54 protein-coding genes, 1 rRNA gene and 2 other annotated features (1 of these 57 running past the window's edge) are annotated in these 57,671 nt (G+C 36.5%); of the genes, 51 read left to right on the forward strand and 4 right to left on the reverse strand.

Features of this window, described 5'->3' with window-relative positions:
- The 10 genes from rrf to HCJ45_RS12335 form a co-directional block, all read left to right on the forward strand.
- Positions 1–74 (forward strand): 5S ribosomal RNA (gene rrf / locus HCJ45_RS15175); the annotation flags it as partial.
- Between the two features lie 145 nt (positions 75–219).
- A complete protein-coding gene (locus tag HCJ45_RS12295; RefSeq protein ID WP_003718316.1) occupies positions 220–678 on the forward strand; it encodes a CtsR family transcriptional regulator in 459 nt (152 codons plus the stop codon).
- Between the two features lie 13 nt (positions 679–691).
- Positions 692–1,210, forward strand: coding sequence for a UvrB/UvrC motif-containing protein (locus tag HCJ45_RS12300; protein ID WP_187124998.1), 519 nt, complete (start codon positions 692–694; stop codon positions 1,208–1,210).
- Positions 1,207–2,229, forward strand: a complete 1,023-nt coding sequence (locus tag HCJ45_RS12305) for a protein arginine kinase (RefSeq protein WP_187124999.1) — start codon at positions 1,207–1,209, stop codon at positions 2,227–2,229. Before HCJ45_RS12300 ends, HCJ45_RS12305 begins: the two co-directional genes overlap by 4 nt.
- A gap of 28 nt (positions 2,230–2,257) precedes the next feature.
- Entirely contained in the window at positions 2,258–4,720 is a 2,463-nt protein-coding gene (locus tag HCJ45_RS12310; RefSeq protein WP_185346934.1) for an ATP-dependent Clp protease ATP-binding subunit, read from the forward strand.
- A 148-nt stretch (positions 4,721–4,868) separates the two neighbouring features.
- Positions 4,869–6,242: a DNA repair protein RadA gene (gene radA / locus HCJ45_RS12315; RefSeq protein ID WP_187125000.1), complete on the forward strand. Its 1,374-nt coding sequence runs from the start codon at positions 4,869–4,871 to the stop codon at positions 6,240–6,242.
- A gap of 133 nt (positions 6,243–6,375) precedes the next feature.
- The gene (locus HCJ45_RS12320; RefSeq protein WP_187125001.1) at positions 6,376–7,449 is read left to right on the forward strand and encodes a PIN/TRAM domain-containing protein; all 1,074 of its coding nucleotides are present in this window, start codon (positions 6,376–6,378) and stop codon (positions 7,447–7,449) included.
- A 19-nt stretch (positions 7,450–7,468) separates the two neighbouring features.
- Entirely contained in the window at positions 7,469–8,167 is a 699-nt protein-coding gene (gene ispD / locus HCJ45_RS12325) for a 2-C-methyl-D-erythritol 4-phosphate cytidylyltransferase (RefSeq protein ID WP_187125002.1), read from the forward strand.
- A gap of 37 nt (positions 8,168–8,204) precedes the next feature.
- Complete coding sequence (gene gltX, locus HCJ45_RS12330; RefSeq protein WP_187125003.1) at positions 8,205–9,680, forward strand: glutamate--tRNA ligase; 1,476 nt, start codon at positions 8,205–8,207, stop codon at positions 9,678–9,680.
- 244 nt (positions 9,681–9,924) lie between these two features.
- Positions 9,925–10,683, forward strand: a complete 759-nt coding sequence (locus HCJ45_RS12335) for a DeoR family transcriptional regulator (RefSeq protein ID WP_187125004.1) — start codon at positions 9,925–9,927, stop codon at positions 10,681–10,683.
- Positions 10,684–10,725: 42 nt separating this feature from the next.
- Here HCJ45_RS12335 and HCJ45_RS12340 read toward each other — a convergent pair whose 3' ends face one another.
- Positions 10,726–11,505, reverse strand: coding sequence for a glycyl-radical enzyme activating protein (locus HCJ45_RS12340; protein ID WP_187125005.1), 780 nt, complete (start codon positions 11,503–11,505; stop codon positions 10,726–10,728).
- 459 nt (positions 11,506–11,964) lie between these two features.
- Between HCJ45_RS12340 and HCJ45_RS12345 the strand changes: the two genes are divergently transcribed.
- The 39 genes from HCJ45_RS12345 to HCJ45_RS12535 all read left to right on the forward strand — a co-directional run bounded on the left by HCJ45_RS12345 (position 11,965) and on the right by HCJ45_RS12535 (position 51,585).
- Entirely contained in the window at positions 11,965–12,714 is a 750-nt protein-coding gene (locus HCJ45_RS12345; RefSeq protein WP_185395449.1) for an N-acetylmannosamine-6-phosphate 2-epimerase, read from the forward strand.
- A 1-nt stretch (position 12,715) separates the two neighbouring features.
- Positions 12,716–14,998: a pyruvate formate lyase family protein gene (locus HCJ45_RS12350; protein ID WP_185395450.1), complete on the forward strand. Its 2,283-nt coding sequence runs from the start codon at positions 12,716–12,718 to the stop codon at positions 14,996–14,998.
- Between the two features lie 76 nt (positions 14,999–15,074).
- Positions 15,075–15,530 (forward strand): PTS sugar transporter subunit IIB, encoded by a 456-nt coding sequence (locus HCJ45_RS12355; protein ID WP_185395451.1) that lies wholly within the window; start codon positions 15,075–15,077, stop codon positions 15,528–15,530.
- A gap of 18 nt (positions 15,531–15,548) precedes the next feature.
- The gene (locus HCJ45_RS12360; protein ID WP_185395452.1) at positions 15,549–16,319 is read left to right on the forward strand and encodes a PTS mannose/fructose/sorbose/N-acetylgalactosamine transporter subunit IIC; all 771 of its coding nucleotides are present in this window, start codon (positions 15,549–15,551) and stop codon (positions 16,317–16,319) included.
- Positions 16,309–17,145: a PTS system mannose/fructose/sorbose family transporter subunit IID gene (locus HCJ45_RS12365; protein ID WP_246456567.1), complete on the forward strand. Its 837-nt coding sequence runs from the start codon at positions 16,309–16,311 to the stop codon at positions 17,143–17,145. Before HCJ45_RS12360 ends, HCJ45_RS12365 begins: the two co-directional genes overlap by 11 nt.
- 13 nt (positions 17,146–17,158) lie before the next feature.
- Positions 17,159–17,575 carry a PTS sugar transporter subunit IIA gene (locus tag HCJ45_RS12370; RefSeq protein WP_185346904.1) on the forward strand — a complete coding sequence of 139 codons (417 nt, stop codon included), beginning with the start codon at positions 17,159–17,161 and terminating at the stop codon, positions 17,573–17,575.
- Between the two features lie 119 nt (positions 17,576–17,694).
- Positions 17,695–17,922 (forward strand) — a binding site (T-box leader).
- Between the two features lie 68 nt (positions 17,923–17,990).
- The gene (gene epsC, locus HCJ45_RS12375) at positions 17,991–18,605 is read left to right on the forward strand and encodes a serine O-acetyltransferase EpsC (RefSeq protein ID WP_185346902.1); all 615 of its coding nucleotides are present in this window, start codon (positions 17,991–17,993) and stop codon (positions 18,603–18,605) included.
- Between the two features lie 6 nt (positions 18,606–18,611).
- Positions 18,612–20,027, forward strand: coding sequence for a cysteine--tRNA ligase (cysS, locus tag HCJ45_RS12380; RefSeq protein ID WP_185381469.1), 1,416 nt, complete (start codon positions 18,612–18,614; stop codon positions 20,025–20,027).
- 2 nt (positions 20,028–20,029) lie between these two features.
- On the forward strand, positions 20,030–20,440 hold the full coding sequence (locus tag HCJ45_RS12385) for a Mini-ribonuclease 3 (RefSeq protein WP_187125006.1): 411 nt from the start codon (positions 20,030–20,032) through the stop codon (positions 20,438–20,440).
- Positions 20,440–21,195: a 23S rRNA (guanosine(2251)-2'-O)-methyltransferase RlmB gene (gene rlmB, locus HCJ45_RS12390; protein WP_185346896.1), complete on the forward strand. Its 756-nt coding sequence runs from the start codon at positions 20,440–20,442 to the stop codon at positions 21,193–21,195. Before HCJ45_RS12385 ends, rlmB begins: the two co-directional genes overlap by 1 nt.
- Positions 21,196–21,197: 2 nt before the next feature.
- A complete protein-coding gene (locus HCJ45_RS12395; protein WP_185381471.1) occupies positions 21,198–21,710 on the forward strand; it encodes an NYN domain-containing protein in 513 nt (170 codons plus the stop codon).
- An 80-nt stretch (positions 21,711–21,790) separates the two neighbouring features.
- A complete protein-coding gene (locus HCJ45_RS12400; RefSeq protein WP_185346892.1) occupies positions 21,791–22,396 on the forward strand; it encodes an RNA polymerase factor sigma-70 in 606 nt (201 codons plus the stop codon).
- 102 nt (positions 22,397–22,498) lie between these two features.
- Complete coding sequence (gene rpmG, locus HCJ45_RS12405; protein WP_003728079.1) at positions 22,499–22,648, forward strand: 50S ribosomal protein L33; 150 nt, start codon at positions 22,499–22,501, stop codon at positions 22,646–22,648.
- 19 nt (positions 22,649–22,667) lie between these two features.
- On the forward strand, positions 22,668–22,847 hold the full coding sequence (gene secE, locus HCJ45_RS12410; RefSeq protein WP_003718333.1) for a preprotein translocase subunit SecE: 180 nt from the start codon (positions 22,668–22,670) through the stop codon (positions 22,845–22,847).
- A 128-nt stretch (positions 22,848–22,975) separates the two neighbouring features.
- Positions 22,976–23,509: a transcription termination/antitermination protein NusG gene (gene nusG / locus HCJ45_RS12415; protein ID WP_003760101.1), complete on the forward strand. Its 534-nt coding sequence runs from the start codon at positions 22,976–22,978 to the stop codon at positions 23,507–23,509.
- Positions 23,510–23,567: 58 nt separating this feature from the next.
- Positions 23,568–24,038, forward strand: coding sequence for an Imm63 family immunity protein (locus HCJ45_RS12420; RefSeq protein ID WP_187125007.1), 471 nt, complete (start codon positions 23,568–23,570; stop codon positions 24,036–24,038).
- A gap of 125 nt (positions 24,039–24,163) precedes the next feature.
- Entirely contained in the window at positions 24,164–24,589 is a 426-nt protein-coding gene (gene rplK, locus HCJ45_RS12425) for a 50S ribosomal protein L11 (protein WP_003718336.1), read from the forward strand.
- A 39-nt stretch (positions 24,590–24,628) separates the two neighbouring features.
- The gene (gene rplA / locus HCJ45_RS12430) at positions 24,629–25,318 is read left to right on the forward strand and encodes a 50S ribosomal protein L1 (protein ID WP_003718337.1); all 690 of its coding nucleotides are present in this window, start codon (positions 24,629–24,631) and stop codon (positions 25,316–25,318) included.
- 48 nt (positions 25,319–25,366) lie between these two features.
- Positions 25,367–25,511, forward strand: a sequence feature (ribosomal protein L10 leader region).
- Between the two features lie 55 nt (positions 25,512–25,566).
- Complete coding sequence (gene rplJ, locus HCJ45_RS12435; protein ID WP_003732833.1) at positions 25,567–26,067, forward strand: 50S ribosomal protein L10; 501 nt, start codon at positions 25,567–25,569, stop codon at positions 26,065–26,067.
- A 79-nt stretch (positions 26,068–26,146) separates the two neighbouring features.
- Positions 26,147–26,509, forward strand: coding sequence for a 50S ribosomal protein L7/L12 (gene rplL / locus HCJ45_RS12440; protein WP_187125008.1), 363 nt, complete (start codon positions 26,147–26,149; stop codon positions 26,507–26,509).
- Between the two features lie 169 nt (positions 26,510–26,678).
- Positions 26,679–27,062, forward strand: coding sequence for a BlaI/MecI/CopY family transcriptional regulator (locus tag HCJ45_RS12445; protein ID WP_187125009.1), 384 nt, complete (start codon positions 26,679–26,681; stop codon positions 27,060–27,062).
- Complete coding sequence (locus HCJ45_RS12450) at positions 27,059–28,093, forward strand: M56 family metallopeptidase (RefSeq protein ID WP_187125010.1); 1,035 nt, start codon at positions 27,059–27,061, stop codon at positions 28,091–28,093. The genes HCJ45_RS12445 and HCJ45_RS12450 overlap by 4 nt, the downstream gene beginning before the upstream one ends.
- Positions 28,094–28,211: 118 nt before the next feature.
- Positions 28,212–28,874 (forward strand): DUF1266 domain-containing protein, encoded by a 663-nt coding sequence (locus HCJ45_RS12455; protein ID WP_187125011.1) that lies wholly within the window; start codon positions 28,212–28,214, stop codon positions 28,872–28,874.
- 16 nt (positions 28,875–28,890) lie between these two features.
- The gene (locus HCJ45_RS12460; protein ID WP_187125012.1) at positions 28,891–29,370 is read left to right on the forward strand and encodes a DUF1307 domain-containing protein; all 480 of its coding nucleotides are present in this window, start codon (positions 28,891–28,893) and stop codon (positions 29,368–29,370) included.
- A 96-nt stretch (positions 29,371–29,466) separates the two neighbouring features.
- On the forward strand, positions 29,467–30,072 hold the full coding sequence (locus tag HCJ45_RS12465; protein ID WP_187125013.1) for a class I SAM-dependent methyltransferase: 606 nt from the start codon (positions 29,467–29,469) through the stop codon (positions 30,070–30,072).
- A gap of 352 nt (positions 30,073–30,424) precedes the next feature.
- Positions 30,425–31,603, forward strand: a complete 1,179-nt coding sequence (locus HCJ45_RS12470) for an RtcB family protein (RefSeq protein ID WP_187125014.1) — start codon at positions 30,425–30,427, stop codon at positions 31,601–31,603.
- A gap of 496 nt (positions 31,604–32,099) precedes the next feature.
- A complete protein-coding gene (gene rpoB / locus HCJ45_RS12475) occupies positions 32,100–35,654 on the forward strand; it encodes a DNA-directed RNA polymerase subunit beta (protein ID WP_185346868.1) in 3,555 nt (1,184 codons plus the stop codon).
- A 173-nt stretch (positions 35,655–35,827) separates the two neighbouring features.
- Positions 35,828–39,433, forward strand: a complete 3,606-nt coding sequence (rpoC, locus tag HCJ45_RS12480; protein ID WP_187125015.1) for a DNA-directed RNA polymerase subunit beta' — start codon at positions 35,828–35,830, stop codon at positions 39,431–39,433.
- A 74-nt stretch (positions 39,434–39,507) separates the two neighbouring features.
- The gene (locus HCJ45_RS12485; RefSeq protein ID WP_187125016.1) at positions 39,508–40,056 is read left to right on the forward strand and encodes an HAD family hydrolase; all 549 of its coding nucleotides are present in this window, start codon (positions 39,508–39,510) and stop codon (positions 40,054–40,056) included.
- Between the two features lie 79 nt (positions 40,057–40,135).
- A complete protein-coding gene (locus tag HCJ45_RS12490; RefSeq protein WP_187125017.1) occupies positions 40,136–41,596 on the forward strand; it encodes a glycoside hydrolase family 1 protein in 1,461 nt (486 codons plus the stop codon).
- 222 nt (positions 41,597–41,818) lie between these two features.
- Positions 41,819–42,262, forward strand: a complete 444-nt coding sequence (locus tag HCJ45_RS12495; RefSeq protein ID WP_187125018.1) for a hypothetical protein — start codon at positions 41,819–41,821, stop codon at positions 42,260–42,262.
- A gap of 48 nt (positions 42,263–42,310) precedes the next feature.
- On the forward strand, positions 42,311–43,990 hold the full coding sequence (locus HCJ45_RS12500) for an ATP-binding cassette domain-containing protein (protein ID WP_187125019.1): 1,680 nt from the start codon (positions 42,311–42,313) through the stop codon (positions 43,988–43,990).
- The gene (locus tag HCJ45_RS12505; protein WP_187125020.1) at positions 43,987–45,765 is read left to right on the forward strand and encodes an ATP-binding cassette domain-containing protein; all 1,779 of its coding nucleotides are present in this window, start codon (positions 43,987–43,989) and stop codon (positions 45,763–45,765) included. Before HCJ45_RS12500 ends, HCJ45_RS12505 begins: the two co-directional genes overlap by 4 nt.
- A complete protein-coding gene (locus HCJ45_RS12510; RefSeq protein WP_187125021.1) occupies positions 45,746–46,153 on the forward strand; it encodes a hypothetical protein in 408 nt (135 codons plus the stop codon). The genes HCJ45_RS12505 and HCJ45_RS12510 overlap by 20 nt, the downstream gene beginning before the upstream one ends.
- Positions 46,154–46,250: 97 nt before the next feature.
- A complete protein-coding gene (locus HCJ45_RS12515) occupies positions 46,251–47,393 on the forward strand; it encodes an ArgE/DapE family deacylase (RefSeq protein WP_187125022.1) in 1,143 nt (380 codons plus the stop codon).
- 129 nt (positions 47,394–47,522) lie between these two features.
- Positions 47,523–47,939 carry a MarR family winged helix-turn-helix transcriptional regulator gene (locus tag HCJ45_RS12520; RefSeq protein ID WP_187125023.1) on the forward strand — a complete coding sequence of 139 codons (417 nt, stop codon included), beginning with the start codon at positions 47,523–47,525 and terminating at the stop codon, positions 47,937–47,939.
- Between the two features lie 6 nt (positions 47,940–47,945).
- Positions 47,946–48,905: a ring-cleaving dioxygenase gene (locus HCJ45_RS12525; RefSeq protein ID WP_187125024.1), complete on the forward strand. Its 960-nt coding sequence runs from the start codon at positions 47,946–47,948 to the stop codon at positions 48,903–48,905.
- Between the two features lie 71 nt (positions 48,906–48,976).
- Positions 48,977–49,612, forward strand: a complete 636-nt coding sequence (locus HCJ45_RS12530; protein ID WP_187125025.1) for a histidine phosphatase family protein — start codon at positions 48,977–48,979, stop codon at positions 49,610–49,612.
- Between the two features lie 86 nt (positions 49,613–49,698).
- Complete coding sequence (locus tag HCJ45_RS12535) at positions 49,699–51,585, forward strand: ABC transporter permease subunit (protein ID WP_187125026.1); 1,887 nt, start codon at positions 49,699–49,701, stop codon at positions 51,583–51,585.
- A 127-nt stretch (positions 51,586–51,712) separates the two neighbouring features.
- On the opposite strand, the gene HCJ45_RS12540 is transcribed toward HCJ45_RS12535, so the two are convergent.
- Entirely contained in the window at positions 51,713–52,849 is a 1,137-nt protein-coding gene (locus HCJ45_RS12540) for an ROK family transcriptional regulator (RefSeq protein WP_187125027.1), read from the reverse strand.
- Between the two features lie 143 nt (positions 52,850–52,992).
- Here HCJ45_RS12540 and yicI point away from each other — a divergent pair, with 143 nt between their 5' ends.
- Complete coding sequence (gene yicI / locus HCJ45_RS12545; RefSeq protein ID WP_187125028.1) at positions 52,993–55,257, forward strand: alpha-xylosidase; 2,265 nt, start codon at positions 52,993–52,995, stop codon at positions 55,255–55,257.
- A gap of 18 nt (positions 55,258–55,275) precedes the next feature.
- Positions 55,276–56,673, forward strand: a complete 1,398-nt coding sequence (locus HCJ45_RS12550; protein ID WP_187125029.1) for a glycoside-pentoside-hexuronide (GPH):cation symporter — start codon at positions 55,276–55,278, stop codon at positions 56,671–56,673.
- A 57-nt stretch (positions 56,674–56,730) separates the two neighbouring features.
- On the opposite strand, the gene HCJ45_RS12555 is transcribed toward HCJ45_RS12550, so the two are convergent.
- Together HCJ45_RS12555 and HCJ45_RS12560 are read right to left on the reverse strand one after the other, a co-directional pair.
- Positions 56,731–57,366, reverse strand: coding sequence for an SMI1/KNR4 family protein (locus tag HCJ45_RS12555; protein ID WP_187125030.1), 636 nt, complete (start codon positions 57,364–57,366; stop codon positions 56,731–56,733).
- A 4-nt stretch (positions 57,367–57,370) separates the two neighbouring features.
- Positions 57,371–57,671, reverse strand: the end of a protein-coding gene (locus HCJ45_RS12560) for a glycoside hydrolase family 1 protein (protein WP_187125031.1). The gene runs 1,136 nt beyond the window's last position; the window shows 301 of its 1,437 coding nt (coding positions 1,137–1,437); its start codon lies beyond the right edge, outside the window — the gene reads right to left on this strand; the stop codon is at positions 57,371–57,373.

Below are 57,671 nucleotides of genomic sequence, written 5' to 3' on the forward strand. Positions count from 1 at the left end.
AACACGGTAGTTAAGCTTCTCTGCGCCAATGGTAGTTGGGGGCTTCCCCCTGCGAGAGTAGGTCGCTGCCGGGCAATTAAAAAAGTCCTAATTATTTAGGACTTTTTTTGTGTATAAAAAAGATAAATAAATTGCTAATAGGTAGGGAAATCTAGTATAATTAAAGTCAAAAATAGTCAAAGTCAGTGATTTGGAAAATACAGAAAGGAGAACCTTATAATGAAAAATATTTCTGATATTATAGAAGCATATTTAAAACAAGTTTTGGAGTCTAGTGAAGCTGTCGAAATTAAAAGAAGTGAGATAGCTGATAAATTTGAATGTGTTCCATCACAGATTAACTATGTTATCAATACTAGGTTTACAATGGAGCGTGGATATATTGTTGAAAGTAAACGTGGTGGTGGTGGATATATTCGAATTATCAAAGTTAAAATGAATGATAAACTACAATTATTAGAAGCTATTATATCTATGGTTCATGATAAAAAGGTATCTCAATCTTTCTCTGAAGATGTTATTTTAAGATTACTTGAGGAAGATGTTATAACGAAAAAAGAAGCGAGATTGATGGTAGCGGCATTAGATCGTGAAGTTTTAATTTTACCTTTGCCAGATCGAGATGTTTTACGGAGCAGGATACTAGAAGCGATGTTGGTTGCTTTGAAATATGATTAGGGTGTGATAACTTATGATATGTCAAAAATGTGGGGAAAATAAGGCGGTTATTGCACTTCAGCAGTTAAATGATTCTGGAAAAGTAGAATCTCTATATTTGTGTGAGAATTGTGCTGCCGACGAAGCTCTTGCCTCAGAGAAAGACTTGGTTAAGGCGATGGATACGTTTAGTGAAGTTGCTTTGGATTTTTTAGCTCTTTTACAAAAAGAGGAGACTGCGCAGAAAGAAGTAGCTTGTAAAAATTGTAAGTTGACTTTTGAAGAGTTTTTGCAAACTAATCGCGTTGGATGTGAGGAATGTTACGCTGCTTTTCAGTCTCAATTGGTGCCGATTATTGGACGCGTGCAAAATGGTTATACAAAGCATATCGGGAAAGTTCCAAAAGAAATTGAGCGAGCAGCAGGTGTGCAAAATGAAATTATACTTCTTCAAGAGAAGTTAAATCAATTGATTAAGAATGAAGAGTTTGAAGATGCCGCAATTGTGCGAGATAAAATTCGAGCTTTGAAGGCTGGAGGTGAGGATAAATGAATGTATTTGAACCTCGGCTTAGTTCTTGGTTAGAAAATGATGGAGATGACGATGACGTAGTGCTTAGTTCACGGATTAGGCTTGCCAGGAATTTGCAAAATGAACAATTTCCAATTTATGAGCAAAAGGAAGAAGTTATTAGTAAGATTGCAACAGCTTTTGATGATAATTTCACTTTGTATAAGATGAATGCTATTTCTCAGCTTGAAAAGGCTCTTTTAGTGGAAAAGCATTTAATTAGTCCTTATTTAATGAATAAGAGTCAGCATGGAGCAGTTCTTTTAAATGAAGAAGAGAATGTTAGTATTATGTTAAATGAAGAGGATCACTTGCGAATTCAGTGTATGACTCCTGGACTTAGGTTGTTTGATGCACTAGAGGCGGCACTGCAAATTGATGAGTATGTGGAAGGGAAACTAACGTATGCTTTTGATAAACAGTTTGGGTATTTGACTAGTTGTGTAACGAATATTGGGACTGGGATGCGAGCTTCAGTCATGGTTCATTTGCCAGGGCTAGTTACGACTAAAAGAATTAAAAATGTGGTTGAAGCGATTAGGAGTCTTGGTTTTGTGGTAAGAGGTATATACGGGGAAGGTAGTATGCCCGCGAGTAATATCTTCCAAGTGTCTAATCAAGTGACGCTTGGAAAAACAGAAACGGAAATTGTGGAAGATTTGACTCAAGTAATGGAACAGATTATTATGCAAGAACGTGTGGCGAGAACAACTTTAAAACAAAAGTTTCATATTGCGCTGGAAGACCGAGTTTTTAGGTCATATGGGTTATTGAAAAATTGTCGAATTATATCTATCCAAGAAGCTTCTGATGCTATTTCTGATATTCGGCTAGGGGTGGAATTAGGGTTTTTCGAGCATATTTCTCGCCAAAAAATGAACGAATTGGTACTATTTTCGCAACCAGCATTTTTAAGAAGAGAAGCAGGGCGAAATATGGATGCTTTAGAAGAAAAAGTAATACGAGCCAAAGTGATTCGCGAGATTTTGGGCGATAATTGATTAGGCTGATGATAAGGAGGAAACAACAATGATGTTTGGACGTTTTACACAGAGAGCTCAGAAAGTACTCGCTTTGTCACAAGAAGAGGCAATGCGTTTAAATCATAGTAATTTAGGTACGGAACATATATTGCTTGGACTTGTAAGAGAAGGCGAAGGGATTGCTGCAAAAGCTCTTTATGAACTTGGGATTAGTTCTGAAAAAGTTCAGCAAGAGGTAGAAGGCTTAATCGGACATGGTGATAAGGCAGTGACAACAATTCAATATACTCCTCGCGCTAAAAAGGTGATTGAACTTTCAATGGACGAGGCTCGTAAACTTGGACATACGTATGTAGGAACAGAACATATTCTATTAGGGCTTATTCGGGAAGGTGAAGGAGTTGCGGCTCGGGTATTAAGTAATCTTGGTATAAGTTTGAATAAGGCTAGACAACAAGTACTGCAACTACTTGGTGGTGGTGATGCTACTGGGGCTGGAAGACAGACAAATACGCAAGCAACACCGACATTAGATAGTTTAGCTCGTGATTTGACTGTGATTGCTCGTGAGGATAATTTGGATCCGGTCATTGGCCGCTCTAAAGAAATTCAACGTGTGATTGAAGTGTTAAGTCGTCGAACAAAAAATAATCCAGTTCTTATTGGTGAGCCAGGTGTGGGTAAAACAGCTATTGCAGAAGGTCTAGCGCAGCAAATTGTCCGCAATGAAGTTCCGGAAACGTTACGTGGAAAACGTGTAATGACACTTGATATGGGGACTGTTGTCGCAGGAACTAAATATCGTGGTGAGTTTGAAGATCGATTGAAAAAAGTAATGGATGAAATTCGTCAAGCTGGAAATGTTATTTTATTTATTGATGAGCTTCATACACTAATTGGTGCAGGTGGGGCAGAAGGAGCGATTGATGCTTCTAATATTTTGAAACCACCGCTAGCTCGTGGCGAGTTGCAATGTATTGGTGCAACAACACTGGATGAATACCGGAAATATATCGAAAAAGATGCGGCACTTGAAAGACGTTTCCAACCAATTAAAGTAGATGAACCTACTGTTGAAGAGTCTATCCAAATTCTGCATGGTTTGCGTGATCGTTATGAAGCGCATCATCGTGTGGCAATTACAGATGAAGCTCTTGATGCAGCAGTTCGTTTATCGGATCGCTATATTTCTGATCGTTTTTTACCAGATAAAGCGATTGATGTAATTGATGAAGCAGGTTCTAAAGTTCGCTTGAAATCTTTTACAACACCTAAAAATGTGAAAGAAATGGAAGCAAATTTAACTGATTTGAAGAAAGAAAAAGATGCAGCTGTTCAAGGACAAGAGTTTGAAAAAGCAGCAGCATTAAGAGATAAAGAGCATAAACTTAAAAAATCTTTAGAAGAAACGAAAGCTAATTGGCAAGAAAAACAAGGACTTGATCATAGTGAAGTAACAGAGGACATAGTTGCGGAAGTTGTGGCAAGTTGGACAGGAATTCCAGTTGCAAAACTTGCTGAAACGGAGACCAATAAATTACTCCATATGGAAAAACTTTTACATGAGCGGGTAATTGGTCAAGATGCAGCAGTCAAAGCAGTATCACTAGCTGTTCGTCGGGCTCGTGCCGGTCTTAAAGATCCAAAACGTCCAATTGGTTCCTTTATTTTCCTTGGACCAACTGGTGTCGGAAAAACGGAACTTGCTCGTGCGCTTGCAGAGTCTATGTTTGGTGATGAGGACTCTATGATTCGAATTGATATGTCAGAGTATATGGAGAAATTTTCGACTGCTCGTTTAGTTGGGGCTCCTCCTGGTTATGTTGGTTATGAAGAAGGAGGACAATTAACCGAGAAAGTGCGCCAAAAGCCTTATTCTGTAGTGCTTTTAGATGAAATAGAAAAAGCGCATCCCGATGTATTTAATATGTTGCTTCAAGTGCTTGATGATGGACGTTTAACCGATTCTAAAGGCAGAGTGGTTGATTTTAGAAATACTGTAATCATTATGACTTCCAACATTGGTGCGCAAGAAATGAAACAAGATAAATCAATGGGCTTTAATGTAATAGATCCATTAAAAGACCATAAAGCAATGGAACATCGTGTGTTGCAAGATTTAAAACAAGCTTTCCGTCCAGAATTTATTAACCGTATTGATGAAACCATCGTGTTCCATTCTCTTCAAGAAAAAGAATTGAAACAAATTGTAACGCTTCTTACAGCACAATTAACAAAACGCCTAGCTGAACGTGATATTCATGTGAAGTTAACAGAAGGTGCTAAAGCTAAAATTGCAAAAGATGGTTATGATCCAGAATACGGAGCGCGTCCTTTGAAACGAGCTATTCAAAAAGAAGTGGAAGATATGCTTTCAGAAGAATTGCTTCGTGGTAATATTAAAGTAGGCGATACAATTGAAATTGGGGTAAAAGATGGTAAACTTGAAGTGAGACAAAAAACAGCTCCTAAAAAGAAAACAGCACCAAAAAAAGTTAAAACAAAATAAAATAATAGAACCTTTCCTGAACAATAGGAAAGGTTTTTTATGGGTTGAAAATAGCGAATATGCTTCTAAAATATGAATTTGGCTAAAAGGCTTAACGCGAACAGATGATCTGTGGTAAAATGAAGCATATGTATGGAGGGGTGTAGAAATGGCTAAGGCAAAAAGGACGACCAAATTTGTATGTCAGGCATGTGGATATGAATCGCCAAAATGGATGGGGAAATGTCCGAATTGCAATGAGTGGAATCAGATGGTGGAAGCACTCGAACCATCAAAGAAATCACGTTCAGCTTTTAATCATACAGGAGAAGCAGCAAAAGCAACGCCAATTACGCAAATTGCAAGTGAAGAACAGAAGCGTGTAGAAACTCGTATGCCAGAGTTAAACCGAGTACTTGGTGGTGGGGTTGTTCCTGGTTCCATGGTTCTTGTTGGTGGAGATCCCGGAATAGGTAAATCGACACTCTTGCTTCAAGTATCGGCACAGCTGACACTTACCAATAAAAAAGTGCTATATATTTCTGGAGAAGAATCTATCAAACAAACAAAACTTCGAGCAGAGCGCTTGCAAGTTTCGGGTGATAATTTGTATGTTTATGCTGAAACAAATTTAGAAGCAGTGCAAGAAACAATTGATTTTGTAAAACCAGATTTTGTTGTCATTGACTCTATTCAAACGGTGTATCATCCAGATGTGACTAGTGCAGCGGGTAGCGTATCACAGGTTCGTGAATGTACAGCGGCTTTAATGAGAATTGCTAAAATGCAAAATATTGCTATTTTTATAGTAGGTCATGTAACCAAAGAAGGTGCTATTGCAGGACCACGTTTACTTGAACACATGGTAGATACAGTGCTTTATTTTGAAGGAGAGCGCCATCATGCTTACCGAATTTTACGCGCTGTGAAGAACCGCTTTGGGTCAACAAATGAAATTGGTATTTTTGAAATGCGTGATGTAGGACTTGTTGAAGTTGCTAACCCATCAGAAGTTTTTCTGGAAGAACGTTTAGAAGGAGCATCAGGATCGACCGTTGTTGCATCCATGGAAGGAACGCGTCCTGTACTTGTCGAAATTCAAGCCCTTGTTTCGCCAACGATGTTTGGTAATGCCAAACGAATGGCGACTGGAATTGATTATAATAAAGTATCATTAATTATGGCTGTTTTGGAAAAAAGAGTGGGATTAATGTTGCAAAACCAAGATGCATATTTAAAAGCAGCGGGTGGCGTTAAATTAGATGAACCGGCTGTAGATTTGGCTGTTGCGGTTAGTGTGGCATCAAGTTACCGAGATAAACCAACAAAAAGTACAGATTGCTTTATTGGTGAACTTGGCTTAACAGGAGAAATTCGCCGAGTTGCAAGAATTGAACAGCGAGTACAAGAAGCGGCAAAACTTGGCTTCAAACGTATTTTTATTCCAAAAAATAATGAAGGAGCATGGAAGATTCCAAAAGACGTTCAAGTAGTTGGCGTAGAAACGATTGGAGAAGCTTTAAAGAAGGCTTTACCTGATTGAAATTAAATACTTTGGCGATTCCGTGAGTACTATTTGCGGTATCGTCTTTTAATAGTGTAAAATAGTGCTATATGTATGTTTGTTAATAGCTCAAATATACTTATAAATTTAGAAATGGAAAGGGGGAGACTAAATGCTTACATGGGTAATTCGAGTATGTTTTTTAATTCTTGGCGGGACTACGGGAGTCTTTTCATTGCCAATGCTTTGGATGAAACTAGGAATAGGACATATTCTGCTAATTAATAATCCTTATACTAATGCTCTGATTGGTGCACTTATATTTTATCTTATTACTTTTTGGGCGGTGAAATATGTAGAAGCCGCACTTAATTGGTTAGAGGAAAAATTAGCTAAAATTGCTATTGCCACACTTGTTTATGGTGGTTTTGGTTTGTTTGTCGGTTTAGTTATTGCTTTTTTCGCAAGCAATGCGCTAAGTCAAACAAATATTCCACTTTTGAATTCAGTAGTACCAGTAATTTTAACATTAGTGCTTGGATATTTAGGATTCCGGATTGGGATAAGTCGTCGTAATGAATTTGGTAATTTTGTTAACAACAGAAACGCGAAGAAGAAGACACCTGAAGAAGAAATTACAGAGGGAAGAGCTAAAAAAACTTATAAAATATTGGATACGAGTGTTATTATTGATGGACGTATTGCGGATATTTTAACAACAGGATTTTTAGATGGAACGGTAGTTATTCCACTTTTTGTTTTGGCTGAACTTCAACATATTGCGGATTCTTCAGACACGCTTAAACGTACAAGAGGTCGTCGAGGTTTAGATATTTTAAATCGAATTCAAAAAGACGAGTCTATTCAGGTAGAAATGTACGAAGGTGATTTTGAAGATACGCCTGAAGTAGATAGTAAACTTGTGAAACTTGCCAAAGAAATGGGCGGAATCGTTGTAACTAATGATTATAATTTAAATAAAGTATGTGAATTTCAAAATGTACCAGTTTTAAATATTAATGATTTAGCGAATGCTGTAAAACCTGTTGTGTTACCTGGAGAAAAAATGACGGTTCTTATGGTGAAAGATGGAAAAGAGCATAATCAAGGTGTTGCATATTTAGATGATGGAACAATGATTGTTGTGGAAGACGGTCGTAAATTTATTAATGAAACTATTCAAGTAGAAGTAACTAGTGTGCTTCAAACATCAGCAGGAAGAATGATCTTTGCTAAACCATCCTGATGGGAAGGAGCAAATAGGCATGCACTATGAGCTAGTTTTTTTAGCAGCAGGACAAGGCAAACGAATGAACGCAAAGCAAAATAAAATGTGGTTAGATCTAGTGGGTGAGCCAATATTTATTCATGCACTACGCCCTTTTTTAGCAGATAGTCGTTGTTCAAAAGTGATTGTTGTATGCCAAGAAGCAGAAAAAAAGCAGGTACAAAATTGGATGCAGCAGTTAGGTGTAACGGAAGACTGCATTGAAATTGTAAAAGGTGGAAGTGAACGTCAATATAGTGTGGCAGCAGGACTTGAACATTGTGGAACGGAGAATGTAGTACTCGTACATGATGGAGCGAGACCATTTGTAACGCTGGACATTATTGATCGCTTACTTGAAGGTGTGAAAGCGAATAAAGCTGCTATTTGTGCAGTGAAAGTTAAGGATACGGTGAAACGAGTTGCAGCCAATATTGTACAGGAAACCGTCGATCGGGAAAATCTTTGGCAAGTACAAACTCCACAAGCTTTTGAATTATCACTTTTACGGCAAGCACATCAACTAGCTAAGAAAGAAGAATTTCTTGGTACGGATGAGGCGAGCTTGGTTGAACGAATACCTTTTTCGGTTTCAATTGTTCCGGGGAGCTATTATAATATTAAACTAACCACACCAGAAGATATGCCGCTAGCAAAGGCTATCTTAGGAGAACTTACTAAAACGAGCAAAAAATAAATCTATATTTTGAGCATATTTGAAGGAGTGAATAATTGTGAGTGAAACAAAACGTGTGCGTGTACGCTATGCACCAAGTCCAACTGGATTCTTGCATATTGGAAATGCGCGTACAGCCTTATTTAACTATTTATTTGCAAGACATAACGATGGAGACTTTATTATCCGCATTGAAGACACTGATGCTAAACGTAATGTGGCAGATGGGGAAGAAAGCCAAATGAAAAATCTCAAATGGCTTGGCATGGACTGGGATGAAGGTGTTGATGTTCCAGGTAAATATGGACCCTACCGTCAATCGGAACGTCAATCCATTTATGAACCACTTATTCAAAAACTTTTGGATGAAGATTTAGCTTATAAATGTTATTGTACAGAAGATGAATTAGAAGCTGAGCGTGAGAAGCAAAAAGCGAATGGAGAAATGCCTCGCTATAGCGGTAAATGCCGTCATTTAACAAAAGAACAACAAGCCGAAAAAGAAGCGGAAGGACTTAAACCGAGTATTCGCTTTAAGATACCTGCAAATGAAACAATTACTTTTAACGATATGGTAAAAGATGATGTTTCTTTTGAATCAAATGGTATTGGAGACTTTGTTATTGCGAAAAAAGATGGTATTCCAACATATAATTTTGCAGTAGCTGTAGACGATCATTTAATGGAAATCTCTCATGTGCTTCGTGGTGATGACCATATTTCTAATACACCAAAGCAACTACTTATTTATAATGCTTTTGGTTGGGAGCCGCCAATTTTTGGACATATGACACTTATTGTGAATGAAAGCAGACGTAAATTATCTAAACGCGATGGCTCAATTATTCAATTTATTGAACAATATCGTGATCTTGGATATTTACCAGAAGCGTTATTTAATTTTATTGCAATGCTTGGTTGGTCACCAGAAGGCGAAGAAGAAATTTTCTCCAAAGATGAATTCATCAAAATATTTGATCCGAAGCGTCTATCCAAGTCGCCGGCATTATTTGATAAAGTTAAATTAACATGGATGAACAACCAATACGTGAAAAAATTACCGCTTAATGATGTAGTAGAGCTTTCTTTACCGCATTTACAAAAAGCCGGAGTGGTTTCTACGGAGTTAAACCAAGAAGAACTTAATTGGGTGCACAAATTAGTTTCACTTTATCATGAACAAATGAGTTTTGGTGCAGAAATCGTACCACTTTCAGAAATGTTCTTTGCAGATGCAGATTCCATCACTTTTGATGCGGAGGAAAAAGCGGCTCTTGCAGAAGAAACTGTTCCAACGGTTATTTCAGCTTTCAAAAAAGAAATAGAAACACTAGAAGTTTTAGAAGCTGCAGAAGTAAAAGCTGCAATTAAACGTGTTCAAAAAGAAACTGGTGTCAAAGGTAAAGGTTTATTTATGCCAATTCGAATTGTAACAACTGGCGAAATGCATGGTCCTGAATTGCCGCTTGCTATTGAAGTGCTTGGACTTGAAAAAGTAGTTAATCGATTAGACACTTGGTTAAAAAATAATTAAGCTTTTTATAACAGTCCCTCGTAACAAAGATGCTATCTATGTTGCGAGGTTTTTTTATATTTCAAAAATAGTTATTTGCTCAAACTATGACTAATTTTGATATAAAATGACACAAATTCTTGAGTTTATAGGATAGAGAATATATACTAAGGTGAGCGAATGTATCATCTATTCGGTGGAAGGAATGCTTAAATTTACTAGCTAACATTTTTTATGAATTAATTTTAGGTTAGGGGGAGTAAGAGTGCTAGCTAAAGAACGCTTACTATACATACTAAAAAGGCTACATGATCAACCATCTATTTCGGTTACCGATTTGTGTAAAGAGCTTGGAGTGTCAAAGTCTACTATCCAGCGGGATCTTAAAGTGCTTGAACAAGATGGAAAAGTTGACCGAGCAAGAGGTGGAGCCATTCAAAAAAATTTTGATGAAACAATGAGTGACTTTACGGAAGTTCCTGTTTTAGATAAATTGGGTGTGAATATTAAAGAAAAGCAAGCTGTTTGTAGGGAAGCTGCTCAAATGATTAATGATGGAGACTTGATTTTTTTAGATTCAGGAACTACTCCCGTTCAACTACTTCCATATTTGCAAAATAAAAGAATTAAAGTGGTGACAAATAGCTTTTTCCTTTTATCGCGCATGTCTATTCCAAATGGGAGTATTTATATGCTTGGTGGAGCGTATAATCCCAAATATGAAACTTGTTACGGGCCAAGCACTATCGAACAGATTAAAGAATTTAGATTTGATAAAGTTTTTATTGGTGCAAATGGTGTTGATTTAGATTTAGGTGAAGTTTATGCTAGTGAATTTGAAGTGGGTGCTTTAAAGAAAGCTGTAATGGAAAGATGTAAGCACTCGTATTTATTGGTAGATCATTCTAAATTTTCTTTAACGGGAATAAGTACTTTTGGTTATTTAGATCAATTTGAAAAAATATTTGTAGATGAGTTTCCAGCTGATAAGAAGAACCATAAGAATATTGTGATTTCTAAATAAAAAAAGATGGAAAGGCGAATTTAATTCCTTTCCATCTTTTTTTTAGGAGATTTTACAATGAATACCATAGGAAGTAAATATCTTTTTATGTGGAAGCAGGTCGTTAGCGCTTAATTGTGGTGTATTCATAAACTCGTATTCTCGGTCTAAAAATCTATACTTACTTTTGCCAAATTGATGGAATGGAAGTAATTCAACTGTTTGAATCCGAAGTGAGCTTAGTAATAGCGCGAATTGTTCTGAATCAGCAAGAGAGTCATTATAGCCAGGAATAATGGGTATTCGTAACAGCATTTCATTGCCAGAAGAGATAGCTAATTTTAGATTCTCAATTATTGGCTCTAGTTTTACGCCTGTTTTTTCTCTATGTTTATCGCTGTTATAATGTTTGATGTCCATAATGAGTAGGTCCACGTTTTCTAATAATAATAAAAATTTCTTTTTGGAGGAATACGCTGAAGTCTCGCAAGCTGTGTGTATTCCTTTTTGTTTGCATTTTTTTAGAAGATTAATAACAAAAGGTAATTGGGCTAAAACCTCGCCACCTGTTACAGTAACCCCACCGCCAGACTCTGTATAATAATCTATATCTTTTTGAACCTCAGCTATTACTTCATCTACTGAAAAATACTCCCCGGTAATTACCTTGCTCTTTTTACTATTATCCCACATCCATTCAGGTAAATGCTTTTGGGATTCAGGGTTAGAACACCATGTACATTGTAGTGGGCAGCCTTTAAAAAAGACAGTTGTTCGAATTCCAGGACCGTCATGGATACTAAATCGTTGAATGTTAAAGATGCATCCTTTAGTATCAACCATTTTAATCACGCCTTTCTGCTATCAATATATAACTTATGCTTAGTATAACTGTAAAACTTAAGAAAATAAAGGTCAAAATGACTTATTTTGAATTAAATTGAGATATTATTTTAGGGTTGAGTTTTCAAAAGGGTGAATCAAGCTGTATAGATGCATATGGATGAGTTGCGACAACGCTTTTTGGCAAGAACTGCACAGGGATTTGACAGCGATGGAAATTAATTTTTGTTAGATAAATAAATGGTTTCGACACTTATTTCGAGTTATTATGATTAAAAATGATTCAAAAAGACTTGAAAAGATTTTTTGAAGGTGATATACTGAACAAAGATTATGAAAGGGCATTCATAGCTGCTGCCATTGACACGAAGAAGCTGTTTTGGATTAGAGGTTTATGATTGTATTTGAATAAGTCTGGTGAAAAATTCATTAAGAAAAATCAACTAAGGAGAGAAGTGCATGAAAACTAGTAATCAAAAAAACAGAGCCTTATTAGAATCATTAAAAGGTGGTTTGGTTGTTTCTTGCCAAACACAAAAGGATGAACCGATTTACACAGATGACATGGTAGTGAAAATGGCTGAGTCAGCAAAATGGGCGGGGGCAGTAGGTATTAGAGCAAATTCGCCTGAACAAATTCGTTTAATTAAAGAAAAAGTTGATTTGCCAATTATTGGACTTTGGAAAATTTGGCATGATGATACGGATGTATTTATTACTCCAACATTACAAGCTTGCAAAGACATTTGGGAAGCTGGTGCAGATATTATTGCTTTGGACTGCACTGGTCAAACAACGCATGAGGGAACGATTGCTTGGGATTTATTACCAATTGTGAAACGAGAAATTCCGGATGCACCTATTTTTGCGGATGTATCAAACTATGAAGAAGCAAGACGAGCGATTGATAATGGTGCGGATATTGTTGCGCCAACTTTGTATGGATACACAGAAGAAACAAAGCATATTGAAGAGCCTGATTTTAGAGAATTTGCCAGAATGTGCCGTGATTTTAAAGACGAAGCATACGTCATGATGGAAGGTCATATCTATACACCGGAAGATGCGATGAAAGTTTTATATCTAGGAGCGCATTCAGTAGTTGTAGGAAGCGCGATTACGAGACCGCATTATATTGCTAAAAGATTTGTTGATTTGTTAGGAGGTTATCAAGACAATTGGCGAGATGCTGAAAGGAGTAAACATTAAAATGAAAAAAAACAATATTGCAGGAGTTCAAAATGTAGAAGTTAGTATCAAATTGCCAAGTGAGAAAACGCTACATGAACAATTGGCGATAATGGAAGAATATACTCGTGTGCATAAGGCGTCAAAAGATTTATCTAAAGAAAAAAGAGAAATCAATTGTCTAAAAGTTATTTATCCAACTTTGTTTAGAAGTGTTGAAGAACAAGATTTGCTAGCGGGGCGTTTGGATTTCTTACCAATTGGTTTTGGTTGTGTTACTTCGCTAGGTGGAGTTGGACATTATTGTGTGTTTGATAAATTACTAAAATTTCGTGAAGAGCTTCCTTCTGCGGAAGATAAGATGCGCGTTGATGAAATGTACGCTTACTGGGAAAAAAATGATGTTAAAGCGCTTTATTGTAAAGATGTGTTGACAGAAGATACGGTAGGGCGATTTATTGATTGCGATTTTCCTTTGATGGCGACTGCTAGACTAAGTGGGATGATGCTTGATTATCCAAAACTTTTAGAAAATGGTATCGAAGGTTTAAAAACGTTAATAAAAGCAAAACAAGTCAAATCTAGTAATAATGAATTTCTTGCTGCAGCTATTGAATCGTTGGAATTATACCAAAGCGTTGTTGACTTTGAGCGGGAATTAGTTCAAAAAGCGATGCATGGAGCGTCTGCTGAGCGACAAAAACAACTTGAGTTAATGGATCGAGATTTAGCAGTTATTCGTAATGAAAAACCTAAAACTTTTCATCAAGCATTACAAATGGTTTGGTTATACGCGTTACTTGCTGGGTGTATAAATTATGGCAGATTAGATGATTATCTTGGCCCATATTTGAAAAATGATTTGGATAAAGGGGTTATAAATGAAGCAGATGCCTTTGATTATCTAAAATCTCTTTGGAATCTAATTGAAAACCGAAGAACTACAGTTAATGGTCGAATTATTGTGGGGGGATACGGTAGGAAGAATCCAGAAGCGGCAGATGTTTTTGCTAAAATTGCAATGAAAGTAACGCAAAAATGTAATTATGTAGAGCCTCAATTCACACTAAGATTTAATAAGGATACGCCAGAAGAAATCATGGATATGGCTTATGATTGCATTGGTACTGGAGCGACCTATCCGACACTTTATAATGATGAAGTCAATGTTCCGGCTGTTATGTATGCAATGCGTGTTGACCGAGAAACGGCAGAACAATATGTCCCGTTTGGATGTGGGGAGTTTGTTATTCAAGGGCAGAGTGTTGGGACTCCGAATACATTACTTAATTTAGTGAAGTTGCTAAATATAACATTGAATAATGGAATAGATCCAATGGATGGAGTAAAAAAAGCCGGTCCCGTTTCTATAAAAGATATAAGTGAGTTTCATACCTTTGATGATTTATATGATAATTATAAAGAATTGTTAGACTACTATTTTGATCTTTCAGTAGATGCGCAATATTATAGCTACGAACTTATGAATCAAGAAGTCTCGTTTTTATTCGCTAGTATCCTAATGGACGATTGTATTAGCAGAGGAAAAGCTATTCTAGACGGAGGTATAAAGTATCTAGGCGGAACAAATGAAACTTATGGAAATATAAATGCAAGTGATGCCCTAAGTGCAATTAAAAGCTTGGTTTATGAGCAAAAAAAATATACCTTAGCTGAATTAAACAACGCGGCCCTTCAAAATTTTGAAGGTTATGAACAAATACGTGAAGATTTATGGAACCAAGGCAAATATGGCAACGATCTTAAAGAAGTAGATGAATTGGCAAATGATTTTTATGAATATGTTGCAAAAGGGATTAGAGATAGAGGGATTGAAAAAGGAATGGATTATTATCTAATTGTTATTAGTAATAATCAAACGAATACAGAATGGGGAAGAAGGACTTCTGCTTCCTTAGATGGTCGTTATTCTGGGAAATTTATGAATCCTGCTAATAATCCTCAAGGTGGGGCGGCTATGAGTGGTCCGACAGCTGTATTAAATTCATTGGCTACCTTTGATGCTAAATATCATGGGGGCGCTGTTCAGAATATTAAGTTTACGCCTAACATGTTTAATAAGAATAGGAAACAGATTAAGCATTTATTTAACACTTACTTTAAAAAAGGCGGTTGTCATTTGATGGTAACGATTGTTGATCATGGAGTTTTAGAGGATGCACAAAAACATCCAGAAAAATATCCTAATTTGATAGTAAGAGTTAGTGGGTTTAGTGCGATATTTGTTAACTTAGATAAAGATGTTCAGGATGAATTGCTTAGTCGAACTTTGTACGATGAATAGAGAGTTACACATAAAATAAAATGACTAAATAGATAAATGAGAGAGCAGTATAATTTTAGCTTTGGGAGGAAAAGAAATGTTTATTAGAGTAGATGACAGACTAGTTCATGGTCAAGTGGTAACGGCGTGGATTAAGCAACTTAATGCGAAAAAAATCTTCGTTGTAGATGATTTAGCCGCTAGTAATCCGATTATTTCAAAGGCATTAATTATGGCAACACCGAAACACGTGGAATTGGTTATTAAAAATGTAGAAGATGCAAAAACGAGTATCGCTGAATTAAATGAAGCGGAGACGATGATAATCACCAAAGCTCCAGTAAATGTGAGTGCTTTAGTCGATGCGAATGAGAAGTTTGATTGGACGATAAATGTTGGGAATATCGGGATGGCGAAAGGGCGCGAAAAATATGCGCAAACAGTACATCTGGATGAAGAAAACCTTGCGGCGATTAATAGCTTAAAAACAAAGAGTAACGTTGAAATATTTATGCAAACTGTACCGGGGCAATCAATAAATAAATTTGACTAAGCATCTAGGAGGAAAAAAATGACATTAATACAAGCAATTTTAATAGCCTTATTTGCATATTTGGGTTGGATTGCCAGTCCTTGGTTAGGTGGGCAAGGTATTTCTTATCATGTGTTTGGGAAGCCGCTTGTTGCAGGTTTGATAGTTGGGATTATAATGGGCGATGTAACTAGTGGTGTAATAATTGGAGCAACTATTAATGCTTTATATGTTGGTGCGGTTACCCCTGGTGGAGCTATGTCGTCGGATATAACTTTTGCGGGTTATGTAGGAACTGCTTTAGCGCTATCCACTGGAGTTACGGCAGAAATGGCGGTATCCATCGCTGTTCCATTAGGTTTGATAGGGACATTTGTTTGGCAATTATTTGCAACTATTAACTCTGTTTTAGTACATAAGACAGATGATTATGCAGCGCAAGGAGATGTGGCAAAACTTACATTTATGACAATTGGCTTGCCTCAAATTATTGCGTTTGTTTTAAGGTTTTTCCCGGCGTTTTTAGTACTTTACTTCGGGGCTTCAGCTGCTTCGGACATTGTTCAATATATTCCAGATTGGTTAACTAATATCATTACGGTTATTGGTGGCATGTTACCTGCTTTAGGTATGGCTGTACTATTGAAAATGTTGCTAACAACTCGATCTTTAATGGGATATTTTATTGTTGGCTTTATAGCGGTAACAGCATTAAAACTTCCTATCTTTACTATCGCAGTTATTGGAACTGCATTAGCAATGATTAGTTTCCTCAATAAACCAAAAGGAGAGTATGCAGATGTCGACTAATTCAAAAACGGATAAAGTGGAAGTTACTAAAAAAGATATTTACAAAGTTGGTCTTCGTTGGTTGATGTCTAACACTTCTGCTTGGAACTGGGAAAGAATGCAAAATGTAGCTTTTGCTTGGAGTATGGTTCCAGTATTGAAAAAAGTAACCAATGGAAGTAAAGAAGAAATGGGTGAAGCTTTAACAAGGCATATGAATTTCTTCAATACAGAACCGACAATTGGAGCGCCTTTAGTAGGGTCTGTTGCTGCGATGGAGGTTTCTAAAGCGAACGGGGAAGATATTCCAGATGATGTCTTTAATGCGATTAAATCTGGGCTAATGGGCCCGATGGCGGCGTTAGGGGATTCTCTATTTGCAAGTACAGGAAATGCATTATTGTTGAGTTTTGGAATGGGGTTAGCTTTAGATGGTAACGTACTAGGGCCGATTATTTTCTTAGTTGGATGGACAGCGATTACACTTGGTTTTTCTATGTGGGGTGTTCAATTTGGCTTCCGTGAAGGAATGAAAATAATGGATTCAGCCATTTTCTCTTCAGCTATGATTCAAAAAGTAACAGCTTTCTTGTCTATTTTGGGTTTAACGGTAGTTGGCGGATTATCAGCCCAATTTGTTTCTTTGTCAACATCTATCACATGGACTAGTGGGGAAAGTACTACAAAGCTGCAAGAAATATTAGATGGCTTGATGCCGGGCTTGCTACCTTTTGTATTGGTCTTGGTTGTTTGGTATTTGCATGATAAGAAACAAGTTTCCGTGATGAAGTTATTAGTGCTGTTAATTGGTGTCGGAACAGTGGGTTCACTTTTACACATATTCTAATTGGAGGTTTTGTATGGAAAACAACATGAGCAACATCATTGTGATGACACATGGTGAATTTGCAGAAGGTATTGTTAAATCGGCAGAAATGATCATCGGACAACAAAAGAATTTAAAATCTGTCACATTTCATCCGGAAATGTGTTTAGATAGTTTGGTTTTAGAGTTTAAATCTAAAATGAAGGAATTTGATAATGATAACCCGTGTTTAATTTTTGTTGATCTTTTTGGGGGATCGCCGTCTAATGCGGTAGCGATACTTCTAGCAGAAAATTACGATATACAAGCAGTTGCGGGAGTTAATTTACCAATGCTTTTAGAGGTCTTAGGAGGAAGGTCCATTTTTCCAATTGATATGTTGGTTAAACAGGCGGAGATGGCTGGAACAGAAGGCGTCGTAAATATTGTTAAACGGTTTTTGGAAGATTAACCACGCTTTTTAGATTATATTTAAAGTAGGAAGGCGCTTCTTTTGTGGGGCGCTTTTTTATTTTAATATATTTCAGTTGCAAGGAATTATTTTGCTGTTATAATAGAACTAAATATATCGAAAAAGTGTTGATGGGAAGAAGTATGGAATTCTAAGCTTGTAGAGAGAGTCGCCGTGGCTGGAAGTGACTTAGCTGAACACTCCTGAAATGCCTCCCTGAATTCTAGTGGGAAGTTTAGTATCACTAGACGAAATGTGGGTCGTTATCCCCACCCCTAGAGTTGGAGTGTCTGCAAGGAATTTGGCAGAACTCAAGTCAGAGTGGAACCGCGCAAAGCGTCTCTGTATTGGAGGGGCTTTTTTTGTTGGTTTAAGCCCTAATGAAATGTACTAACTTGAATAAGGAGGCAACAAAATGCCAACTCGCTTAAAAGAAGATATTGCAACAATTATAAAAAATGATCCTGCGACAAAAAGCTTTTTGGATGCTTTTTTAACTAATCCAGGTCTGCATGCGCTTTGGTGGCATCGGTCAGCGAACTTTTTTTATCGTCATAACATGGTGTTATTCGCAAAAGTATTATCGCAGGCAGCTCGTTTTTTTACAAATATAGAGATTCACCCAGGAGCAACAATTGGTAAGCGGCTTTTTATTGATCATGGTGCCGGAATTGTTATTGGGGAAACAGCGGAAATTGGTGATGATGTAACGATATTTCACGGGGTTACACTTGGAGGCACTGGAAAAGATTGTGGAAAACGCCATCCGACAGTTGGTGATGGTGCATTAGTTTCAGCGGGTGCTAAAGTGCTCGGTCCAGTAGAAATTGGCGCGGATTCGCGGATTGGCGCAGGGGCAGTCGTTTTAAAAGATGTTCCGCCGGGTGCAACAGTAGTCGGAATCCCGGCTAAAGTAGTTCGGCTTAACGGACGGACAGTTGGACATGCAGTTCCTAAAATCGATGAACTTAACTTGCGAATTAATGAACTCGAAAATATAGTAGAAAAACTTTTGAAAGAAAAGGAGTAGATGGGATTGTCGATACAAATTTTTAATACACTAAAACGAGAGAAAGAGGTCTTTAAACCGCTCAAGGATGGCGAAGTGAAAATGTATGTATGTGGTCCGACTGTATATAATTACATCCATATTGGAAATGCGCGTCCGATTATTGTATTTGACACAGTTCGACGTTATTTTACGTATCGTGGGTATGATGTAAAATTCGTGTCTAATTTTACCGATGTAGATGATAAATTGATTCGTGCGGCAAATGAACTAAAACTAACGGTGCCGGAAGTGGCGGATCGTTTTATTGGTGCTTATTTTGATGATGTTGATCAATTGAATGTTGCTAAAGCTACAGTAAATCCGCGAGTGACAGAAAATATGGATGAAATAATTCAATTAATAAGTACGTTAATTGAAAAAGGCTATGCGTATGAATCAGCTGGAGATGTATATTTCCGTACACAAAAATTTGAGGGTTATGGGAAATTATCTGGGCAAGCATTATCAGAATTACAGCATGGTGCTAGGGTTGAGTATAATGAACGTAAGCAAGATGAACTGGATTTCACTCTTTGGAAAGCGGCGAAACCTGGGGAGATTTTTTGGGAAAGTCCATTTGGTAATGGGCGTCCGGGCTGGCATATTGAATGCTCAGCGCTCGCTAAAAAATATTTGGGTGACACAATTGATATTCATGCTGGCGGGCAAGATTTAATATTTCCCCACCATGAAGATGAAATTGCGCAATCAGAGGCGGCGACAGGGAAAACATTTGCCAACTATTGGATGCACAACGCCTTTTTAAATATTGATGGAGAAAAAATGTCCAAATCACTTGGGAATTTTATTACCCTGCATGATGTTTTAAAAGATAATGATCCAAATGTCATTCGTTTCTTTATGTTGTCTGTTCATTACCGGAAGCCGATTACATTAAATGACGCGATTTTAGAAGATGCAAAAAATGGCTTAGAACGTTTAATGATTGCTTATCAAAATATTGACCATCGTATCCAAACAGATGATGGGGAATATGTGGAGGAAGCGCAACAGGACGAATGGCTGGAACAATTAATTGAACTTAAACGTGCTTTTGAAGAAGAGATGGATGATGATTTTAATACAGCTAATGCGATTACGACTTTCCATGAACTGGCAAAACGAGCGAATATTTATCTAGCAAAAGATGTTGTTTCGATTGATGTACTGCGAGAATTCTTAAGCATGATGCGCTTATTTGCTGAAGTTTTAGGACTGAAATTAGAATATACACAAACAGAATCACTTAATGATAATGAAGTAGAGGCGCTAATTGAAGAACGATTGCAAGCTAGAAATGAACGTAATTTCGCACGAGCTGATGAAATTCGAGATATTCTAAAAGAAAAAAATATTATTTTGGAAGACACTGCGCAAGGTACGCGGTTTAGACGGGGGTAAATATGGCGGAAGTAAAAGAATACAAACAACTTAATGGTCTCGCACTTGCTTATATGGGTGATGCTGTTTATGAAAAATTTATCCGTGAATATTTGCTGGCTGCCGGTAAGACAAAACCTAATCAACTGCACAAAACAGCCACTAAATTTGTGTCTGCTAAAGGGCAAGCAGTGGCGCTAAAAAAAATGATGGTGGATGATTTCTTAACAGAAGAGGAGACAGCGATTGCTAAACGGGGAAGAAATGCCAAGTCCTACACTGTTCCAAAAAATACGGATCCAGCAACATACAGCATGTCTACATCATTCGAGGCGGTACTAGGGTATCTTTATTTAGCGGGAGAACTTGATAGGCTGCAAGAGTGGATGGAAAAGGCACTTGAAATAGTAGAAAAAGGAGTGGAAAATAGCTAATGGAACAAGAAAATGAGCAAGAGTGGATTGGTGGTAGAAACCCGGTTCTTGAAGTATTGCGTTCAGATAGAGATATTCATAAAATTTACGTACAAGAAGGCACGCAAAAAGGTGTTTTAAAACAAGTTTTAACTCTAGCAAAAGAACGTAAAATCCAAGTGCAATTTGTACCAAAACAAAAAATTGAAAAAGTGGTTAGTGGTTCACATCAAGGCGTCGCGGCACAAGTCGCAGCCTATCAATATGCAGAATTAGATGACTTATTTAATGCTGCCGAAGCAAAAGGGGAAATGCCGTTTTTTATTATCCTTGATGAGTTAGAAGACCCGCATAATTTAGGGTCAATCATGCGTACAGCTGATTCTGTTGGAGCGCATGGTATCATTATTCCGAAAAGACGCGCAGTTGGATTAACCCAGACAGTGGCAAAAGCAAGCACGGGTGCAATGGAATATGTCCCTGTTGTTCGGGTAACAAATATGGTGCGTACAATGGAAGAATTACAAAAACGAGGCTTGTGGATTTTTGGTACAGATGCAAAAGGAAGTAGCGATTATCGGACTATGGATGTGGACATGCCGCTTGCGATTGTTATTGGCAGTGAAGGATTTGGAATGAGTCGTTTAGTTAGAGAAAAATGTGATTTCCTTGTTCATTTACCAATGCGTGGAAAAGTTACATCGTTAAATGCTTCCGTAGCAGCTAGTTTGTTACTTTATGAAGTTTACAGGAAACGTTTCCCTTTGGAGAAATAAAGATGAAACAAATTCTACTTGTTGATGGGTATAATGTGATTGGTGCTTGGCCAGAGTTAAGCTACCTAAAAGAACGCGATTTGGAAGCTGCACGAGATAAACTTATCGAGTGGATGGCTGAATATCAAAGTTATACGGGCTATCGAGTCGTTGTTGTTTTTGATGCGCAATTCGTTCGGAAAGTGAAGCGAAAAAGTATTAAACACCAAGTTGAAGTCGTTTTTACACAGGAAGATGAAACAGCAGACGAATTTATTGAACAAAAGGCTATCGAGTGGAAAGATGCTAGAACGCAAATTATAGTAGCTACGTCTGATTATACAGAACAGTGGGCGATTTTTGGTCAAGGAGCACTACGAATTTCTTCCCGAGAATTACTTTTTGAAATTCAAGAAATGAGCAAAAAAATCGGTCAAAAAATTAAACGAATTCAAGAGAAAATGCCAAAGTCAAACCTAGATATAGATTCTGATGTTATTTTGCAACTTGAAAAATGGCGAAGAGGCGAAGAATAAAGGATTGACGGCAAGTTTTTAGCTATGTATAATAAAGCAACCCCAGAAGAAATCCTGTTGAAAAGGAGCCGAGTAGCTTAGTGGATAATTCAGTGAATCAAGAAGAAATGACAGTGCTTGAACAAGCTAGAAGCGGTGATACAGATGCGTTAGAATATTTTTTTAGTAAATATCAATCAGTTATCTACTGGAAATCAACGCAATATTTTTTGCAAGGTGCAGAGCGAGACGACTTAATTCAAGAAGCGATGATTGGGTTATTTAAAGCGATTCGTGATTATGACCAAACCAAAGAAGCCTCTTTTCGTTCTTTTGCGGAAATGTGCATTAATAGGCAGCTTCTTTCAGCGGTAAAGCGGGCTTCAAGGCAGAAGAATATTCCACTTAATAATTCTGTTTCGCTTGATACGCCCATGGCTGAAGATGATGTAGATTGGACTTTGCTTGATGTTATTTCCGAAAGAGCAGCCGAGACCCCTGAAGATTTCCTTATCAAAAATGAAGGATTAACCCATGTAGCTCGAAAATTAGAAGAAGTAACAAGTGAATTTGAAAAACAAGTTTTAAAACAATATTTAGAAGGAAAAAGTTATCAAGAAATGGCAATTTTTTTCAATAAAAAAGAAAAAGCGATTGATAATGCTTTACAACGAGTGAAAAAGAAAATGATGAAGCAGTTTGACTAAAAAACAATTGACTAGAAATAAGGCAAGTGTTATATTTATATGGATGAAATGTGCCTATTTTTTGGCATGGCATATTTAATGATTGCGGAGTTGAGATAATTTATGAAGAAGAAAACATCCCTTGCTTGTTCTGAGTGTGGTTCAAGAAACTATACGGTGAATGTTAGCGGGACGCAGAAAGAGACTCGCTTAGAAGTGAAAAAATTCTGTCGACACTGCAATAAACATACATTACATCGAGAAACAAAATAGACGATATGGAGGTTTTGATATGTCTGCAATAGCAAGATTCTTTCGGAACGTTTCATCCGAAATGCATAAGGTTACATGGCCAACAAGAAAAGAACTTTTAACATACACAGTAACAGTGGTTATTACAGTGATTTTATTTGCATTATTCTTTATGTTCATTGACTTTGGGATTGAACAATTAATTAAACTTATAATGTAGTGCTAGAAATTTTATAAAGAAAATGATATACTATTACTTGAGACAAAACCCGTACATCTTTCGGGTTTTTTATTTTGGATTATACTAAAAGGAGGATGGCGGCAAAATAGGATGCAGCCAAACAAACAATGGAAAAAAATTGGTATGTAGTTCATACTTACTCCGGTTATGAAAATAAAGTTAAAGCAAACTTAGAAAAACGTGTAGAATCAATGGGCATGTCAGATAAAATCTTCCGTGTTATCGTACCAGAAGAAGAAGAAACAGAAGTGAAAAACGGTAAAACCAAAACAATTAAACGCAAAGTCTTTCCTGGGTATGTACTTGTTGAGATTGTGATGACAGATGACTCTTGGTATGTCGTGCGTAATACGCCAGGTGTTACTGGCTTTGTTGGTTCATCAGGTTCTGGTTCCAAACCAACACCATTACTTCCAGAAGAAGCGGATCGTATTTTGAAAAGCATGGGCATGGTCGAAAAACGTGCTGAAGCTGACTTTGAAATTGGAGAAACTGTTATGGTCAAAGAAGGGCCGTTTGCAGACTTCTCTGGTAAAGTAGATGAAATGGACAACGACAAAGGTAAAGCGAAAGTTATGGTAAACATGTTCGGTCGTGAAACGCCAGTCGAAGTAGATTTCAACCAAATCGAAAAATTATAAGTTTAACAACCTCTACGGGCAATCGTGGGGGTTGTTTTCATAGAAAGGAGGAGTGGAAATGACGCATGCAAAAGAAATTTATTTAGAATTGAAAAGAGAAGCGGAATTTTTCGATCTCGATTTTCCGTTATACTTAGGGGATGGCCCAGGTGCCGGGGAACTTTGTATGGACTTTAATGAAGAAGAGGGTTACATGCTCTATGGCTATGAACGAGGAAGTCGCTATAGTGAATTTAAAACAATGGATTTGGCGGAATTTAGATATGAAGTTTTTCTGCACCTTTGCTGGTATATGGGAATGGAATTTGAGTTGCGGCACCGAAAAGAAGATATAAAACGTGATGATAATATTCTTGAAACGGACACGCGAAAAGTTGCTTTTGAAAAAACGTTACAATTATTGAACACGGTTAATCCAGCATGGTTAGATAAAGCTTCCAAGGGATATACAGCTTACTTAAATCTTTGGCGAAAAAAGCAAAATGTTTACTTTGATAAAGAAATAATGGAATTTAAAGTCGGTTTATAAAAAATCTTGCAACTGATTGCTTATAATGGTATCATATATAAGTACGTTTTTGACGTATGTTTTAACGTGGGAGGGGAAATATCAGCCCCATGCAACCACATCACGGACTTAAGGAGGTATGTCTCGTGGCAAAAAAAGTGATTAAAGAAGTTAAGCTTCAAATTCCAGCAGGTAAAGCAAACCCTGCACCACCAGTTGGACCTGCATTGGGTCAAGCTGGCGTAAACATCATGGGATTCTGTAAAGAGTTTAATGCTCGCACAGCCGATCAAGCTGGTCTTATTATTCCTGTTGTGATCACTGTATTTGAAGACCGTTCGTTTACGTTCATCACTAAAACTCCACCAGCAGCTGTATTACTTAAAAAAGCAGCAAAAGTGGAAAAAGGATCCGGTGAACCAAACAAAACAAAAGTTGCATCTGTAACTCGCGCTCAAGTACAGGAAATTGCTGAAACTAAAATGCCAGACCTTAACGCTGCAAATGTTGAATCTGCAATGCTAATGGTTGAAGGTACTGCACGTTCTATGGGTATCACTATCCAAGACTAATCGTGTGTTTCACAATTTGACAATTAAGGAGGAAAAGAAATGGCTAAGAAAGGCAAAAAGTATCAAGATGCTTTAAAACAAATTGATGCAAATAAAGTTTACACTGCAGAAGAAGCAGTAGAACTTGCTAAAAAAATTGACTTCGCTAAATTCGATGCAACTGTTGAAGTAGCATTCCGTCTTGGCGTTGACCCTAAAAAAGCGGACCAACAAATCCGTGGTGCTGTTGTATTACCAAACGGTACTGGTAAAACTCAACGTGTATTAGTATTCGCAAAAGGTGAAAAAGCAAAAGAAGCTGAGGCTGCTGGAGCTGATTACGTTGGTGAATCTGAATTCGTTGAAAAAATCAACCAAGGTTGGTTTGACTTTGACGTTATCGTTGCAACACCTGATATGATGGGTGAAGTTGGTAAATTAGGCCGTGTCCTTGGACCAAAAGGTTTAATGCCAAACCCTAAAACTGGTACTGTAACAATGGACGTAACTAAAGCAGTTAACGAAATTAAAGCTGGTAAAGTAGAATATCGTGTTGATAAAGCTGGTAATGTCCACGCTGCAATCGGTAAAGTATCTTTTGATGCTGCTAAACTAGTAGAAAACTTCCGTACTGTAAATGACGTTCTTCAAAAAGCAAAACCTGCTGCTGCGAAAGGTACTTACGTGAAAAATCTTTCCGTAACAACTACTTTCGGACCTGGAATCCAAGTTGACCCAGCAAGCTTATAAAATTTAACTTGACCAGCCGCTTGTCATTTGATAAGATAGGCTAGTTGAAACAATCAAATATCCTTACCGTAGACAGTTGGTGCGTGTATCGCTTAAATTTGCCACCCGAGGGATTACTTTTAGAGTGTGCGTCCGCGTACATTTTATAAAAAACCTCTGGCGTCTACGGTGCCAGAGGTTTTTTGTTGCTGATGAAACGGAACTAGTGTCTGTTTAATTAGATTTAATTGTTGGACGGAGGTGGAAAAATGAGTAAAGTTCTTGAAGCTAAACAAAGTGCAGTAGAAGAAATTAAAACAAAATTATCAGCTAGTGCGTCTACAGTAATTGTTGATTACCGCGGCCTAAACGTTGGCGAAATCACTGACTTACGTAAACAATTGCGTGATGCTGGTATTGAATTTAAAGTCTACAAAAACTCACTAACTCGCCGTGCTGTTGAAGCTAACGGTTACGAAGGTTTAGAAGGAGCTCTAACTGGTCCTAACGCAATCGCATTCAGTAATGAAGACGTAGTTGCGCCTGCGAAAATCCTTAACGATTTCGCTAAAGATCATGAAGCACTAGAAATCAAAGCCGGTGTTATTGAAGGTAAAGTTGCTTCTCTTGAAGAAATTAAAGCACTTGCAACACTTCCATCACGCGAAGGATTGCTATCTATGCTTTGCAACGTACTTCAAGCTCCAGTTCGCGGTCTTGCTATCGCTACTAAAGCTGTTGCTGACCAAAAAGAAGGACAAGAAGCGTAATCTGTTCTACCTAGGGGAAACCCTAAAAACAAATCTCGGTTAAATCCGAAAAAATTATATTAATTGGAGGAATTTCAAAATGGCTTTAAACATTGAAGAAATCATTGCTTCCGTAAAAGAAGCATCTGTATTAGAACTAAACGATTTAGTAAAAGCAATCGAAGAAGAATTTGGCGTAACTGCTGCTGCTCCTGTAGCTGTAGCTGCTGCTGGTGGCGGTGCTGCTGAGCAAACTGAATTCACTGTAGAACTAGCATCTGCTGGTGACTCTAAAATCAAAGTTATCAAAGTGGTACGTGAAATCACTGGTCTTGGCTTAAAAGAAGCTAAAGAATTAGTTGATAACGCTCCTAAAGCTCTTAAAGAAGGCGTAACTAAAGAAGAAGCAGAAGAAATTAAAGCTAAACTTGAAGAAGTTGGCGCTAACGTAGAAGTTAAATAATTTGGAAGAGACCTTAGGATTTCTAAGGTCTCTTTTTTTAATATCACTAAAGGATTGACTTAAAAGGAAACAATGGGTATTTTCCTTCTCAAAAGTCTTTTTTTTATTGTCTTTTAACCAGATTACATGCTAGTATAAAGAAAGGAATAGTTTTCTGGAGGGCTTAAAAATGTCGATTAAATCTATATCGAAATCTGAATTTGAGATTATGAAAGTTATATGGGATTTTGGGAGAGCTGTTCAGTATGCGGATGTAGCTGATAAGTTAACTGAAAAAGATTTCTCTTGGAAGAAAAATACTGTTCTTACTTTTTTGACTAGACTAGTGGAAAAAAAGCTGCTTCGTGTTAAAAAAATTGGTCGTAAAAATGAATATTATGCACTTGTGAGTGAAAGTGAGTATTTAAGCCAACAGACGAAAAACTTTTTAGAGGATATTTATGAAGGCGATGTGAAAGGATTAATTACAAATCTTGTGCAAAAAGATCTAATCACAGCCGATGAAATAGATGACTTACAACAATATTGGAAAAGGATGAAATCAACTGAATGAATGAACTTCTTAAGATTATTTTATCAATGGCGTTGACATCGCTAGTATTAATACCGTTTGTTTGGGGATTTAGTAAAATCTTCCATCGGTTTTTAAGTAAACAAAAAATATATTATTTATGGCTCGTTGTCTTTTTCTTTTTGACAGTGCCTTTTTCGCTGTTTTTCCTAAATTCTGATAAAAATAGTGACTTTATGTGGCTGAACAGAACTGGATTTGAAGGGGTAACTTCCATTGTGATGGATGGAAACGGTGTTGTTTTAGAGCGAGACTTCAAAATCACTTTTTGGATGACGATACTAGATTATTTATGGTTAATATGGCTAGTTGTTTTCCTGCTGATTTTTATTTACCGAATTGCTTCTTATCGAAATTTTAAAAAATATGTTTTTTCTGGTGCGCAAAAAGTAGAAGACATCAAGCAATTAGATATGCTAGCTGAAATTTTAGAAAGTCTAAATATAAAAAATCCTGTAGAATTACTGATTAATCCACTTATTTCATCACCTATTTTTTTAGGTTTTAAAAAACAAGTGATTGTTCTACCTGATAAATCTTTTTCCGAAAAAGAATTACAGCATATTTTCAGGCATGAGTTAGTGCATTGTAAACGTAAAGATATGTTTTACGTTTGGCTTGTCCAGTTTTATACATCTGTATATTGGTTTAACCCGTTAATGTATTTGATGAATAAGCGGATTCAAAAAGATCGTGAACTTGCTTGTGATGAAGTGGTTTTAAAGATGGTGCCGGAAAGGGAGTATTTTACTTACGGGGATACGCTGCTTTCTTCGCTTGCTAAATCTGGGAACTATAAAGAACCAGCTGTATCAGTTGCACTTCATGAAAATGCAAAAGCGCTTAAGGAAAGACTTGCATTTATTGCAAGCTACCAAAAAAATACCAAACCAATTCACTTTATTTTCCTAGTCTTCCTTATAATTGCTTGTAGTATGGGGATTTTCTTTAGTGCAGTACAAGCAGAAGTTCTTATTAAAGAAAAGCAAAAAGGTATCATAATTGGTAAATAGTAAAAGCTTCTCTCGGTTGTTTGAGAGAAGTTTTTTTATTTAAGGTATTGACACTAAAGACTACACAATGTAGAATTAAAAAGTGTTAAAATATCATTGAAAAAGGTGGCTTGAATAAATGCTTTGGGGGAAGAAAATTGTTATACCAAAAGAGTTCAGTCAATTTAATACATTTTCAGCAGACAGAGAAAAACTTCTTTGTATAGGTGCTGCTACTACAGAGTGTAAATATAAAACCGAACTAAAATTAAGTGGGGCGAATAAAATGCTTAAACTTTATTATCCGCATAATGTTGCTGCAAGAGTGTTAGAATATTGGTTGCCAACGTTTGGTATAAATGATTCTTGTTCTGCGTTTGAGATAATTTCTGAGAGGGTTAGATTGAATGACTATTATGGTGTAGTATCCGCTGGAAATGCATCGAGTGTTGTTCGTGAAATTACTAAAACGTGTCATAAAAATACTTATGATGAAGCGAGCCTTTTAGCAACTGCTGAAAAAATTAAAACGTATGGAGCTTTTGATTTGGAAAAGCTAGGATATTTGATACGTGTTTGTTTTTCGGTGGACTTGCTCAGTGAGAAGCAAGCATGGAATTTTTTAGAAGAACTATGGGAAGCAGCGGTTTTACACTTTGACAACTGGGATGATTACATCGTTAGTTTCGTCAATGGGCAAGTAGGTTTAGGAACCATTTGGTATAGCGATACACTTGTTTCTTATGTACAATTAAAAAAAGATCCAGCAAGTTTATTAAATACATACCAACTAAAAAATTGATAAAGGGAGATTGATTATGAAGAAAATTTTAAGTTTAGTGAGCGTTTTATTATTAGCAATTATTGTGACAGCGTGTGGAAAAGATGCTAGTGAAGAAAAAGTTGAAAAAGATACTTATGTAGCTGAAATTCAAGGAGCGCAATTAGAAGCGACATTTTCTCATGCGGGTGATAACTTAAGAAAAGTAGAGCAAAAAATGGTATATCCAATGTCTTACCTTGGTTACGAAGATGGTGAAAAACTGGATGATGCTACAAAAAAACAACTTACAGAACAAGTGGAGTCACAATATTCAGAGTACAAAGATGGCGAAGGAACATCATTGAAAACAGAGTTCACTGATAATGGGCTTGAAATGACAATGGCTGTTGATTTATACAAAGCTGATAAAACAGCGATTAGCTCACTTATTGGCGGCGGAACAGACGATCCTAAAAATATTAGTTATAAAGATACTATAGCGGATTTTGAATCTCAAGGTTTCAAGAAAAAATAATCCTAAAACACATTAATAACCATTTTCCTTTTAGTGCTATTTTACAATGAATATTTATGCTAAAATAGCTAGAGATATGAAAGGAAGGTGCGGTTAATGGCGAACAATCATTACTACACTAATGACGAAAACTTAAAACATAATCGTAAAACATGGCAAACAATGTTAAACGGTTTTAATATGCAATTTACAAGTGATAACGGTGTATTTTCAAAAAATACTATTGATTTTGGCTCGCGAGTACTAATTGAATCTTTTTCATTAGAGGTAACATCTGGGAAAATTTTGGATGTAGGTTGTGGCTACGGGCCAATGGGGCTAACGGTAGCAAAAGCATTTCCGACAAGCCAAGTTGATTTAGTAGATGTGAATTTACGGGCGCTTGAGCTAACTAAGGAAAATGCAAAATTAAACCAAGTCGCAAATGTCCGTGTATATGAGAGTTCCGTTTATGAAAGTGTAAAAGATGAAGATTATCAAGCAATAATCAGCAATCCACCTATCCGTGCAGGGAAGCAAGTAGTTCACGCGATTTTAGAAGGAGCATATACGCACCTTAAAACGGGCGGAGAACTATGGATTGTTATTCAAAAGAAACAGGGTGGGCCATCTGCAAAAGCTAAAATGGAAACTGTTTTTGGGAATGTAGAGCAAGTTACTAAGGAAAAAGGATATTTTATTTTCAAAAGTATAAAAGAATGAAGTTGTGTAAAGCTTGAGAATATGCTAATATAAACACATATTTAACTAAGAAAGGACTGAGGAATATGCTAAGAATGATAAATTTACTAGAAATAAATAACCAATCAAGAATTAAGATAATAGGTAATTTTTTAATGTTCGCGCATGTTAATTCCGCGTCTTTTCAAGGTAATGTTCGTTAAAATTTTCGTCCTTCAATCTTTCTTGGTTGAGGGACTTTTTTAATACCTAAAAATAAACTTGAAAGAAGTGATTAACATGGTAGGGGAACTCAGGAGTAAAATAATTAGCTAGCAAGAGAAGTGAGCTAAAAGGTTTCATTTCTCTATTAAATAGAAAATGAGGAATAGAAATGCTAACATTAAAAGGAAAATATAACGAGGCAAAAGTTTTTACAGATAATCTAGATGAAAGTACAATTGGACAAATTATTACAATTTGCAATCAATCATTTGCTAAGGAAAGTAAAATTCGCGTTATGCCAGATACACATCGGGGGCATGGTTGTGTTATTGGGACAACCATGACGATTCAAGATAAGATAGTCCCAAATTTGGTTGGAGTTGACATTGGTTGCGGACTGCATGTGGTGAAAATTAAACCAGGTAAACTAAAAATGAATTTTGAAAAACTGGATAAAACAATCCGTAATCGAATTCCTTCTGGACATAGCACGCATGATAAAGCGATTGCTGCGTTTGATTTAGAAAACGTTATTGCGCCTATTCACCAAGGTTGGGCATCCCGAAGTATCGGTACACTTGGAGGCGGTAATCATTTTATTGAAGTGAACCAAGGAGAAGACGGGATTTACCTTGTGATTCATAGTGGAAGCCGAATTTTAGGAAAAGAGATTGCAGAATATCATCAAGAAATTGCTTATCAAAAATTAAGCGAGTTACGTAAAGAATTTAAAATTAGTGCTGCTGATGCAAAAAAACGGGGGCATTTAGAAGAGGCGGCGCGATGGGGTGATGAGCGAGAGTTAATCAAATTACCATACGATTTATCTTATGTGACACAATCAGATTTAGATAACTATTTAGCTGATATGGAAATAGCGCAACGTTTTGCAGCGTATAATCGTTCTGTAATGGCGGAGACAATTTTAAAAGCGATGAAATGGGATAAAGCAGTTGTTTCTTCATTTGACTGTGTGCATAATTATATTGATCTTGAAAATAATATGCTACGAAAAGGTGCAACATCCGCTCAGTTGGGCGAACAAATTATAGTTCCGCTGAACATGCGTGATGGAAGTATTATCGCCACAGGAAAAGGAAATGCTGATTGGAACTATTCTGCGCCGCATGGAGCAGGGCGGATTTTAAGTCGCTCTAAAGCAAAAGCGCAAATCAGTTTGGAAAGCTATCAAGAATCTATGAAAAACATTTGGACTACATCGGTTTCTAAAAAGACATTGGATGAAGCGCCCAAAGCCTACAAATCTGCCAAACAGTTACTTGCAGATGTAGAAGATACGATGGAAATTCAAGAAATAATCAAGCCTTTATATAATTTTAAAGGTTAATAAAAAGAAGCGGCAAATATTATACCATGCCGCTTCTTATTTTTCTAGAAAAATATTTGACATAGGTAGAGAAATGTTGTATTATAGTATAATGCCAAAAGAATCTATACCGTTTTTTTGCGTGGATTTTTATTTCAAAATATGACAAAAAATGAAGCGTTTGCGCGGTTTTTGGTGCTATAAATAAACATGAATGTGGTTTTCAGAAATATATGATGAAATCCGCTTTCTTTTTGTCTAAAGCAGCAATTTTTTCTTTTTGAAGTTCCACTTGATTTCGCTTAGGTTTTATCTAATTGCTTTTATGCGAATTAGATGTACACAAGGTAGCAGGAAACTTTTGATGAACGCTGTTTAAGGTTGATGATATGTATGGATATACTTGCGTTAGACCAGTCAAACTTAAACATCGGGTGCGGGGGGTTCCACTGTTTTTGTGCCTAAAAAAGAAATCAGTGTGCTTATAAATTTTTAATTAATTTGAGGGGTGAATAGTTTGTCAGGACATTCAGGACATGATGTAAAATATGGACGGCATCGTACGCGTAGAAGTTTTGCGCGAATCAGTGAAGTACTTGAATTACCAAACTTAATTGAAATTCAAACAGCTTCCTACCAATGGTTCTTAGATGAAGGACTACGTGAGATGTTCCGCGATATTTCGCCAATTGAGGATTTTGCGGGTAATTTATCTTTAGAATTCATTGATTACGATCTTGGAGAGCCGAAATATTCGGTAGAAGAATCTAAGAACCGTGATGCAAACTATGCGGCTCCACTACGCGTGAAGTTGCGCCTAATCAACAAAGAAACCGGCGAAGTTAAAGACCAAGAAGTATTTATGGGAGATTTCCCACTAATGACTGAAATGGGTACGTTCATTATTAATGGGGCAGAACGTGTTATCGTTTCCCAATTAGTTCGTTCTCCAGGTGTCTACTTCAATGGAAAACTCGACAAAAATGGTAAAAAAGGCTTTGGTTCTACTGTCATCCCTAACCGTGGGGCTTGGCTTGAGTATGAAACAGATGCTAAAGACGTAGTACATGTTCGTATCGACCGTACACGTAAATTACCAGTAACTGTTTTACTTCGTGCATTAGGCTTTGGTTCCGATCAAGAAATTATTGATTTAATCGGGGACAATGACTATTTACGTAACACACTTGAAAAAGACAATACTGATAACGCTGAAAAAGCACTTCTAGAAATTTACGAAAGATTACGTCCTGGTGAGCCACCAACAGTAGATAACGCTAGAAGCTTACTAGTTTCTCGTTTCTTTGATCCAAAACGCTATGACCTTGCAAGCGTTGGACGTTATAAAATCAACAAAAAATTACATCTAAAAAACCGTCTATTCAATCAAACATTAGCAGAAACTTTAGTAGACCCAGAAACTGGCGAAATTATTGCTTCTAAAGGTGATATTTTGGATCGTCGTAATTTAGATCAAATTATTCCTAATTTAGAAAACGGTGTAGGTTTCCGCACACTTCGTCCAACAGACGGTGTAATGGAAGATAGCGTACTCGTTCAATCTATTAAAATCTATGCACCAAATGATGAAGAAAAAGAAATCAATATCATTGGTAATGCATATATAGAAGAAAACGTAAAACACATCACGCCTTCTGATATTATTTCATCCATTAGCTACTTCTTTAACTTGCTACATGGTGTTGGCGATACAGATGATATCGATCACTTAGGTAATCGTCGTCTTCGTTCTGTAGGTGAGCTTTTACAAAACCAATTCCGTATCGGTTTATCCCGTATGGAACGTGTGGTTCGTGAACGTATGTCTATTCAAGATATGACAACAATTACACCACAACAATTGATCAACATTCGTCCAGTAGTTGCATCTATTAAAGAATTCTTTGGTAGCTCGCAATTATCTCAGTTTATGGATCAAACAAATCCACTTGGCGAACTTACGCATAAACGTCGTCTTTCAGCGCTTGGACCTGGTGGTTTGACGCGTGAACGTGCTGGTTATGAAGTGCGTGACGTGCATTATTCTCACTACGGTCGTATGTGTCCGATTGAAACGCCAGAGGGACCAAATATTGGATTGATTAACTCCCTTTCTTCCTTTGCGAAAGTAAATAAATTCGGCTTTATCGAAACTCCTTATCGCCGCGTAGACCCTGAAACAAACCGCGTTACAGATAAAATTGATTATCTTACTGCGGATGAAGAGGATAATTACGTGGTAGCGCAAGCAAACTCGAAATTAGACGAACAAGGTACTTTTACAGAAGAAGAAGTTATGGCTCGTTTCCGTTCAGAAAACTTAGCAGTAGAAAAAGAACGTATTGACTACATGGATGTATCGCCTAAACAGGTTGTTTCTGTTGCGACAGCATGTATTCCGTTCCTTGAAAACGATGATAGTAACCGTGCGCTTATGGGAGCGAACATGCAACGTCAAGCAGTTCCTCTTATGCACCCTGAAGCACCGTTTGTTGGAACAGGTATGGAACATGTATCTGCGAAAGACTCTGGTGCTGCTGTAACTGCTAAACATGATGGTATTGTAGAACACGTAGAAGCTCGCGAAATCTGGGTTCGTCGTGTATCTCTAGTGGATGGTAAAGAAGTAACTGGCGGGATTGATAAATATACTTTACGTAAATTTGTTCGTTCTAACCAAGGTACTTGTTATAACCAACGTCCAAACGTAGCAGAAGGTGACCGCGTTGTTAAAGGAGAAATCCTTGGTAACGGTCCATCTATGGATTCCGGTGAACTTGCACTCGGTCGTAATGTACTAGTTGCATTTATGACTTGGGACGGCTATAACTATGAGGATGCAATCATCATGAGCGAACGTCTTGTAAAAGATGATGTTTATACTTCGATTCATATTGAAGAATTTGAATCAGAAGCTCGTGATACAAAACTTGGACCTGAAGAAATGACTCGTGATATTCCGAATGTTGGGGAAGATGCTTTACGCGACCTTGATGAACGTGGAATTATCCGTGTTGGTGCTGAAGTAAAAGACAACGATCTTCTAGTTGGTAAAGTTACACCAAAAGGAGTGACGGAACTAACTGCAGAAGAACGTTTATTACACGCTATTTTTGGTGAAAAAGCACGTGAAGTTCGTGATACTTCATTACGTGTACCACATGGCGGTGGCGGAATCGTGCTTGACGTGAAAATCTTTACACGTGAAGCTGGAGACGAACTACCACCAGGCGTAAACCAATTAGTACGTGTTTATATTGTACAAAAACGTAAAATCCACGAAGGCGATAAAATGGCTGGACGTCATGGTAATAAAGGGGTTATCTCCCGTATTTTACCAGAAGAAGATATGCCATTTATGCCAGACGGAACACCAGTTGACATCATGCTTAACCCACTAGGTGTACCATCTCGTATGAATATCGGACAAGTTCTTGAATTACACTTAGGTATGGCAGCTCGTGCTTTAGGAATTCACGTTGCAACTCCAGTATTTGATGGAGCGAATGAAGAAGATGTATGGAGCACAGTAGCAGAAGCTGGTATGGCCCGCGATGCGAAAACAGTTCTTTACGACGGTCGTTCTGGAGAAGCATTTGATAACCGTATCTCTGTTGGTGTAATGTATATGATCAAACTTGCCCACATGGTTGATGATAAATTACATGCACGTTCAACAGGACCTTACTCCCTAGTAACACAACAACCGCTTGGAGGTAAAGCGCAATTCGGTGGACAACGTTTTGGTGAAATGGAAGTATGGGCACTAGAAGCTTATGGTGCTGCATATACCCTTCAAGAAATCCTAACGATTAAATCCGATGACGTGGTTGGTCGTGTGAAAACTTACGAAGCGATTGTTAAAGGCGAAAGCGTTCCAGAACCTGGTGTGCCAGAATCCTTCAAAGTACTCATCAAAGAGCTTCAAAGTCTTGGAATGGATGTTAAAATGCTTTCCGCAGACGAAGAAGAAATCGAGATGCGTGACATGGATGATGATGACTTTACTAATCAAAATGATGCCTTCAATATCGTACAACCGGAAAACGCAGCCGCTGAAAAGACTGAGTAATTCGGTTCGATAATTGAGACTCCAAAACAATAAGAAACAATGATTTGTTTTTTGCAAAATATAAAATTAAGCAATCGCTAAGACTTTTCTTAAAAAAGTCGAGGAAGTGTGCAGGCAATCCTACTCACTTCCTAAAAAGCGAATGCTCCAAACTAATTTAGGAGGTTGGGCACTTGTTAGATGTTAATAATTTTGAGTATATGAAAATCGGTCTGGCATCTCCAGATAAAATTCGTTCATGGTCTCATGGTGAAGTAAAAAAACCTGAAACCATCAACTACAGAACGCTTAAACCTGAACGTGACGGCTTATTCTGTGAAAGAATTTTTGGACCAATGAAAGACTGGGAATGTTCTTGTGGTAAATACAAACGTGTTCGCTATAAAGGCGTAGTTTGTGACCGTTGTGGAGTAGAAGTAACGAAATCAAAAGTGCGCCGTGAACGTATGGGGCATATTGAACTCGCAGCTCCTGTATCCCACATCTGGTACTTCAAAGGAATTCCAAGCCGGATGGGTCTTGTTATGGACATGTCTCCACGTGCATTAGAAGAAATTATCTACTTTGCATCCTATGTGGTTACGGAACCAGGCGATACCCCACTAGAGAAGAAACAACTTTTATCTGAACGTGAATACCGCGTTTATCGCGAAAAATATGGTAAAGGTTTCTCCGCTGGTATGGGCGCAGAAGCAATCAAAAAAATCTTAGCTGATATTGACTTAGAAAAAGAAACAAATGATTTAAAAGAAGAACTAAAATCTGCACAAGGTCAACGTCGTACTCGTGCAATTCGTCGTTTGGAAGTTATGGAAGCATTCCGTAATTCTGGCAATAACCCTAGCTGGATGGTGCTTGACGTACTACCAGTTATCCCACCAGAAATTCGTCCAATGGTACAACTTGAAGGTGGCCGTTTTGCAACAAGTGATTTAAATGACTTATATCGTCGAGTAATCAACCGGAACAACCGTTTGAAACGTCTACTTGATTTAGGTGCACCAAACATTATCGTCCAAAATGAAAAACGGATGTTACAAGAAGCTGTTGATGCTCTAATTGACAATGGTCGTCGTGGTCGTCCAGTAACTGGTCCGGGTAATCGTCCGCTTAAATCCCTTTCTCATATGCTTAAAGGGAAACAAGGTCGTTTCCGCCAAAACTTATTAGGTAAACGTGTTGACTATTCTGGTCGTTCCGTTATCGTTGTTGGACCTAACTTAAAAATGTACCAATGTGGTCTTCCAAAAGAAATGGCACTTGAATTATTCAAACCATTTGTTATGAAAGAGCTAGTTGGACGCGGTTTAGCGCATAATATCAAGAGTGCTAAACGTAAAATCGAACGTATGTCACCAGAAATTTGGGATGTATTAGAAGAAGTTATCCGTGAACATCCGGTATTACTTAACCGGGCGCCGACACTTCACAGACTTGGTATTCAAGCATTTGAACCAACGCTAGTGGAAGGTCGCGCAATTCGTCTTCACCCTCTTGTATGTACAGCTTACAACGCTGACTTTGATGGTGACCAAATGGCGGTTCACGTTCCTTTATCCGCAGAAGCACAAGCAGAAGCGCGTATTTTAATGCTTGCCGCTCAAAACATTTTGAACCCTAAAGATGGTAAACCAGTTGTAACTCCTTCCCAAGATATGGTGCTAGGTAACTACTACCTTACTTTAGAACGTGAAAATGCTGTTGGTGAAGGTACTATCTTTAAAGACATCAATGAAGCACAACTTGCATATCAAAACGGTTATGTACACTTACATTCACGTATTGCTGTATTTGCCGGTTCGATTCCAAATGAACGTTTCACTGATGAACAACGTAACCAATTATTAATTACGACAGTTGGTAAATTGATTTTCAATACAATTTTACCGAAATCGTTCCCTTATATTAATGAACCAACGAAATTTAACTTAGAAATCGAAACACCAGCGAAATATTTCGTTGATACAACAACGGATGTTCGTGCTCATATTGCGGCACAAGAACTAATCGATCCATTCAAGAAGAAAATCCTCGGTAACATTATCGCGGAAGTCTTCAAGAAATTCCATATTACCGAAACTTCAAAAATGCTTGACCGTATGAAAGATCTTGGTTTCAAGATCTCAACTAAGGCCGGCATGACAGTAGGTATTGCGGATATCTTAACATTAGAAGAAAAACATGAAATTCTTGAAAAAGCACATGATACAGTTGAAAAAATCACTAAATCATTCCGTCGTGGTTTGATTACAGATGATGAAAGATACGAACGTGTTATTGCTGTATGGAATGCTGCCAAAGACGAAATCCAAGGAAAACTGATTTTGAGTTTGGATCGCTTAAATCCAATCTTCATGATGCAAGATTCTGGAGCTCGTGGTAACATTTCCAACTTTACGCAGCTTGCAGGTATGCGTGGACTGATGGCCGATCCATCCGGACGTATTGTAGAATTACCAATTACATCTAACTTCCGTGAAGGTTTAACGGTCTTAGAGTACTTCATTTCTACCCATGGTGCTCGTAAAGGTCTTACCGATACTGCCCTTAAAACTGCCGATTCTGGTTACCTTACTCGTCGTCTTGTTGACGTGGCTCAAGATGTTATTATTCGTGAAGACGATTGTGGCACTGACCGCGGTCTTACAATTAAGGCTATTCGTGAAGGTACTGAAATCATCGAACCACTGGAAGAACGTCTGGAAGGTCGTTATTCTCGTAAAACAATTCGTCACCCAGAAACAAAAGAAGTTATTGCACGTGAAAACGACTTAATCACGGAAGCAATTGCAACTCAAATCGTTGAGGCTGGAATTGAAGAAGTAACCATTCGTTCGGCATTTACTTGTAATACTAAACACGGCGTATGTAAAAAATGTTATGGTAAAAACTTGGCAACTGGTACAGAAGTCGAAGTTGGAGAAGCAGTTGGTATCATCGCTGCCCAATCTATCGGGGAACCAGGAACTCAGCTTACTATGCGTACTTTCCATACAGGTGGGGTTGCTGGAGACGATATCACGCAAGGTCTTCCACGTATTCAAGAAATCTTTGAAGCACGTAATCCGAAAGGGCAAGCTATCATCACTGAAGTTGGCGGTGAAGTTGTTTCTATCGAAGAAGGTCGTGATCGTCAACAAGAAATCACTATCCAAGGTACAGACGACCGCCGTTCTTACAACATTCCTTATACTGCTCGCTTGCGTGTAGAAGAAGGAAGCATTGTTGAACGTGGGGAAGCTCTAACAGAAGGTTCTGTTGATCCTAAAGCCTTGATTCGTGTTCGTGACGTTTTATCCGTTCAAGAATATTTACTTGCAGAAGTACAAAAAGTTTACCGGATGCAAGGGGTAGAAATTGGCGATAAACACGTTGAGGTAATGGTTCGTCAAATGTTACGTAAAATCCGTGTAATGGATACTGGGGATACAAGTATCTTACCAGGTACATTAATGGATATTCATACGTTTACAGAAGCCAACCGTGAAGCTATCTTAAGTGGTAGTCAACCAGCAACAGGTCGTCCAGTTCTTCTAGGGATTACAAAAGCTTCCCTTGAAACGGATTCCTTCTTGTCTGCTGCATCATTCCAAGAAACAACTCGTGTCTTGACGGATGCTGCAATCAAAGGAAAACGTGACGAACTTCTAGGATTGAAAGAAAATGTTATCCTAGGTAAACTTGTTCCAGCTGGTACAGGTATTGGTCGTTACCGCAAACTGAAATCTGAAGTTATTAAAGAAACTGCTGAAGTAACTGACGAAATCACAAATATTTAATTCCAAAAAGCCAAGTGTGCCGTTCGCGCGCACTTGGCTTTTTTTGTTATACTTTAAAAAAGGAGTGAAGTGAAATGATTACACATGTTATTTGGGATATGGGTGAGACACTCAATAACGTACCAAACACAAGGTATGACCACGAGCCTCTTGATACTTATCCAGAAGTTATTTTGCGAAAAGATGCCCATGAAACACTTGAGAAAGTTAAACAATTAGGACTAAAACAAGCTATTTTAAGTAATACGGCAACAAGTGACACCGAAGTTATAAAACGAGTCTTGAAGAATTTTGGTATTTTGGATTTCTTTGATTTTATCTATGCATCCAATTCAGAATTACAACCAGGAAAAATGGAAAAACCAGATAAAACTATTTTTGATTACACATTAAAAAATTTAAATATTGAAGCATCTCAAGCTGTTATGATTGGAAATACCTTTGAAAGTGATATTATTGGAGCAAATCGAGCAGGAATACACGCAATTTGGCTGCAAAACCCAGAAGTTTGTATTCAAGATGAACGCTTGCCCATTGTAACCCCGCCTTTTATTTTGCCAGTTTGGGATTTAAAGGATATACCAGGTGCCCTTCAGCTTTTAAAAAAAGTTACCAATCGCTAAAAGTTTCCTCTTGACCTGTAATGCATTACACAGGGTAAACTAAAAAAGTAGAAGAAATTAGCCGGAAGGGGCGAACAAAATGACTGAAGTGAAAAAACAATTTCCAAAAGGATTTTTATGGGGTGGAGCTACTGCTGCAAACCAAGTTGAAGGCGCTTACGATGTTGATGGAAAAGGCCTTTCTACAGCGGATATGGTTAGATTTATTCCCAAAGAAGAACGCACACAAGATCATGCACTAGATGTTTCTAGAGAAGAAATCGAAGCAATTGTTGCTGGTAAATTAGAAGGAAGATTCCCGAAACGTGATGGTGTGGATTTCTATCATCATTATAAAGAAGATATCGCATTATTTGCCGAAATGGGCTTTAAAACTTTCCGCCTATCAATAAACTGGGCTCGTATTTTCCCAAATGGCGATGATAAAGAACCAAATGAAAAAGGTCTTGCTTTTTACGATAGTGTGTTTGATGAATTATTGAAATACAATATCGAACCTTTAGTAACACTTTCTCACTATGAAACACCATTAAATCTAACTTTGAAATATAATGGTTGGGCGGATCGTCGAGTTATTGGCTTTTTCACTAACTATGCAGAAACCGTTTTCAAACGTTATAAAAACAAAGTGAAATATTGGCTAACTTTTAACGAAATTAATGTTATTTCTCTTAGCGCATATACTGGTGGTGGGGTACTTTTAGAGGGAGAAAAAAATCCGTTAGAAGTTTCTTATCAAGCGGCGCATCATCAATTTGTGGCGAGCGCACTTGCTACAAAATTAGCACATGAAATTATTCCAGAAGTACAAGTTGGGTGTATGCTTGCTCGTATGGCAACATATCCAGCGACAAATAATCCTGATGATATTTTAAAAGCGCAATATGAGAACCAACAAAACCTATTTTTCACAGATGTTCATGCTCGTGGGGAATACCCAAGCTTTATAAACCGTTTCTTCCAAGAAAATAACATCCATATTGTAAAAGAAGTTGGCGATGATGAAATCTTAAAAGCGCACACGGTGGATTTCATCTCCTTTAGTTATTATATGTCATTATCTGCAACAGCAAGCCCAGAAGGAGACCGTTCTTCCGGAAACTTAATGGGAGGCGTAAAAAATGAATATCTTGAATCCTCTGACTGGGGCTGGCAAATTGATCCTAAAGGTTTGCGCTGGACTCTAAATGATCTTTACAGTCGTTATGAATTACCACTTTTCATTGTAGAAAACGGTTTGGGAGCATATGATACTGTGGAAGCGGATGGGAAAGTTCATGATGATTACCGAATTGACTATTTACGCAAGCATATTGAACAAATGAAAGAAGCCATTGCTGACGGAGTAGACTTAATTGGTTACACAAGTTGGGGACCAATCGACTTAGTTAGCGCATCCACCAGCGAAATGTCAAAACGCTACGGCTTCATTTACGTAGACCAAGACGACTGGGGGAAAGGAACCTTAGAACGCTCAAGAAAAGACTCTTTCTTCTGGTATAAAAAAGTGATTGAAACCAATGGGGAAGATTTAGATTAATATTAGAAACAGCCTTGATTGATCGAGGCTGTTTTTTTATAATTGGAGTGAGATAGAAAAGTGAATTATTTCTGTTTTTAGAACTAAAATGGAAGAATTTTAACAAATAACAAAAAAATCAGAAAATAAAGTTTGAAATAATCGATTTTTCATTGTGGGCTATGATTTCTTATGCTATAATTTTTTTGATGAATGAAGAGCGAACTAAAGGGAGGAAACAACATGAAAAAAACACGTGTAGCATGGACAATTATTATTGCTGTAGCTGGCTTACTTATTTCTATAATTAGCCTATCTGTAACAGTAGCACAAAATAGATATAATGTTCGAGGAGTAGATTCAAGTTACCAGTGGAAAAGCTCATTTCAAAAAAATCAATCGCTGTGTGCAATTGGTACAACCAAACATTGGACAAAAGGCAGTGTATATTATGGTGTGAATCAGAAATATGGAACAACAAAGACAAAATATAGTATCTATTCTAAAAAAGCTAATAAGGAATATAAGTTGATGTATGGTGAGGGCTATACATCAAGAAATAACACATACTACGGGGAATATTACGGGCATTATGCAGGAGGAAAAGACAAATATTCATATAAATTAGAAAAAAGAAATAATAAGAATGTGAAATCACAATTAGTTGTAGACTTATTTGTGATTTAGCTACAACATGGCTCTTCATTCATCTAGAAAATAAAAGGATAAATTAATATGAATATAACTAAAAACGGAATATACATAATCATCGGTGCAAACGGAGCAGGGAAAACGACATTAGCCAAAAAAATACTACAAGCTAATAAAAGCATTTGCTGCATGATGAAACAAGATGATAACCAAATATTAGAGCATGATACAGTTTTGAAGAATATTACGATGAACGAGATTCCAGAAAACCGGGTTATCGATTTCTTGAAAGAGCATCAGTTAGAGTATTTATTAACCAAAAAATCTAAATTTTTAAGTGGTGGCGAAAAAAGATTAGTTAATATTTTAAGAGCTGTTCTATCAAATCAAGAAGTATTGATACTGGACGAGCCATCCAATGATTTAGATATGGATGTGTTTGCAAAAGCGAAAAATATCATCTATCAGGTAGCAAAGTCCAAAATAGTCTTGTTAATTACACATGATGACCGTTTTGCGAAGTACGATAAAAAATTAGAAATTACAAAAAATAAAATTTATGATACAACTGAAAAACAATTTGTGAATGATATTCATTTTAAAAAGGAAAACCCAAGCGAGCGAACCATTAAAATAAAACCTAGAAAAACGTATTTCTTATATATTTTTTATTTATTATGTATGACGATTTTCGCTGTTTTTTTAGTAGACTTATTAGTAGCAAATAACGAAGAAACAAAGCCTATAAGCAAGAAAGGTGTATATCAACTCGCAACACTCTACAGCGCTAATGCGTCTTCTTATGACAATACCGAAGCCATTAATACAATACTTATACAATCAGCGACTAAATGGAATAAAACGGAATTTTTTAATGAGGAAAATCGCGTTAATGAAGATGAGTATTATGAAGAAGCAATCGACTTGAAAAAAGATACCTATCAAGAATTAATCTATTTAGAGTTGTATAATCCAGAAACAAGAGAGTTCATGAATGTTCAAGTATTAATGATGGAAGAATTACGCAAAGTCTTAAAGCTTAAAGAAAACCTAGAATTTATTAGTGGTGATGAAAAGTATTATGAAAATAGTAAAAATCCATTTTTTTATGTAGCAAATAATGTTGTATTAACAGAAGAGCAAATAGCCGAAATAGAGGCGTTGGGTTATAAGTTTCAACATAGTGATACCTTGGAACCAAATCAAATAGAAGTAGACTATAATCCCAATGTATATTCGAAAGTTTTGGCAAAAATCAATCAACAAGACACGTTGGTAACAGAAGTTCGTATTAAGCTAAAAGAAAAAGATTCATTTTATAATTTTTTAGAAGAAAATAAATTATACGCTAAAAAAATGTTTATTAAAGGCTACGAACCCGAGTTATTAAATGCAGAAGTCAATAAGTACAACAATGCAATCATGTTAATAAAAAAAATAGTGATTTTTATTAGTTTACTATTAATACTGCAATTAATTTTACTATTTATGTATGAGGTTAATTTTAAAAATAGTTATGGCACGTTAGCTTATTATGGTTACAATAAAAAAGAGTTACTTCAATTTAGGAAAAAAACTTATTTAACAACACAGTTTAAAATTTTTTCCATTGTTAGTACACTTTTTTATATTTTGACGATGTGGATGTTAGTTCATTCGTTTATTATCGTAACAATTATTGGCGTGACAACTTTATTCTACGTATTTGCGTATATCATCATCCCTCTAACTATTAAATACAACATTAGAAAGGTAATCCTATGACTAAAACAAATAAATTTAGTATTTTTTCTATCAAAAAACCAGGAATATATACCATTACCGGAAGTAACGGAAGTGGAAAAACAACTTTTATTGAAAACGAATTAAAGGGAAATACTGTAAAAGCAAAAAATGTAGCTTATTTTGCGCAAAAAAACTGGAAATATAAAATAACGGTAGAGAAATATTTGCACTTTCCAGAAATAAATCATGAGTTAGTAAAGAAGTACTGTGAGGCATTGTCTATTGATAGTTATTGCTTAGATAAAGATATTCAATCATTAAGTGGTGGAGAATTTGTTAAAGTAGAGTTAGTTAGAACACTATCTTTAGACACTCCAATACTTGTTTTTGATGAGCCAACTAATAATTTAGACAATGGTTCCACGGAGATACTAGCTAACATCTTAAGCGAATTATCCAAAACGAAAATAATCTACTTAGTGAGCCATGACACACGCCTCGAACACTTATTTGATAAAACGATTCTGATAAATAAATCAGAAGTAGAAGTTTCGGCTTTACTTGAATTAGAAAATAGTAGCATACCAATAAAGGAAAAGAATGTAGTAGCAAATGGGAAAATGATTACTTATTTAGTAACATCAAAATTTAATTTCTTGATGTTGGCTTTTATTGTTATAGTAACAATCTTACTAACTAATGTTGTCTCCAATGTTATTGCGAGCTCGGTTCCGATTGAAGACGATCTGGCAAGTGATTATAATTTCGAATTATTGGATATTGCGGAGAATTATTCCAGATATTTTGCTATTGAAATGACGGATAGTGAATTAGAAAACAAATTCCAAGAACCTAATTCTCTCTCTGCAAACGAGTTAATAGAACTGCAAAATAAAAAATATATGGAGAAAATATATGTGGTAGATGAAGGTTATACAAATGAGCTTACTTTAGATAATTCTAAATTCGAAGTTCTTGCACTTCCAGAAATAATAACTGGTTCTCCTAATTATATAAATGCTTTCCCAGTCACTAAAAGGCATCTAGTCAAAGGTCGTTTGCCAAAAGATGATGCTAAAGAAATTGCCCTATCTTATGCGCAGATTAAAAAATATTTTAATGATAATGTAAGTGAAGAATCGGCTATAGGGAAAAAAGTGGAATTTGAAGGGGACTCTTATGAAATAGTGGGGATTGTTAACGCTCCAGTAGCGGCTATTTCCTACTCAAGCCAAATGCAACAATATGGTGCGGTGGAGGTTACAGATAACTCTTCTGAGAAACTAAACAACATATTGTTAAAACTTGAAAAGCAAAACTATGATGATCCTGATTTCTATATTATTCTCATGAAACTAGCTGATAAAAATCAACAAGAACTATTAACTTATTTGAAAAAACATGGACCAAGCTATCAATATAGTTCTAATTATATATATGATGAATTGCAATTATCTTTCTACAAACAAAACTTAACAAAAATCATCCTTATAACAGTACTTTTCTCTCTAATAGTATCTGCATTAATTTTCATCTTTGGAAGAAAATCATTTAGCTTAATTAATGGATTTTTAAATGATATGTCCAATTTGAATTTTAAACCTAAAAAGAATAAGCGTTTCATTTATTTGATAATGCTGTTAGACTTTTTGGTGTGTGTACCTGCATTTTTAATAGTGAGTCGACTTATTATCGGGCATAGTATCGGTATGTTAATGGTGCTTCCAGCGCTAGTAATTTCATTAATTATTTTTATGATAACACTACTATTTATGAATTATAGGGATAAAAAGAATGATTTTAGAAATCTATAAAAGTTGGGTTGTTGTGCTCGTATTGCACGAATTAACACATATATTCTTTGTGATTCTTTTCAAAGGAAAAATAGATAAAGTAATTATTGGAAACTTTATTTTCCTTCGTATCAAAAAAGTGGCTATTTCGCCGATTATTATCAATTGTTCGGTGTCATTTGAAGAGGATAAAAATTGGGGTTTGGGAAAACAAGCGTTGATTTTACTAATGCCAGCTGTCGTTAACTTAACAATGGGGATCTTTGTTGGGTACAATTTTATCTTCATAAAAATTTTCAGTTTATTTATTGGTATAAATTCATTGCTACCAATTCCTTACTTACAAACAGACGGTTTTCTCATGTTTGAAGAACTTAAAAAATTTTATAAAAATCGTAAAAAAGGCTAGTGGTAAGTTTGCTAGCCTTTTTTACGATTTTTGCTCTGTTTATTTAAAGAAAAAAAGGGAAGACTTAGAGTGAATACTAAAGAAGGAAGGCGAAGAAATGGAACGACAACAAAAGCTACAAATTTTAAAAGACATCATCAATATTAACTCAACAAATGGGCATGAAGAGCAGGTAGCGAATTATTTGCAAAAATTGTTAGCGGAGTGCAATATTCAATCTGAGAAAGTTCAATATGACACAGACCGCGCAAGCCTTGTGAGTGAAGTGGGTGCAAGCGGAGGTCGAGTGTTAGCCTTTTCTGGACATATGGATGTTGTTGATGCGGGAGATACTTCTAAATGGACTTTCCCACCTTTTGAAGCAACAGAATCGGAAGGGAAGCTCTATGGTCGTGGTTCTACTGATATGAAAGCCGGTCTAGCTGCGATGGTTATTGCGATGATTGAACTTCAGGAAGAAAATACCGAATTAAATGGTAAAATTAAATTATTGGCAACCGTTGGAGAAGAAGTTGGGGAATTAGGTGCGAGACAACTTACAGAAGAAGGTTATGCGGATGATTTAGATGGAATGGTTATTGGCGAACCGAGTGGACCTCAAATTGTTTATGCACATAAAGGTTCTATTAATTACACAGTTAAATCTACTGGTAAGAATGCGCATAGTTCTACACCAGAATTTGGTGTAAATGCTATTGATAACTTATTATTGTTTTATAATGAAGTGGAAAAATTCACAAAATCCGTTAATGTAACCAATGAAATTTTAGGTGATTTCATTCATAACGTTACAGTGATTGATGGCGGAAACCAAGTGAATAGTATCCCAGAAAAAGCTCAACTACAAGGGAATATTCGCTCCATTCCAGAGATGGATAATGAAACAGTGAAACAAATTTTAGTGAAGATTTGTAACGAACTAAATAAACAGGAAAATGTGAAATTAGAATTAATATTTGATTTTGATAAACAACCAGTATTTAGTGATAAAAATTCAAACCTTGTAAATGTTGCTAAAAGCGTAGCAAAAGATATTCTTAAAAAAGATATTCCGTTACTTGGTATTTCTGGAACAACAGATGCAGCAGAATTTACTAAAGCGAAAAAAGTATTTCCAGTGATCATTTTTGGCCCAGGTAATGATACGCCTCACCAAGTAAATGAGAATGTTTCCATTGATAATTATTTGGAAATGGTGGATGTTTATAAACAGATCGCAGTAGAGTTTTTAAATAAATAAAATTTAAACAAATAATAAACAGGCCAGCAAAATAATTGCTGCGCCTGTTTTTTTAGCTGGAAATCTAGGTATATTACTTGCTTTATCAAAGGTTTAGTACTAAACTAATGATATTGGAGGGGAAGAAACATGGTGAAAAAAGAAGAACGGTTGGGTGTTTTGTTATGGTTTCGATTGAGTCGTTTTTACAATCAAAATATGAAACTGACCAATCAAAATTTGCGTGAAACTGGTATTTCAACAGCACAATTCGACTGTATAGCTCAGATTGGGTTAAAGGGTGAAATTACGCAACAACAATTGGCGGAAAAGCTAGTTGTAACAAAAGGCAATGTAACGCAACTCCTTACAAAATTAGAAGAACTTGATTACATCGTCCGAACGAAAGCAGGACGTGAAAAATATATTACGCTAACAGAAAAAGGCAGAGCTTGTTATATCGAAAATGTTCCTAAACAAGAAGCTTTTCAGCAATCTCAATTCGATAAATTATCTAGAAAAGAACAAAAAGTATTGCTTCAACTTTTAAAAAAATTAGGAGAGTGATTTTTTATGAAACTAGCAGGAATTCATCATGTGTCTGTTTTTACAGCAGATGCACGTGCAAACTTTGATTTTTATACAAAAATAATGGGACTAAGGTTAGTAAAAAAATCAGTCAATCAAGATGATCCCTATACGTACCATTTGTATTATGGTGATGAAATAGGTTCGCCAGGGACAGCGCTAACATTCTTTGAGGTTCCTAATATGACAAAGAATCATCCATCGCGCAATAGTATTTCTGGGCTGAGCTTACGTGTACCAAGTGATGAAGCATTAAAATATTGGGATAAACGTCTAGATGAAAAAAGGATTTTTCATAGTAAGCCAATTGATCAATTTGGACGTAAAATTATCCGATTGAAAGATACTGACGGCTTACCAATAAATCTGATTTCTGATGAAACTAGCACACAAGTAACAACTGTTTCCAATTGGGAAGATAGTCCAGTACCAGCTGAATATGCTATTCGTGGACTAGGACCGGTTTACTTCTCTGTTTTCAAAAAAGAAAAAACAGATCGGTTATTAACAAAGGTGCTAGGATTTGAAAGAATTGGCGCATATGAAGCAGATGATAAATTAGTAACGGTATTTAAAACTGGAGCTGTTGGGATTGGCGGGGAAGTCCATGTTGAATCAGCTCCAGACCTTGAGCCAGGCAATCTAGGGGCTGGCGGAATTCACCATGTAGCGTTTCGGGTACCAACAGATGGGGACTTAATTGGCTGGACTGAAATGATTCAAGATCTTGATTATAATAATTCTGGGTATGTAGACCGTTTTTATTTCCACTCGCTTTATTTCCGTGAAAGTAATGGGATATTAATTGAACTTGCAACGGATGGTCCTGGATTTCAAACAGATTTCACTAAAGAAAAAGGCACATACGTTGACCTACCGCCACATTTAGAAAATCGTCGAGAAGAAATTTTAAGACATTTAAAACCATTAGATACTAATAAATAATAAAGAAAACCTTGAAAATATGCCTATTCATGATACAATTTTATCAGAACGTGTAATTAGGAGGCAGGAATTTGGCAGAGGGTTTGCGAACAATTTATTTTGTAAGACATGGCAAAACTGAATGGAATATGACAGGACAAATGCAGGGATGGGGAGACTCACCGCTTGTTGCAGAAGGTATAGACGGAGCAAAGGCTGTCGGTGAAGTTTTAAAAGAGACACCGTTTGAGGCAGTTTATACTAGCACAAGTAAACGTACAAAAGATACCGCTGCTTATATTTTAGCTGACCGAAATATCGAAATTCGTGCACTAGAAGAACTAAAAGAAATGAGCTTTGGAACATGGGAAGGCGTTACTGTGATGGAGCTAGATGAGAAATATCCGGAAGAACGGGCAAAAATTCTCCATAGCCCAGAAACCTACAGTGCAGAAGTAAATGGCGGGGAAACTTACTATGAGCTTGCTGAACGACTGCTACAAGGGGTAGAGAAAATCATTTCAGAAACGAAAAGTGGAAATATTTTAGTCGTATCTCACGGCATGGCGCTTACTTTATTATTATATTTGCTTCAAGATGGAACAGTGGAAGATCATCGTAAAGAAGCACCGCGGATTTTAAATACTAGTATTAGCGTTGTAGATTATGAAAATGGTGAATTTACACTTAGAAAATTAAATGAAGTTGGACATTTGGATTTAAAATAAGCTAAATCTTGGACATTGCTCAGATACGGGCATGTCCTAGATTTTTTTAAAATACTAGGATAGCCAAAAAGGGAGAACGAATACATATGAAAAGAATTGTCAAAATTTTTCTACATTATTTTTTAGGAATTATCGGAATTATTTTAATTAGCTGTGTACCTGCGATTTTTAGCAAAATAACATCATGGTCATCTGGCACTTATTTAGAGGCACTTCAGTCAATTTTTACGGCAATTATGCATCCGTCTACATGGGAAATTACTTATCAAGGAAGTGTGGAAATTTTTCATGTATCTTTAATGGATTTTATTACGGGCCCTTATGCGTACACAATGAAAATTATTCTAGCTAGTTTACTGATTTCATTAATTATTGCTTATTTGTTAGTAATTCTGACTTTTCGAGGTCCAAAATGGTTGAGAAAAGGATTAGCTGGTTTTTCATCACTTCTTCAAGCCTTTCCAGATTTTTCTTTTATTTTTCTCATTCAAATGTTGGTCGTATACATATATCAACAAACAGGAATCTTTACATTAAATTTTTATAGTCTAAATGGAGAACAGATTTATGCGGCGCCAATCGTCTGCCTATCAATTATTCCAACCGTACTATTTTATAAAATGATGATGTTATTAATGAAACATGAATGGCGTGCGGATTATATTGAATTAGCACGTGGAAAAGGATTAACCAACACAACAATTTTACTTCGTCATGCGACACCAAATATGGCACAAAGCTTATTTTATCAGTCCAAAACTATTATTTGGTTTATTTTAAGCGCTTATTTAATTGTTGAATTTTTATTTGGAATTGAAGGGGTGCTATATTATTTATTAGCAGGCTTTAACCCAGTAAATACCTTTTTAATATTAGCCTTAATTTTCACGCCGTTTTACTTTTTTTATGCATTAGTTGATTTATGGCTTAGTCGCGGGAAAACAATCACTAGTGAGGCTATTACACGAATTCCGCTACACTGGAATAGTTTCCAAAAAACGGTAGTGGAAAAAGGAGACTATAAGAGCAAATGGCGAAAATCAGTATTAATGATGCGTAAGTGCTTAAAGCGACCATCCTTTAGTATTCCATTCGCAACGCTTAGTATTATTCTTCTTATAAGTTTAATTTACGGCTTTATGGGTGACACGATTCACACGTTAAAATTTATTAGTGATTCATCAGGGCATGTAACTGGAATGGCGCCATTTAAGCCCAATGGGGAAGTTTTGTTAGGAACGGATTCTGCTGGAAATTCGATTCTGGATCAGTTATTAGTGGGCGTCAAGTATACGTTAATTAGTGCAGTTCTGATTGCTACATTACGTGTTGTTATTGGCTATTTTTTAGCAGTCCCATTAGCATTTTTCAGTAAACCTAGAACAAGAAATTTTGTTCAGAGTGTGGCGGATGGCATGCATTATTTACCATTATCACTTTTGGTTTTTATTGTGATGGTGAATGAATATATTAGCTATTCTGGTGTATTTGAGACAAGTTTATTTACGAGAATTGCTTTTCAAGTGTTAATTATGGTCGTTATCGTTTTACCCATTACAACCAATCGAATTAGCAGTGAGATTTCGCAAGTCTTAAAAAAAGAATTTATGTTAAATTCACTCGTTTTTGGTGGCAATGCCAGATGGATTTTAACAAAACATGTTAATCCGCAAATTTGGTCTAAATTAATTTTGGTATGGTTAGAACAATTGGTGCAAGTGTTACAAATGTTCGTTCATTTGGCGATTTTAGGGATTTTTATCGGCGGAGCAATTAAAGGGGCGGATGATGGTATACTTAATCCGGTTATTCCAGAGCTATCAGGGCTAATTGCAAATGCTAAATTTGTTTTCGCAAATCATCAATTTTGGATTATTATACCGCCATTATTATTATTTATGCTACTGATTCTATGCTTCCAAATGATTGCAAGTTCACTAATGAAAATGGATGAAGATAGTAAAAAAATCTAATGCATATTTTTAAGAACATAAGTGTCGGCACCAAAGCAGCGAAATTAAAAATAGCACCTATTTGTTAATATAATATGCTAACAAATAGGTGCTATTTATGTTGGTTTTAATGGATTTGAAGAAGGTTTTATGATGCTAAAAAGCGTTGGATAATTAAATAACTAGCACCGTATAAGATGGCTTCTTCTCCTAAATGTGAATCTTTAATTTCAATGTTTTTTGATGTAAATGAAGTCAATTTGGCTTGAATTTGATTTGTGAAAGTCGGAATATGTCGTGAAATCTCACTATTAATAAAAATAATTTCAGGATTATAGAGTGCAGTTAAGTTTTGGATACCCATTGCTAGATAGGAAATCATATCCTGAATGATAGCTATCGCGATGGGATCTTTTGTCATATAAGCATGACATAAATCAAGCACACCTGCATTTTCATTTCCAGATTGAAGCCGGTATAAATCGAGTGCATTTTTTTCGGAGGCATAGCACTCAAGACAACCACTACTGCCACAGGGACATCTGCGTTCACTTTCGGGAAAGATAGTCATATGCCCGATTTCGCCTGCATATCCGTTAGTGCCAGTGTACAACTGATTATTTAAAATTATACCACTACCAATACCTGAGTGAATGCTAATACTTATTAAATTTTGATAGTTGATTTCTTTTGCATGGTCAGATACAGCAAGTAGATTTGCTTCATTTTCCAAGTAAATAGGGCATTCAAACCGCGTGCTAAGAGCATTTTCAAAGTCAAGCCCAGCTAAATCATAGGCTGGAGTAAAGTAAATTTTATTATTTGAAACAATCCCATGTATAGCGACTAAAATACCAATGATGCCATGTGGCGATTTTGGTAAGTCAGCAAGAAAAATATCTAGTTTTTGAATAATTTCTTGAACAATAGTTTCTCGATTAATTTGAATAAAGGAGAGAAGTTCGCGTTTATATGGCGTCCCATCTAGGCGTTGTACCATAAAATCGATATAATTATAGCCAATATCAATACTGACAGAAAAACCTGATTTTGCATTTAGCTCAAGCATAATAGGCTTTCTACCACCTTGACTGGTACTATCTCCAATACCAACTTCATTAATTAATTTATGAGTCATTAATTTTTTCACTATATCAGAAATAGTTGCTTTATTTAAACCGATTGTTTCTGCTAATTCAGCGCGAGAAAGAGGCCCATTGTTAGCGATTGTTTGAAGTACAATCCGTTCGTTGGATTCTCTAATTTTTGCACGATCAACAAACATATAGTTCCCCACCTCTCTAATGTTATTCTAGCAAAAAAGCTTGACAAAAGAAATAGAATTATTTATATTATTATTAAGTTAGTTAGTTTATCATGCTAACTAATATAGAAGCTTGTGAAAAATTATTAATAGGAGGGAAATCAATGAAGTTTACAGATGGTATTTGGCTCGTTAAAGAAGGGTACACAATTCATAATCCGAAAGAAGTTTTTGATTACAAAATGAAAGCGGATTCAATTTCTTTGTTTACACCGTTTAAAAAAATCCAAGCACGTAATGATACGTTAAACCTAGGTATGTTAACAGTTAACCTAGAATCCCCACAAGAAGATATTTTGAAAGTTACTTTAAAACACCACGATAATGGTTTGAAAAAAGGCCCGGAATTTTCCGTAAAAAAAGAGAAGCTGGATTTGGAAATAGCGGATTCAGAAGGGAAAATAGTAGTTTCAACAGGGCGTTTAACGGCAGAATTAGATAAAGATAATTATAAAATCTCATTTTTTGGAAATAATATTCCGTTAACAACTTCTGATATTAATAGTCAAGCTTATATTGAATCTGAAAGCGGTTCATTTATGCGTGAGCGCCTTAATTTATCAGTAGGAGAAAATATTTACGGTTTGGGGGAACGTTTTACTAATTTTGTTAAAAATGGTCAAACAGTAGATATTTGGAATAAAGATGGCGGAACTAGTAGTGACCAGTCTTATAAAAATATTCCATTCTTTATTAGTAACAAAGGATATGGTGTTTTTGTTAATCATCCTGAACATGTTTCGTTTGAAATAGGGACAGAGCATGTATCAAAAAATCAATTTAGTGTGGCTGGTGAAGAACTTGAATACTATATTATTTATGGTCCAACAATGGAGGAAATTATTCATAAATATACTGATTTAACGGGAAAACCAGCACTTCCACCAGCTTGGTCATTTGGGCTTTGGCTTAGCACTTCATTTTGTACTGACTATGATGAGGAAACGGTTAATCGTTTTATTGATGGTATGAAGGAACGAGATATCCCGCTGGAAGTATTTCATTTTGATTGTTTTTGGATGAAAGATTTTGAATGGTGCAATTTTGAATGGGATAAACGCGTATTTCCGAATCCAGAAGCAATGTTAACACGTTTAAAGGAAAAAGGACTTAAAATTTGTGTTTGGATTAATCCTTATATTGCGCAGAAATCGGCATTATTTTTAGAAGGAAAAGAAAGCGGTTACTTTATTAAAAAGAAAGATGGTTCGGTATGGCAATGGGATTTATGGCAAGGTGGTCAAGCGATTGTTGATTTTACAAACCCAAAAGCAAAAGCATGGTATTTATCTAAACTTGAAGCGCTGATAGATATGGGAGTAGACGCATTTAAAACAGATTTTGGCGAGCGTATTCCAACCGATGTGACTTACTTTGATGGGTCCGACCCTGAAAAAATGCACAATTATTATGCCTATCAATATAATGAAGCGGTATACGAATTATTAGAACGAAAAAAAGGGCGCGGTGAGGCAGTTGTGTTTGCGAGATCAGCATCAGTAGGAAGCCAAAAATTCCCAGTCCATTGGGGAGGAGACTGTTTATCCACATATGAATCAATGGCGGAATCACTTCGCGGAGGATTATCATTTATGCTTTCAGGATTTAGTTTTTGGAGTCATGATATTGGCGGATTTGAAGAAGGTGCAACCGCAGATATTTATAAACGATGGACACAGTTTGGGCTGCTATCATCACATAGTCGCTATCATGGCAATGTAGAGTATCGAGTTCCTTGGATTTTTGATGATGAGGCAACAGAAGTAACAAGGAAGTTTACAAAATTAAAGTTACGTTTAATGCCTTATCTATATCGTCATGCTACACAGGCACATAAAACAGGTATACCGATGATGCGTCCAATGGTGATGAGTTTTCCAGAGGACTTAACTGTACATACACTTGATCGTCAGTATATGTTGGGAGATTCTTTACTTGTGGCACCGATTTTTAATGCTTCTGGCGTTGGAGAATTTTACTTACCAAAAGGAAAATGGACAAATATTTTAACAGAAAAAGTGTATGAAGGAGAAAAGTGGTATCAAGAAACACATGATTATATGTCATTCCCACTTCTTGCAAAAGAAAATAGTGTGATTGTTATGGGCGAGAATGATCAGCAGGCAGAGTATGATTACACTAAAAATCCGGAAATTCACATTTATGGATTCCAAGGAAAAGATCTTGTTACCACACAACCTATTTTCTCTAAATCAGGTGAAGAAGTAGCTAGCGTACGAGTAAAAAAAGAATCGAATACTATTACTGTTGAAGTGGAAAATATCGAAAACTATACACTTGTCTGGCATAAAACAAACAGCGCTGAGGTGGAACAATTTAAAGGGACTCAAATGCTTCAACTAAAATAAAAGAAGAGAGGTAGTAAAATGGAAGCAATTAAAAGCATAGAAGAGACTAAAACACTTAAAGCAATGGTTCCATGGAAAGAAAGAATTAGTTATGGTTTGAGTGATACAGCTTGTAATCTAGCATTTCAAGTTATTGCAACTTATTTAATGTTTTTTTATACAGATGTATACGGATTAAGTGCAGCGGCAGTTGGAACTTTATTTTTAGTAGCTCGTGTTATTGATGCGTTTGATGGACCGCTTATTGGGATAATGATTGATCGAACTCATACAAAATGGGGCAAAAGTAGACCGTTTTTCTTGTGGTTTTCCATCCCATTTGGCTTGATGTGTGTGTTAACGTTTATGACGCCAGATTTTTCTGATGGTGGAAAACTTGTTTGGGCCTATGTAACATATATTTTAGTTGGTGTTTTCTATTCTTGTGTAAACTTACCTATTACATCTATCTTACCAAGCCTAACCAACAATCCGAAAGAACGTACTATACTTGGAACTATTCGCCAGTTTGGTGGAACTTTAGGTCAAATTATTGTAACGGTCTTTACGCTTCCAATAGTGGCATTTTTAGGAGCGGGAGATCAACAAAAAGGTTTCTTTCTGACAATATTACTATTTTCCATTGTAGCTGTAATTTTACTTTTAAATACATTTGTGAATACAAGAGAACGGGTAGCAAATGTTCAAAAAGTTGTTCGGCTTAAAGACAGTATTAAAGCTATAAAACGCAACTGGCCATGGGTAATTATGATTTTAATTAATTTTATTTACTGGATGGCAATGACAATGAAGAACCAGACAACGATTTATTTCTTTAAATATAATCTTGGACGGGAGGATCTGGTTCCAATTATTATGGCACTTGCTTTTGGTTCGTTACTTACACTTCTTTTCACACCGACAGTTGCAGGGAAATTTGGTAAACGGAATACAATGGTTATAGGTCTTATTTTAGCTATAATAGGACAAGTAATTATGGGGATAGGCGCACATAGTTTGAGCATTGCGATTATTATTGCAGGAGTTATTGTGAATGCGTTTGGAACTGGCTTTATTTCAGGACTACTTTCGGTTATGCTTGCTGATACTGTAGACTATGGCGAATGGAAAAACGGTGTTCGCGCGCAAGGACTTTTAACTTCCGCTTCTAGTTTTGGAGCAAAATTTGGTATGGGAATTGGCGGAGCTTTAACGGCAGGTATTTTGGCAAGTGCGGGTTATCAAGCCAATCAAGTACAGACAGCTTCTTCGCTTCAGGCAATTGAATTTAACTTTGTTTGGCTTCCAATTGTTGGCTTTTTAATTGCAAGTGTGGCACTTTTCTTCTACCGTGCGGATAAACAAGAAAAAACTTATTTAGTAGAATTAGAGGAACGAAATCGTCAAATAATAGAAAATAAAAAAGAAAACGATTAAAGATATTAAAAAAGCCTACTGAAAAAGAAACTCGCTTCTTTTTCAGTAGGTTTTACTTTATAGGGTGTCCGGTTGTAATTCCTTTATAGATATATCTAACCACAATTCATACCAAGCAAGAAAATCTAAACGGTCTTCATTGCCAAAATAACCATCAGGATAAATTCCATTAGTATTACATCTATCATCAACCCATATTTCTCCGTATGATTCACCATGAACAACTAAATTTATCGAAACACCACATCCGAAGTTAGCAATTCTTAAGAGACCATTTGCGACCGCATCTTGAAAATAAGCATCTTCCCAAGCCTGATAATCTTCTTCTGAGATATTATCTGCATCTACTGGAAGATTCCATGCCTCTTTATGAGGAAACGGTTGACTTAAGTTTTGCAAACCGTAATTTGCTTTTTTGTAATCTAATGAAGCAAATACGCCATCTTCTAAAGACTCTAAGCCATAATAAGGTCCAGTCCCGCCATTACCAATCTGTTGCAAAAACATTCGGTAACCAGAGGGAAGGGTTATTTGGTGTGATTTTTCGAATTGGCTGATAGAAACCTCTGATAATGGTGCTTGGAGCTCATAATTATGAGAGTCAGCGCCGAATAAATTTTTATTGGTATCAAGGGTTTTTAATGTAGTGATTTTGGCATTAATTCTTTCGAGAGTATCTTGGTTGCTAGTCATACGATTATAATTCTTCGCCATTTGTTTCGATTACTTTTTTATACCAGTAATAACTTTTTTTCGGAATACGTGTCATTGGTGCATCATCTTCTACATCACGGTCAACATAAACAAAGCCGTAGCGTTTTTGATAGCCGTTTAACCAGCTAAGAAGGTCAGTGAAGCTCCATGTGCAATATCCTAGCATATCAACTCCATCACTGATTGCATCGCGAATAGCGGTAGCATGAGCGCTTAGATAGTCGATACGATAATCATCATTTATTTCTCCGTCCACTAGTTTATCAAATTCACCTAAACCGTTT

It is taken from the genome of Listeria immobilis (assembly GCF_014322845.1).
GTDB lineage: Bacteria > Bacillota > Bacilli > Lactobacillales > Listeriaceae > Listeria > Listeria immobilis.

What these genes read in the sequence shown, in the direction of transcription:
- HCJ45_RS12295 (WP_003718316.1), top strand. Translation starts at nt 220, where the DNA reads ATGAAAAATATTTCTGATATTATAGAAGCATATTTAAAACAAGTTTTG.
- HCJ45_RS12300 (WP_187124998.1), top strand. Translation starts at nt 692, where the DNA reads ATGATATGTCAAAAATGTGGGGAAAATAAGGCGGTTATTGCACTTCAG.
- HCJ45_RS12305 (WP_187124999.1), top strand. Translation starts at nt 1,207, where the DNA reads ATGAATGTATTTGAACCTCGGCTTAGTTCTTGGTTAGAAAATGATGGA.
- HCJ45_RS12310 (WP_185346934.1), top strand. Translation starts at nt 2,258, where the DNA reads ATGATGTTTGGACGTTTTACACAGAGAGCTCAGAAAGTACTCGCTTTG.
- radA (WP_187125000.1), top strand. Translation starts at nt 4,869, where the DNA reads ATGGCTAAGGCAAAAAGGACGACCAAATTTGTATGTCAGGCATGTGGA.
- HCJ45_RS12320 (WP_187125001.1), top strand. Translation starts at nt 6,376, where the DNA reads ATGCTTACATGGGTAATTCGAGTATGTTTTTTAATTCTTGGCGGGACT.
- ispD (WP_187125002.1), top strand. Translation starts at nt 7,469, where the DNA reads ATGCACTATGAGCTAGTTTTTTTAGCAGCAGGACAAGGCAAACGAATG.
- HCJ45_RS12340 (WP_187125005.1), bottom strand. Translation starts at nt 11,505, where the DNA reads ATGGTTGATACTAAAGGATGCATCTTTAACATTCAACGATTTAGTATC.
- HCJ45_RS12345 (WP_185395449.1), top strand. Translation starts at nt 11,965, where the DNA reads ATGAAAACTAGTAATCAAAAAAACAGAGCCTTATTAGAATCATTAAAA.
- HCJ45_RS12350 (WP_185395450.1), top strand. Translation starts at nt 12,716, where the DNA reads ATGAAAAAAAACAATATTGCAGGAGTTCAAAATGTAGAAGTTAGTATC.
- HCJ45_RS12355 (WP_185395451.1), top strand. Translation starts at nt 15,075, where the DNA reads ATGTTTATTAGAGTAGATGACAGACTAGTTCATGGTCAAGTGGTAACG.
- HCJ45_RS12360 (WP_185395452.1), top strand. Translation starts at nt 15,549, where the DNA reads ATGACATTAATACAAGCAATTTTAATAGCCTTATTTGCATATTTGGGT.
- HCJ45_RS12365 (WP_246456567.1), top strand. Translation starts at nt 16,309, where the DNA reads ATGTCGACTAATTCAAAAACGGATAAAGTGGAAGTTACTAAAAAAGAT.
- HCJ45_RS12370 (WP_185346904.1), top strand. Translation starts at nt 17,159, where the DNA reads ATGGAAAACAACATGAGCAACATCATTGTGATGACACATGGTGAATTT.
- epsC (WP_185346902.1), top strand. Translation starts at nt 17,991, where the DNA reads ATGCCAACTCGCTTAAAAGAAGATATTGCAACAATTATAAAAAATGAT.
- HCJ45_RS12385 (WP_187125006.1), top strand. Translation starts at nt 20,030, where the DNA reads ATGGCGGAAGTAAAAGAATACAAACAACTTAATGGTCTCGCACTTGCT.
- rlmB (WP_185346896.1), top strand. Translation starts at nt 20,440, where the DNA reads ATGGAACAAGAAAATGAGCAAGAGTGGATTGGTGGTAGAAACCCGGTT.
- HCJ45_RS12395 (WP_185381471.1), top strand. Translation starts at nt 21,198, where the DNA reads ATGAAACAAATTCTACTTGTTGATGGGTATAATGTGATTGGTGCTTGG.
- rpmG (WP_003728079.1), top strand. Translation starts at nt 22,499, where the DNA reads ATGAAGAAGAAAACATCCCTTGCTTGTTCTGAGTGTGGTTCAAGAAAC.
- secE (WP_003718333.1), top strand. Translation starts at nt 22,668, where the DNA reads ATGTCTGCAATAGCAAGATTCTTTCGGAACGTTTCATCCGAAATGCAT.
- nusG (WP_003760101.1), top strand. Translation starts at nt 22,976, where the DNA reads ATGGAAAAAAATTGGTATGTAGTTCATACTTACTCCGGTTATGAAAAT.
- HCJ45_RS12420 (WP_187125007.1), top strand. Translation starts at nt 23,568, where the DNA reads ATGACGCATGCAAAAGAAATTTATTTAGAATTGAAAAGAGAAGCGGAA.
- rplA (WP_003718337.1), top strand. Translation starts at nt 24,629, where the DNA reads ATGGCTAAGAAAGGCAAAAAGTATCAAGATGCTTTAAAACAAATTGAT.
- rplJ (WP_003732833.1), top strand. Translation starts at nt 25,567, where the DNA reads ATGAGTAAAGTTCTTGAAGCTAAACAAAGTGCAGTAGAAGAAATTAAA.
- rplL (WP_187125008.1), top strand. Translation starts at nt 26,147, where the DNA reads ATGGCTTTAAACATTGAAGAAATCATTGCTTCCGTAAAAGAAGCATCT.
- HCJ45_RS12445 (WP_187125009.1), top strand. Translation starts at nt 26,679, where the DNA reads ATGTCGATTAAATCTATATCGAAATCTGAATTTGAGATTATGAAAGTT.
- HCJ45_RS12450 (WP_187125010.1), top strand. Translation starts at nt 27,059, where the DNA reads ATGAATGAACTTCTTAAGATTATTTTATCAATGGCGTTGACATCGCTA.
- HCJ45_RS12455 (WP_187125011.1), top strand. Translation starts at nt 28,212, where the DNA reads ATGCTTTGGGGGAAGAAAATTGTTATACCAAAAGAGTTCAGTCAATTT.
- HCJ45_RS12460 (WP_187125012.1), top strand. Translation starts at nt 28,891, where the DNA reads ATGAAGAAAATTTTAAGTTTAGTGAGCGTTTTATTATTAGCAATTATT.
- HCJ45_RS12465 (WP_187125013.1), top strand. Translation starts at nt 29,467, where the DNA reads ATGGCGAACAATCATTACTACACTAATGACGAAAACTTAAAACATAAT.
- HCJ45_RS12470 (WP_187125014.1), top strand. Translation starts at nt 30,425, where the DNA reads ATGCTAACATTAAAAGGAAAATATAACGAGGCAAAAGTTTTTACAGAT.
- HCJ45_RS12485 (WP_187125016.1), top strand. Translation starts at nt 39,508, where the DNA reads ATGATTACACATGTTATTTGGGATATGGGTGAGACACTCAATAACGTA.
- HCJ45_RS12490 (WP_187125017.1), top strand. Translation starts at nt 40,136, where the DNA reads ATGACTGAAGTGAAAAAACAATTTCCAAAAGGATTTTTATGGGGTGGA.
- HCJ45_RS12495 (WP_187125018.1), top strand. Translation starts at nt 41,819, where the DNA reads ATGAAAAAAACACGTGTAGCATGGACAATTATTATTGCTGTAGCTGGC.
- HCJ45_RS12500 (WP_187125019.1), top strand. Translation starts at nt 42,311, where the DNA reads ATGAATATAACTAAAAACGGAATATACATAATCATCGGTGCAAACGGA.
- HCJ45_RS12505 (WP_187125020.1), top strand. Translation starts at nt 43,987, where the DNA reads ATGACTAAAACAAATAAATTTAGTATTTTTTCTATCAAAAAACCAGGA.
- HCJ45_RS12510 (WP_187125021.1), top strand. Translation starts at nt 45,746, where the DNA reads ATGATTTTAGAAATCTATAAAAGTTGGGTTGTTGTGCTCGTATTGCAC.
- HCJ45_RS12515 (WP_187125022.1), top strand. Translation starts at nt 46,251, where the DNA reads ATGGAACGACAACAAAAGCTACAAATTTTAAAAGACATCATCAATATT.
- HCJ45_RS12520 (WP_187125023.1), top strand. Translation starts at nt 47,523, where the DNA reads ATGGTGAAAAAAGAAGAACGGTTGGGTGTTTTGTTATGGTTTCGATTG.
- HCJ45_RS12525 (WP_187125024.1), top strand. Translation starts at nt 47,946, where the DNA reads ATGAAACTAGCAGGAATTCATCATGTGTCTGTTTTTACAGCAGATGCA.
- HCJ45_RS12535 (WP_187125026.1), top strand. Translation starts at nt 49,699, where the DNA reads ATGAAAAGAATTGTCAAAATTTTTCTACATTATTTTTTAGGAATTATC.
- HCJ45_RS12540 (WP_187125027.1), bottom strand. Translation starts at nt 52,849, where the DNA reads ATGTTTGTTGATCGTGCAAAAATTAGAGAATCCAACGAACGGATTGTA.
- yicI (WP_187125028.1), top strand. Translation starts at nt 52,993, where the DNA reads ATGAAGTTTACAGATGGTATTTGGCTCGTTAAAGAAGGGTACACAATT.
- HCJ45_RS12550 (WP_187125029.1), top strand. Translation starts at nt 55,276, where the DNA reads ATGGAAGCAATTAAAAGCATAGAAGAGACTAAAACACTTAAAGCAATG.
- HCJ45_RS12555 (WP_187125030.1), bottom strand. Translation starts at nt 57,366, where the DNA reads ATGACTAGCAACCAAGATACTCTCGAAAGAATTAATGCCAAAATCACT.